Here is a 51,968-nt window from a genome sequence, read left to right as displayed (position 1 = left end):
AGGTGGGGGTGGTGGGAGCGGAGGCGGAGTCCGCACGGAGCCTTCTCTAAGCGTCCAGGTGCATTCCGCCATGACGCTGTGGTCGCTCTGGAGCCTGAATTCAAATCCCTCGAAACCAGGGCGCAGATTCCGCAGATCGGCAAAGGGATTGTGAGCTACAGAGTCCGAGCGTCCGGACGGTCTGATTGGCAGGCCTGTCTCTCCCCATGGCCCCGCGGAGTCTCCGGCAACCCAGCGAAATTCTACGATGGTATCTGCAGCCGGGGCGGGATCGAGCACAAGAACGTGGGACGGCTGCACGGAGAGGTCGGTGACGGTGGACCCGCATGGCGGGGTGGCTTCGACGCTCAGCGTCTGCATCTGCTGCGGCAGCACCAAGCTCAGCGATACGTTCGAGTTCAAGGTGAGCAGCGGAATTTCGGCCGAATTCCCGACCCAACTCATAGTCTTGTTGCTGTTGGAGAACGACGCGCTTGCCAGCGTATAGGCATTGCTGCCGACATTCAGCGTCGCGGTGGTACGGAGGCTCTGGGGAATCGCCTTGTCGAACGCAACGTCCAGATTGCCGGCACTACTAATGATTGCGCTGACATGATAATCCACGCCGCCGTGGTTGAAATCGTCGTTCGACAGGGTTGCTGCAGTCGAGCATCGTGCCGAGGGCGTTGCGCTACCGTTCCAGCAGCCGTATCCTATGCCGCTCCCCAAGTTCTTCACCGTCAACGTGGCGGACCAAAGCGTGGTCTGCGCACTGGCAGGTGCGGCGAACAGCAAGAGAGCGCCGACAAGCGCAGCCAGCATAAGGGAAACGAGTGTTCTCTGATTATGAACTAAGGAATAAAATGGGGGGGGGTAGAACTAAACTCCAGTTGAGTCGGTTTGTTTCTATGGGCTGAATCTTTCATGGAAGCACTTCCCCCCCCCCTTGATTACAGACTTCCCGTATTAGGAACATCCGGTCGGTCTAGGTATGTACAGTTAGTCTAACAAACATGAGTGCGCACTGTCAAGCCTCAGTTAAGCCCGGGGTTTTTGCGCAAGACGATCTCACGCTGTGGAGAAAGAATTAGGTGTGGAGAGCGAAAAAAAGAAAGTGAATATTTCCAGATCGCGGCTCGGACCATATTTTAGTATGACGCTCTCTAAAGCTGAACGGGCGATAAAAGGTTCGGGAGAACAGTTAGCAAAAGGGAATATTCCCGGTGAGTGTTTGGAGGAGGGGGAGGGCGGAGAGGTCCCTGCTCAAGTTTTTTGGGAATTCCGGTTCCCCGGGGCTTTTAAATGCGGCGCTTGGGGTCTATAATGATTTGCCAAGAACACTCGGGAGGAATCCATGAACAGCAAAAAGACCCAAGATGCTTCCACTGCCACCTACACCATGGGATACAGCGACGATTTTCAGAAACTGCTCAGGCGCCGCAACGCGGGGAGCAGTGCCGCGCACCTGCTCCCGCACCTTGAGCCGGGCATGCGGGTTCTTGATTTCGGATGCGGTCCCGGAACGATTTCGGTGGGGCTGGCAGAAGCGGTTGAACCCGGAGAGCTTTTCGGCGTCGATATGGAGGCTTCCCAGATCGAGATCGCACGGGCCGCCGCAGAGGCCGGCGGACACCGAAACGCGACATTCCAGACCGCTTGTGTGACAGATCTGCCCTTTGAGAATGACTCGTTTGACGTCGCGCACTGCCACGCCGTGCTCATGCACGCCCCGGACACGGTGGCCGTTCTGGCGGAGGTGCGTCGGGTTCTAAAGCCCGGCGGCATCATCTCAAGCCGGGAGATGTTTGTTGACTCTTCGTTTCTTGAGCCTTCGATGAGAGGCGGATGGGAAACGTTCGCGAAGCTTATCGAGGCCAATGGGGGCCACCCTCAGATCGGCAGGGAGCTCAAGCGGCTGTTTATCGAGGCCGGTTTCCGGGATATAAGCGCGAGCGTTTCGTTTGAGCCTTTCTCGACGGATGAAGACATTGATTTTCTTCACGGTTTTATTAGCGCTTGGTTTTTCTCTCCGGCTACTGTCGAAGCGGCCACGAAATACGGGCTTGCCACCCGGGAGCAGTTCGATGACTGGCGCCGGGAGCTTGATGAGTGGAGAGACACCCCCGGAGCGCTGGCGGCTTTTGCCTGGGGGGAGGCTATAGGGCGTAAGTAGGATTGTCTTCTGAACATTATCAAGACCTGACCCCGTATCTTTCTTCTGAGCTTTCACCAACAAGCTAGCCGTCTTGGGACATTTGCCGTATAAAAAAAACGGTTCTCGGGCCGCGTGCACTTGTCAAGGGAGCAATCAGTCTTATTTTTACTAATGTGAAAAAGGTTTTTCCAAGCGGAATTTGCCGCTTGATGGAGGTTTCGGATGACCAAGGAGAAAACTGAAAAGCACGAGTTCCAGGCCGAAGTGCGAAGGCTGATGGATATCGTGATCAATTCCCTCTATACGGACAAGGAGATATTCATCAGGGAACTGGTTTCAAACGCTTCTGACGCGCTAGAGAAACTGAGGTACATACAGCTTACCGAAAAAGAGATATACGACGAGGCTCTCCCGCTTGAAATCGAAATATCCACCTCAAGCGAGGACAATACGATCACCTTTACCGACTACGGCATCGGAATGAGCAGAAAGGATCTTGTTGAGAACCTGGGAACGATAGCACGCTCGGGCTCAAGGAGCTTTCTTGACGCGATGGAGAAAAGCGGGACCGAAGGGGGAGACCTGATCGGGCAGTTCGGGGTGGGCTTTTACAGCTCCTTTATGGTTGCCGATTCGGTCGAGGTAGCGACCCGCGGCTACAGGAAGAATTCAGAGCACCTCGTCTGGCGAAGCAGCGGGGACGGAGTGTTCGAGATAACAAAGGGAAAGGGGCACAGAAGGGGAACGAAGGTCGTCGTGTCTCTGAGGGAGGATGCAAAGGAGTACTCAGATCCGGACGTGATAGGGGACATCCTCAGAAAATACTCCGCGTTTGTTCCCTTCCCCCTTAAGCTAAACGGCGAACAGATAAATACCACCGAAGCGGTCTGGCTTCGCAGCAGAAGCGAGATTACGGATCAGGAGTACGGCGGCTTCTACAGGTTCCAGACAAACTCCTTTGACGAACCGAGATACAGGCTTCATTTCTCCTCGGAGGCCCCGATTGACATGAACGTGCTTCTGTTCGTGCCGGAGGACAACATGGAGCGCCTGGGATTCGGGAGAATGGACACCGGAGTGAGCCTTTACTCAAGGCGGGTTCTTATAGACGCCTCCCCCGACAATCTTCTTCCCGAGTGGGCGAGGTTCCTCAAGGGCGTGGTGGACAGCGCCGACATCCCTCTTAACATCTCAAGAGAGACCATGCAGGACAGCTCCCTTGTGAGGAAGCTTAATTCCGCCATCACTAAAAGGTTCATAAAGTTCCTCGAGCAGAGCTCGGCTGACGACCCGAAGAGCTACGGCGATTTCTACGGCAAGTTCGGTTTTTTCATAAAGGAGGGAGTGGCCTCGGATTTTGAGCACAAAGAGCAGCTTCGGGGGCTGCTTCGCTTCGAGTCCTCGCGCAAGGGGGAAGGGGAACTGGTTTCCTTTGAGGATTACCTCTCGGGGATGCGCGAGGGACAGGAGGAGGTCTATTACCTATTCGGTTCCGCAAGAGACACGCTTTCGAACGGGCCCCACATGGAGTTTTTCCGCTCAGAGGACGTCGAGGTTCTTTTCATATACGAGCCGATTGACGAATTTGTGATGTCGACTCTTGGGGAGTACAAGGAAAAAAAGATTGTTTCCGCCGACAGCGTCGACGTAAGAGTTGCGGATAAGGATGCGGAGAGTTCTTCAGAGCGTCCTTCCGAGGAGGAAAAATCGCTTTGCGGCTGGATGAAGGAAGTGCTTGGCGAGAGGGTCGGGGACGTGCGCATGAGCCGGAGGCTCATTGAGAGTCCCGCCGCCGCGTTTAACTCCGATTCCACCATGACTCAGGGGATGAAAAGGATCATGAGGAACATAAGCGCGGGCGCAGAGATGCGTTCCGTTGTCCGCCTTGAGATAAACGGCGACCACGCGCTTATAAAAAACCTTGCTTCCATGAGGGAAAAAGACACAGAATTCGCCGCAATCATAGTTGAGCAGCTCTTTGATAACGCGCTTTTGGCCGCCGGGTACATGGAGAATCCCGGAAGCATGGTCGGAAGAATAAACAAGCTGCTTGAGCGGCTGAGTTCCGGGTGATACCCGCAGATGAACTACCTTGCCCATATACGCCTTGCCGGGGATGACCCGGAATGCCTGATAGGAAATTTCCTGGGCGATTTCGTGAAGGGCCGTCTCACCGAGGAGTGCTATTCCCCGGGCATAAGACGCGGGATAGTGATGCACCGCAGGATTGACGCCTGGACGGATTCTCATGAGATAACGAGGGAGTGCGCCCGGCTTATAAGTCCCGAGCGCCGGCGCTGGAGCAGGGTTATTCTTGACATCTTCTATGACCACCTGCTTGCCGTTAACTGGGAGAGGTATTCGGATGAGAGCCTAAGGGACTTTCTTGACAGGTCGTACGGTATAATCCTCGGGGCGGCGGATATCTTCCCCGAGCCCGCAGCGGCCAGGATAAACACCATTATCAAGGGCGGCTGGATAGAGAAGTACCGGAGCATTTCCGGGCTCGGCGTCGTATTCCAGGGGATGTCGATAAGGGTAAGGAGAAAAAATCCCCTTTCCGGGTCCGAGCAGGAACTCGTGGCGCACTACGACGAGATGAACGAGCATTTCAACCGGTTTTTCCCGGAAATTCTCGAATACGCGAAACATCTTCGGAAAGCGGACGAGATTCAGGCCTGATGAACCCCGCCCTGTGGGTGTGGTTGCAAAAATGGTTTGAGAAATAGCCGAGCTATCCTACTTCAGGCAGCACCTTATCCACAAACAATTTCATTGACCTTACTGCTTCTTCATGCGAAATACCCGGGAATTTAAATCTACATATCAGGTTGTCTATAGATAAACTTTCCCGGTATTCCATGATAGTCTCAACACATTCTTCGGGGGTTCCTATAATTGACTGCTGCCTTGCAAGGTCATACAAGATCGGATCTGACGGATCACTCAGCAAGTTGCCCTCAGCATCCACCATTGAACCCCATGAAGCATATCCCTTGGCCGTATAAGTGACGTGCTCTTTTATATCCTCCCAAGCATCATCGGCTTTTTTGTTGGAAATATAAACTTCTCTGACAAGTGGCTTTTCAACTTCGTCGGGGTCTTTGCCATATTCCTTCAAGAAAGATGAATGCATATCAAAAAGGTATTTGATAATCGGTATTACGCCGATTGCCGGAACGTAAAGCGGAGCACCAATCCTAGCTGCTCTCCTTATGGCGGGTTCTGTAAAAGCACCGATCCATATTGGTATTGGCTGTTGAACGGGTTTGGGAGTTACATTCAAATTCTCTATCTGATAATACTTTCCATCAAAACTGAACGGATCATCACTCCAACTCTTGTTCAGTATCTCAAGGCTTTCTTCAATCCTGCCCCTGCGCTGCTTTAACTGCCTGCCGAATCCATCAAACTCTTCTTTCCTGTAACCCAGCCCCAGTCCCAGTATAAATCTTCCGCCGGAAATGAGATCAACAACGGAAGCATCTTCCGCTATTCGGATCGGGTCATGAAGGGGTATCAGCAACACACCTGTACCTATACGGATATTTTTAGTCCTGGCGGCCATTGCCGAAGCGGCTATAAGCATTGAGGGACAGTAACCATCGTCCAGAAAGTGATGCTCCGTCAGCCATACGGAGTCAAACCCCATCTGATCTGCCATCTCCACTTCAGTCAGCATTTCGCTGTACAATTCACTATGTGGTCTTGGATGGTGAGAGGGTGATTGAAGACTGTAATAACCAATGCCGAATTTCATATTCATACCTCCTTAAAGTTGTTTTTAACTTATGGGACTTGTAAAAAAAAGTTGACAAAAAGTATAGTCTGAGAGCTGGTTTTATCAAATTACAAAGATAGTGGCATTGCGGGTGGTTCAGATGAAATAATGCTCAAAATTTTGGCTGAACGTGTTCTCGGAATGCCACAGGACCTCCGCTCCGATAAGGGGATTCCATTCAGCGAAATTCCTACAGGAAGCAACAATTGATGGGCGTAGGGCCGTTACCGGGCAAGTCGATACGTGTTTACTTTCTTTGGTTTGCTTAGTGTGTTACGAGCAATGAATTAATCGAAAGTTCAAGCTTTGCCGGTATGGCGCGAACTTAATGCACGTGCAAATTTCTAAGTTGGTACTGTAGAAACTCATTTGCGACATTTGAACAGAGCGATATTGATGCTGGAGCGTATGACGGATACGTTAGTCGGTGGAAAATAGAAGCATGCTGGATATCAATTTTTTTAACCATCCACTCGCAGGTACACCGTTTGGTACAGCACTTGACCTGTGTCTGATCTTGGCGGCGATGGTGTGGCTATTGTCCGTGGTAACTCGCGAATACTCTTGGGTTGATCGGTTGTGGTCAATTTGTCCAACCATCTATTGCCTTATCGTTGCAGCAAGTGTTGACTTTGACGTGCCGCGTTTAAATCTCATATTGATTCTCGTATCGCTTTGGGGAGTTCGTCTCACATTCAACTTTGCGCGCAAGGGAGGTTATTGGAAAGGGGGTGAAGACTATCGATGGGGCATCGTACGCGAAAAAGTTGGCGAACTCAGGTTTCAAGTGATTAATATCCTGTTTATTGCGTTCGGGCAGATGTTCATAATTTGGTTGTTTACTGCTCCAGTGCATCTGGCATGGTTAGGACGCGATACGTCGCTTACTTGGATTGATGGAGTATCTGTAACTTTATTCCTGGTGTTCCTTGTTGGTGAAACCATTGCTGATGAGCAAATGTGGGCGTTTCAGCAGGCTAAGAAACAGAAGATCGCGGCAGGCGAGGAAATTACGCAACCATTTATCAAGACCGGCCTTTTTGCTTTTTGCCGCCATCCGAATTATTTTTGCGATATAAGCCTGTGGTGGGTGTTCTATCTCTTCGCCGTTGCGGCTACGGGGCAGTGGTTGAACTGGTCCGGGCTCGGCTTCATTATATTAACGTTGCTTTTCGTTTTTACTTCAAAGTTGGTAGAGTCGATTTCTCTTGAGAGGTATCCTACCTATCGAGAATATCAGGAATCGGTTCCAGAGCTAATGCCATTTACGCGGATAGGCTGCCTGAAGGTGCGAAACGACAATGGAACTGAGCTGCTCAGCTAACCTGTATAGGTGTGGTTGCAAAAATGGTTTGATCACTTTCTCTTTATGCTAAGAGCGGGAAACAGGGACTGGCATAATTTCTATTGATTCCTGTTAATCATTCGGTAAATTCCATTATTAAGAATATGCGGCAAAATCTGCTTGCGACTGCTGAGGGGAACCCTCGACCCCAAAAGTTCCGTAGGAGGAGAGCAGTAGCCCTCCTCGCATACTCCAGAGGTGACTAGGTGACACCTCAAATTTCATTCTTTTTCTTTCCTTAAATTCCTAGACCATTTTTATCGTTTGATGAAAGTAGCTTTCAAACTACAGTGGGGTCGGAACGGATATTGGAATTTCTCCGATGCGTGCCGGGAAAACGGAAAAATGGCTGAACTTGATGCGAACACTTAGGTGTCGGCTTGCAAGATCGGCCAAGCACATACGGCACCTCGCTTTTTCGCCGGACCCTGCGTCCGTCGAAAGTTATCCGGGAACTCAGATGCCCAGACCGAACCCGGTAGCGAAGGTGTAGCCAACGTAGGCCCCCCATTCGCTGATTTCAAAATCATAATCAACCCTTGACGTCGAGGTGGTCAGTCCGTCTCCCGAGCTTGAATCGAATTTATACCTGGAGTAGGTAACCCTCAGATCAAGACGGTTTTGTTCGCTTCCGAATTCTACTCCGGCTCCCACGAGCCAGGGCCACACGCTGAGTTCCTTGCTGTCCACGCCTGCAATCCGCTGGGTAGTGCCGTCGGGAAGGACGACCATGCCGTCATAAGCGCCGTCAAACGTGAAGTCCGCCCACTTAACGCCTCCGACCAGATAAATCGAACCGCCGCTTCCCAGAATGTCTTCCCCGGGCGATAACCCCAGCTTCGCGTTAAATCCCGCGCTGTAGTTCTTCTCAAGGTCCCAGTCTCCGGGAAACACGTCGGGAGCCTCCGGCGAAGAAGTGTCATCAACTCCTTTAAGCCTGCCGTCTACTTTTTTGTTAAGGTTATAAGCGAAGTCAAGTTCGCCTGAAAAATAGGTTCGGCCGGGGAGGTTCCATCGATGTCCCAGGATGGCCTTGACGGAGCCGATTGCGCCTTTGCCGTTATCGTTACTGTCCGGTTTTGACGATATTATTCTATCTTAAGTAACCCCTCAAGTTCCAGAGATTCCTTGAAGAGATCTTTCATGAGGCTTTCTGAAAAAAGGGGGACTCAGTGAAAATTTCTGCTGTGGTTACGATCTGTGCGCCGAAGGTCCGGTTATCGCGGGACATCACCTTTATCGCCTGGTTCCTTTGCGATAGAGGGTTCTTGTTTAACACGTAACGTCCTGTTCTACGCCGAATCGCGCAGCGAATCGGCCGTGCGTTCTATCCCCTCGGCAAGGGATATGCGGGGTTGCCAATGCAGGTCGCGGCGCGCCTTGTCAATGCGGAAGTAGTGATGCGTATTCAGGTAGCGGACCGCGAACCGGGACAGGCCGTCCTCCGGGACCAGACCCCGTCGCATCACGGCATGGAAGCCCTCCACAATGCCCGCTCCCGCGTACGCCACCCAGTAGGGAATACGTCGTCCGATGGGACTGTACCCTGACGCCATAAGCAGGCGTTCTATGAACTCGAAAAACGGGACCGGCTCCGCGTTCGTCACGAAATATGCCTGACCGGATACCAGCCCGTTCGAGTCAAGGGCCCGTTCCGCGGCCAGCACGGCATCGACCACATTGTCAACATAGACGAAGTCGGACAGCTTCTCCCTCCGGCCGATTTCTTGGATACCCGCCCCGTCCGCCCGTTTGAGGATGTTCGGGAGGAAACGTTGGTCTCCGGGACCGAAGACGAGGTGAGGACGCAGCGCGCACGCCCGGGTTACGCCCTCTGCAGCGAACTCCAGGACACGCCGTTCCGCCTCTATCTTGCTGTCCACATAGGCGCTCATTGATACTTTCGCGTAGGGAAGGGTCTCGTCTCCGGCCTCGATATCCCTGCCCTCGAAAACCACGCTGGCCGAACTGATATGCACGAGTTTGCGTATGCCGGCCCTCCTGCATGCTTCTATCACGTTGACCGTCCCGCCGTAGTTCACGGACCACATTTCATCCCGTGCCGTGTTGCGGGTCTGTACGACGGACGCGCAATGAATAACCGTCTCGCATCCGCGGCAGGCCCGGACGAGGGCCGAGAGGTCTCTGATATCCACGTTCAGGAACCCCACGTCGGAGCGAAACGAATGGCAATGCGGACTGACTACCCGCACATCCCGCCCCTCGTCGGCCAATGCGTGGACAATTGCCCCTCCGATGAATCCGCATCCGCCGGTTACCAGTACGGGATCTTTTATGAGCGCGTTCCGAATATCCAGTCCCATACGGGCGTAATCACTCCGTAATTTCCTCCCTGGCTATGATGCGCATCGTGACTTGCGGCCCAGTGGTTCGCGAGCCATGCCAGACGATAAGGTAGCTGCAGGTTCGTATGATGCAGTATGTTGATGATGGTATGGAGCAAAAGGACCGCCAGAAACGCTCCGATACCCAAGGGGCCCACTATCACTATCGAGATTAGCAGGAAAGCCAGCCCCGCGATCATTTCCACCGGGTGCAGGTACAGGGAATCAACGGCGGTAGGATGCAGGTTCATGTGATGAACCCAGTGCACTTTCTGCATGACTTTCCGCACATGCAGCAGACGATGCAGCCAGTAGTACCCGAAATCGTAGAGCAGCAGGACAAGGATAGGCTTGTACCAGGTGGAAGCTGCATCCCAGTCTATCAGGAGTTCCCCGAACATCACGATCGCGACAAGGTAAAGCGCCACGGCGATTGTTCCGTTCATTGCGGTGTTCCTGTAACGGTCCTTGAGACGACTGCCGTCTCCCTCGGCTATTCTCCAGTCATAGAGCTTAGAGTAGGCCAGCTGGGCCCCGCCCATAAACCCGCTCATCACTAGGATTGCGCTTATTATATAAGTCATCTGTGCATCCTTCGTCCGGCCGTACTCAATCTGCGTTTCATTTCGGGAGCGTGACCCGTTGCGGTCATCGCCTGATTCCTTCCAGAAGTAAATTTAACATATACGGCCGATGCAGAAAACAAGTTAAATCGACCGGATTTTTCGTAACTATTGTATATAATTCCCTAACTGAGGGCCCGATATAAACCGAGGCAAAAAATGATCGATCTCTACACGGCGGCCACGCCGAACGGCAAGAAGGTTTCAATAATGCTCGAAGAACTGGGAGCCGCCTACAAGGTTCACGCGCTTAACCTCTCTGAGTTTGAACACAAGGAGCCGTGGTTTCTCGAGATAAACCCGAACGGGAAAGTACCCGCGATAGTCGATAATGACAACGGCACGGCGGTTTTTGAGTCAGGAGCCATACTCATATATCTTGCCGACAAGTTCGGAAGCTTTCTTCCGCCCCTCGGAGACAGTAGCAGAACAACGTGCATCCAATGGCTCATGTTCCAGATGTCGGCTGTGGGGCCCATGCAGGGACAACTGAACGTCTTTTTAAAGTACGCCCCGGAAAAAATACCCTATGCCATAAAGAGATACACCGAGGAGACTAAAAGGCTCTACTCGATACTCGACGAAAGACTCTCTGAGGTGGAGTATCTTGCAGAAGAGTATTCGGTCGCCGACATAGCCACGTGGCCATGGATAAACGCTTACGACTGGGCGGAACTGGATCTCGGGGCTTTTCCGAATCTTATCAGGTGGCATGCCGAGGTTGGCGAAAGGCCCGCCGTGATAAGGGGAAACGGGATTCCCCCAAGCCCGAAGGAAGAGGAAACGGAAGAAGAGAGGATAAAGAGAATTCAGAAACTGCTTTCCTAGTCCTCCTGTGTCCGAGACGGGGGAGGCGGGAAAATCCTCCATATGCCCTTTCGTTAAGAAGACAAAAAGGCTTTTTACAGCATTTGGGTTCTTTCTTGATGTCCGAGGATAAGAAAAAAGACCGGATCGTACTGGTGACTGGGGCAAGCGGTTATGTTGGCGGGCGGCTGGTCCCAGCTTTAGAGGAAAGGGGAGAGCGGGTGCGCTGTCTTGCCCGCAACCCCGGATATCTCGCCGGTCGTTTCTCTCCCGATACCCGGATTATCGCCGGCGATGTGCTTGACACCGATTCTCTTGAGATCGCGCTTGCGGGAGTGGACACGGCTTACTACATGGTCCATTCTATGGGTTCCGGGGACAACTTTGAAGAGCAGGATCGTATCGGGGCGCGTAATTTTGCCCGGGTTGCACGCCAGCATGGAGTGCGTCGAGTCATTTACCTGGGAGGATTGTTCGGAGACGGCGAACTTTCCTCTCACTTGGCGAGTCGCAGGGAAGTAGGGGGTATTCTGGCCTCAGAAGGTCCCCTGACCTTGGAATTTCGCGCCTCGATCATAATCGGCTCAGGATCGCTTTCTTTTGAGCTGCTGCGAAGCCTGGTTGACAGGCTGCCGCTGATGGTAACCCCGAGTTGGGTGAGAACATTAACCCAGCCCATCGCCATCGAAGACGTAATAGCCTATCTCGTTTGCGGCCTGGATCTGGAACTGCAGGACAGCGCGGTTTTCGAAATCGCCGGTCCCGACCAGGTTACCTACGGCGAACTGATGAATGAATATGCCCGCCAGATCGGCGTGCGGCGCCTTATGATTCCGGTGCCTGTCCTGAGTCCCAATCTCTCGAGTCTCTGGCTGGGGCTTGTGACTCCTCTTTATGCTAGGGTGGGAAGGAAACTCGTTGACGGTTTACGCAACGAGACCATTGTCCGCGATAAGGTGGCCCTCGAACGTTTCCCGGTACATCCTCTGGGGGTGTCTCAAGCGATAGACCGGGCCCTTAAGCGGGAGGATATGGAGATTGCCCAGACCCGCTGGAGCGACGCCGTGTCTTCAGGCGGTAGCCGGCCGTCTTGGGGAGGAGGCCGTTTCGGTTCGAGGCTTATCGACTGCCAGCGGACCGTCGTCAACGTGGACCCCCCGCGGGCCTTTGCGCCCATACGGCGCATTGGCGGAGAGCAGGGCTGGTATTTTGCCACCTGGATCTGGTATCTGCGCGGCCTGGTTGATCTGCTGGTGGGCGGAGTAGGCATGCGGAGGGGCAGGCGGCATCCGACCGACTTGCGCCCGGGTGATCCTCTGGATTTCTGGCGTGTTGAGGCGTATGAAGAGAATCGGCTGCTGAGCCTGAGAGCGGAAATGAGGTTGCCCGGTCAGGCGTGGCTTCAGTTTGAAGTTACAAAAACACACAATCGCCTTTATTTACAGGGGGTTTGTGAATATCAAAAATTTTTATTTATATTTATTATGTATTCTTTTCGGTAAGTCTTTTGTTCAGTTTGAAGTCGAGCCCGCTGAAGGGGGCAGTCGAATAACGCAGACAGCAGTTTTCCGACCCCTGGGCCTAGGTGGCCTGATCTATTGGTATGGTCTTTACCCCACTCACTGGGTTATTTTCAGGCAGATGCTTAAAGAAATTGCAAGACGCGCAGTTTATTAACTCCCTAAGGTATGCCCTCGACCCCCTGTACGCGGCCTTCAGTCTGTTCAGTAATTTGCGGAGCTGCATGGCAGGTTTTCCCTATAAAGGGATTATTCTCCGCAATAAGTAGCTATGGACTTAACCCTTTAATTACCCAGAAATCCAGCGAACTAGACTAACACCGCCGAGTATTATCAAGACCACCACAAGAGCAATAACCGCAAATCCCAATAGGTAACTGATTATGTATCTAAGATTTTCCATAGTTCACGGAAGCAGAGGCATCTGCCTCTCTCTTTTCCCCTCTATGATATTCTGAACCGTCAACATCTGCATTCTGGGAAACTTGGCCCCGAAAACTTCAAGGTCTCCCGCCTCTCCCATGAGTTTACGGAAGTTCTTCCGTGCGGAAACTCACTATTAAGAATTCTGTAACAACGACCGATTACCACCAACGCTAGTATAGTATTTAATGAAAGATGCAACTTCAAGATCAACCTGGCTGGACGGGTGCCATTTTGTCTGCAACCAAAACATTTCGTAATGACAAGTTATGGGCTTGTGTTAAGAGAACAGACTGGCCGTGCATTGAGCCAGACACAAAAGGCAGGCAAAACGATGGGAGAGAGCAGTGTGTTTACACTTTTTCTGTTTAGATATATAATTCCCTGAGGCTAATGCAAATGCATTTCTGATACTTAACGCTGGATAAGCGGAGTAACAGCAAATGAATCCAAACTCAAACGTGCGCAAGGATGAATCCTTGCTTTACCCATTTCCGGAAGGCTGGTATTTCGTCGCCAGCCGCAAGATGATTGAAAAAAAGGGACTCCTGAAGAGAACCTGGCTTGGAGAACAGATTGTTGTCTGGTCCAACGGGGAAGGGAACGTTTGTGTTGCTGAGGCGGTCTGTCCGCATCTTGGAGCCGATCTTGGTCCTGAGGCAGGGGGGAAGGTGCGCAACGGTTCCCTAGTGTGTCCTTTTCACGGTTTCGAGTTTGATGTGAGCGGTCAATGCGTGGCGACACCCTTTGCTCCTCCGCCAAAAACCGCCAAGCTGAAGGTGTTCGAGACACGAGAGATAGAGGGTCTCATTTTTGGTTGGTGGGGCAGCGGCGGTCGAGAACCTCAATGGCACCTGCCCGAAATTTCCACAACGGATACCGACTGGGGCGGGATGGAATTCTGCCACCTCCGTTTCCCGGGACATCCCCAGGAAACTACCGAGAACTCCGTGGATGTCGCACACCTTAACTATGTGCACCACTACAACAGCGTGAACATTGTCGGTTCGGTATCGATTGACGGCTCCTTCCTCAGGAACTCCTTTAACTTCAAACGTAACCTTACGGTTGCCGGCATCAAGCTTTTCGAGTACGACGTTTCTGCGGTCGCCAGCATACACGGGCTTGGCTATTCACTTGTCGAGGTTCACGAACATTCGATCAACATGGACACCCGCCTGTGGGTGCTTTCAACACCGACTGATGGCAAATTTATTGAACTGACGCTGGTGAGCCAAGTGCGACAACTTCGTAATCCGAAGGGAGTGGGCCACGGGCTGCGGCTCCTTCCCGTGGGACTCAGGACCCGCCTCATGAACAAGGTCCTCATTTCATCCCAGGAGCATGACGTCATGCAGGATGTAGTCATCTGGAAAAATCTGAAACATCGGTCACTTCCGAGGCTTTGCAGTGTTGACGGCGATATCGGGAAGTATCGGCGCTACTGCAGGCAGTTCTATCCCGATGGTCAGTATTATAATCCGTAAAGGTATGCAGGGATGTTTATGCCGATTTCGGCATACTATTCAGCTTTTCCATGTCGCACAGTGGAATCTTTGCGATCTATGCGGTTGAGCCCCTTAATCGCTCCCTGATCTCCTCGGTGGTTTCCTTGGTCTCGTCAAGTAGCATCAGAAGTGGTGGAAGAAAGAAAAAATCTGCCAGTAGAGCGATAATTACCGTTATTCCCACTAAAAGACCAAGCACTTGGTTTCCAACCACCCCGGATGCTCCGAACACCATAAAGCCCAGACCAAACACTACGGTAGTTGTAAACAGTGCCCTGCCCACTAGGCGAAAGGCAATCTGAACGGACTCCGAAGGCAGTTTCCCCGCTTTTCTGCTATCCGTGTATTTTGTCATGAAGTGGATCGTGTCGTCCACGATGATGCCGAATGCTATAGCGGTGACGACCGCCGCCGGAACTCCTACCTCTCCCACCAGATACCCCCACAGTCCCATGGCTATGGCGGCCGGAATGAAATTGGGGATCACACTGATCAGTCCCAAGCGTATACTTCTGAATATGGCGAACAGCAGCAGGGAGACGATGGCCATCGCCACGAAAGTGCCCTGCAGCATATTTTCAATATTCCTCTGAATCGAATGAGACCCCACAATCGAAATTCCCGTAGCGCCGGTTTCCATGCCGGGGGCATTTTGGCGCAGCCACTCACGTGAACGATCGTCAAGATCAATCTTTTCCTTGCTGGACATACTTTTCACTGAGACCGTTACGCGTGTTGCCCTCCGGTCATGGTCGATCAGGTTGTTAAGGTCACGGCCTACCGGAAGAGAGAATTCGTAAAGCAAAAGATACTGCGCAGCAAGTTCGGGATCGTCAGGAAGCACGTAGTAATCCGGGTTATCACCATGCAGGTTCTTGTTCAGACGCTTCATGATGTCGGCAATTGAGAAGATATGGACAAATTCCGGTTGCTCCCGGTACCAGTCCGCAAACGACTCGACCTGTTTTAGGTATTCTATGTCCGTTACGGCGCCTTCACGGCCGGAATCCAGAGAGTACTCATAGGTTTCCACTCCAGGGAAATTCTCGCTCAGAAAATCCGCGGATCGCCGGAACTCGTAACTCTCATCAAGAACCTCAAGCCAGTTCTCCCTAAGTTCAATCTTGGAAATGCCGGCAACCAGAAAGACAGTCATAATGCCAAAGGAGCACAGAAGGATCGTACGATAGGAGATGACAAAACGGCCGAGACGATCGAAAAAATCCTGTTTGTTTTCGCGTATCTTCCGGGGACGAATAGGTAATAGTGACAGGAATGCGGGCAACAGGGTCACCGAAAAGACAAAAGCGCACACGGAACCGAACGCCACGATGTTGCCCATGACCTTAAACGGCGGCATATCTACGAAATTCAGGCTCAGAAATCCGATTGCGGTTGTGAACGAGGTAAGGAAAATAGGCCACACGTCCACTCGCACGGCATAGATTGCCGCCTCTGTTCTCGTCATGCCCTGGCGTAAGCCCACGGCCATTGCCTCAATAATGTGCACGGAGTGAGCGACGGTCACAGCCATCAGTACAAACATTGCGGCACCGCTTTCACCAAACAGCTTTAAGCCTGTCCACCCGGCAAAGCCCAGCGCGGATGGGATGACGGCAGTAATCATCAGCACAATGGCAAGTGTCCCCCATATCGAACGTATCAGAATCAAGGCGACAAGCAGCATGGTTCCAAGAGCAATGGGCCCAAGGATGGCAGTTTCATCGTCAATCGCGTCACCTATGACACGATTGAGGATGAGTCCACCTAAAAGGTGGTAGTCGGTGGATGTATATTTCTCCCCGGCGTCGGCAACAGTTTCATACAGGTAGTCGGTGACCTCTCGCTTGGCCAATTCCCTATTGTCGTCAGGAAGAATAATACTGACAACCAGGCCTGCAACTCGTCCGTCACGGGAGACGAATCGCCCGGCAACTTCCTCAGTGCCGAGCGCGATATCCATGATTCGTTGTATATCGGTATCGCTCAGGGAACTGGCTTCGTCGATAAGCTGCTCAACAACCAGCTCATCTTCGAATCCCTCGCTGTGCGTATAGTTTGAAATAGAGTCGACGCGGGTGGCGTACGGGGTGCGCCAAAGCTGCTTAGTCATCTCTTCAATGGCAACAAGCGTTTCCCGTGTGAAAATGGTGCCGTTATGCGGCGCTACGGCAACCAATACAACATCGGACAGCGCATATGTCTCTTCAAGCTGTTCGAGTGCAAGGAGGTGTGGGTCGGATTTACTGAAGTGGTTGCGGAAATCTACGTCCACCACAATCAAGCGCGTGGCTCCCGCAGCAAGGATCAGCATAACAAGCAAAGAGAGCACAATGGTCAGCCAGCGGCGGGTGACGATCATTGAGATGCAAGATTCCAGGTTCATACGATCATGCAGAATTACGCAATATGTATAGGTTTCAGATCTGGCATTTTCCCTTCACTTTGCCATGTCCGGCCCTATCCGCCTTGGCAGTGCAATATTGCTGAACACAATGGATAATGATAGCGCGACAAACAAGATGGGACTTTCATGTCGCAACAAAAAATAATACCGGGATATTCTGGGGGATGCAATCCCGGGAATTGGCTTTTTCATCTCTTCCACAAGAAAACACACGTGTTTCTAACGGTCGGTCCATTTTTTTACGACTTCTCTCTCGATATCCCCACGGTCTGAGTTCATTTGTTAAGAAACCGGACAATTGGTTTATCACTAATACAAAGATTCCTTTGTATTGACAGGAGCGACCGTCTGTATTAAGGTGTAGGCAGGAATGACAGGCTTATTCTGACTGGCCCGTTATCAAGCCGCCCCAAGGTCTACGATAAAGCGGGGTAACGCATTTCGAGCCCAATTTTGAAACTTTTCCAAGGATGGATGAGAACGGAAGAGAATAATCTCAGTGGGAATCCTCATGAAGCAGGGTTCTCTATCTCCGCCCTCCAAAAAACTGAGGGAAAGGGGTAAACCATGCCATGGATATAGGCAAGCTACCGAAAAAACTCAGGGATGCGTACCGGGGTTCCAACATCGCCCGTCGCGTGCAAGACTTCGAGAGTTGGATGGAGCGAGCGACGCCCGAAGCCGTTGACTCGGGCGATTACGACCACGCCCAACTGGTCAAAGACTACTACGATCTTTACAGTGAGCTCATGGTATGGAGTTGGGGTGAGTCCCTGCACTTCGCACCTCTCGCGCCGAATGAGACCCTGGAGGACTCCAAAATCCGCTATCAGCGGTTGATGATCGACAAGCTGGATTTGCAGCAGGGCATGACGGTGGTTGATGTTGGTTGTGGAATCGGCGGCCCGATGCGCCGTGTCGTTCGTGAGGCCGGTGTCCGGGTTGTCGGGATCAACATCAACAAAATCCAGTTGGAAAAGACGAAAAAATTGAATGCCGAGGCGGGGCTCGACCACATGGTCGATTACCTAGCGTGCAGCTTCATGGATATGAGCGTCATTGAAGACGCAACTTTCGACCGGGGTTATGCCATCGAGTCAACGTGCCATGCGCCGGACAAGCAAGGTGCGTTCGAAGAGATATTCCGCGTACTGAAACCCGGAGCCCTGTTCTGGGGGCATGAAATGTGTCTGACGGACAAGTTCGATCCGAATGACAGCCGGCACTGGGACCTCAAGCGCGATCTCAAGCGCGGCATTGCACTAAAGGACATCGCCACGTTCGGGGAAGTGAATCAAGCGCTTGAAGCGGCAGGGTTCCACATCATCGAGGGGAAGGACCTGGGCGCCTCGGAGGGGGAGGCATCCACACCATGGTATCAACCCATAGAGAGTCGACACGGGATGTTGGGTAGCGCCTTGTTCAGGCTTCCCCACGGCCGCAGAGTGTTGGTCGCAGGATCAAAGCTGGCCGAAATGGTTGGGTTGTTTCCGAAGGGTTCCGCAGAAGTCTTCCGATCCTTGGACCAGACCGCTGATGCCTATGTCAATGGTGGTAAAACCGGTATCTTCACGCCGCTGTACTGTTTCCTGGCTCGCAAACCCCATTAGGCCCGATTGGCACCGTGCTTGCCGCGCGTGCCGTTACGATCCCCGGATACGTGTGTTTAGCTGCGCAAGGTAGAAAAACTGCAGCACCTGCCCAATCCTGGATTCCTGGGGTTGCGTCCTCTGAAATATTCCGGCATTGTGCTCGCTATTGCTATATAAAAGTTCTATCTTGATTGTTACTCTATAGTCAGATAGATTGTTGTTATTGGTGGAGAATGAGCACTCAAAACAACCAACTTGAGTTACAGGCCGATCAGATTGATGGAGTCCTGATAATAAGCGTAGCTGGCCGGATTGATGGTATGAACGCGCAGGAGTTCCACGAAAATCTGGACAAGGAAATTGGCGGTTCTGACAATCCCGTCGTTCTGGATCTTGAAAAGCTGTCCTATATCAGTAGTGCGGGATTGCGTTCAATTCTGCTTATTGCAAAAACACTTCAAGGTAAAAAGACGAGGTTCATGCTGTGTTCCTTGCCCGGTCCCATAAAAGAAATCTTCGAGATTGCGGGTTTCGACAAAATCATTAATGTGCTCGAATCTCGTTCCGATGCTATAGCTACAATAACGGGTTAAACCTTGTTACAAAGAAGCAGTTGCCGGGTCCTCGCCTTCTGCTCCTTCTCCTGAAGTGTCAGTTACTTGGTTAGCTACGGGGTCAAGCGGCAAGACAACAATCATATCTGTGTATTCGCCTTCCTCCGTTTCTACGCGAAACTCACCACCGTGCTGTCGTACTATGTCGTTGGAGAGCGATAATCCCAGGCCTGTCCCCTTATCCGTGGGCTTCGTTGTATAGAACGGATTAAAGATACGCTCCAACGCAGATTCGGGAATGCCGGTTCCATTGTCACGAACATGTACCTCAATATGGTCATCAACCAACCGCGTACTCAGACTAAGCGTTGGTTGATAATCCTTCTTCGACGCATCGTCGGCAGCAGCCAGCATTTTTCGTTTTTCATCCGCGGCATAGCAGGCATTGGTTACCAGATTTAGGAAAACCCGGCCGATGTCCTGCGGTTGCACCGTGATCTCGCCTATATCCGGCGAGTAGTCTTCCTGGATTTCTAGCTGGAAGTCAGGGTCGGCGGCGCGAGCGCTGTGGAACGCGAGCAGTGCATGGTCGTTAAGCAGTATGTTGAGGTCAGTTGGTTGCCATTCCCCGCCACCACGGCCCATCTTGAGCATGTCTGTTATAATTCGGTTCGCACGAGTTCCGTGCTCGTGAATGCGCTTCAGATTTCCTGTCAAATCCTCGGCTACTTCCTCGACTAACTCTGGATCGTATTCCTCTTTCGCCTCCCCATTAGCCTCCATTTTGGCTACCTCTTCCAGCAGTTCTTCCAGCAGCTCTTGTGAAACCTCTGAGAAGTTCATGATGAAGTTCATTGGATTTTTGATTTCGTGCGCGACCCCGGCTGTCAACTGGCCAAGCGCAGCAAGTTTCTCTCGCATCACGATCTGGTCCTGCGCCCGTTCCAACTCTTCGTTAGTATGTGCCAGTTCCTCGTTTTTTTCTTGCAGCTGGTTGGCGAGCGTTTCTACAAGATTAAGGCGCTGTACTTCCAGTGCGTTATATCGGAACACCTCAAGCGCCTTGGCTAATTGCGCGATTTCGTCATTACCTCTGGTGTCGACGGCTATTTCCAGGTTGCCATCAGCCATTTCTTGCATTTGACTGGATATCCGCTCCAGACGCTGAATCAGACGACGATGTACAAGTAGCCATCCAAACAAGATTCCACCACTTATAGTAACAATATTGAAAGCCAGTAGTACCTTCGTGCTGGTGGCAGTTACTGCAGCCGCTTTGCTCGCCATCTCCCCTGCAGCTATGCTCGAATCGTTTACAACGCTTTCTACTCGCGCTACGATGTCAATTCCCAAAACCTGATTCTTGAGAAGCAGGGCGGATAATTCATCGTCAACTGCAAGTTCCCGACTGCGCAGGTCGAATCCGTTGTTTTCCCTTTTGCCGAATGAGACCAGGTCTTCGAAAATCCCAGACAGCTGGTCATGAAGGTCGCCTCCCTCCTGTTCGTATTTCTCAAGCGCGTCAAGAGATCGGCTGGTGCTACCGGCTGCGGCTTCAAACCGTTCTCGCAATGGCTGCAGCATGGCCGCATCGGTCACTACAAACGTGGTTGCGAGCAACTGTGAAGCGACTACAGCCGCTTCGCGGAGTTCAAACAGGCGACGATAGATCAGGAATTCCGGTTCGGAGAAATGAACCGAGCGAGGAGATTGTACTGCATCAAGAGACCGGTGTCCGGTCATTAAATAGAACATCTGATCGTCTATTTCGTTAATTATAATCGGCGTTATTTTACTTTGGATACCCCGGAGCTCGTCTCTGAGATTGAGACTGCTCTCGCGAAGGTCAAAACGTTTCCTGACAAGCAGTTTGATTCGCTCAATGTTCTGGATTATGGCGACCCCGTCGGATTGAATCTGCCGCGCTTGTTCGCTTTCTCCCTGGTTTTCCATCATTGCCGAGAGTTGTGTTTTAAATGCATCCGCCTGCAGGTCGACCGTCCCGACAACGGTCCTGAACTGCTCAGGCGTGCTCGCGGTGAGTCGGGGAGCAGCGGCGACGAGCATGGCTGTCTGCTGGGCAATTGCAAACGCCGATGTCATCTCGGGTATGTTCTTTTCATTAACGGTTTGCTGAACTTTGCCGATTTGGCTAAGGAAGAAAAGAGCCATCAAACTGACGATGATGATGAGTACTACGGCGCCTGCGTAACTTATATAAAGTTGCGTAGAAATTCGGTTCCAGAGTTTTGAAAACATTCCGCTTATCTCAATTCTTTTGTATATGCAAACCGTCGGTCAGTATCGTCGTGGAGGTTAGAGACGTGAGTGGCGTATACTGGCCATCAGGACCAATAATCGTCAGGAACACGCTGTCTGAACCTTGATTATCATTCTTGCTATATTGCAAGGTGAAGCCATCCAAATTAATGTTGTTGCCAGTCCGCAGCACCGCGTCGATGCAATCGCGGTTAACCTGTTTGCCGCAATTATCTAACACATAGATAACCAAACGCCCTGCTAAATATCCTTCATACGATAGAAATCCGGGTTTTGCCGCCGGGTCGTACGCCTTGAGCGCAGCACGATAGGAAGCGGAGGCAGGCACCGTGTTTCCGGTTGGAAAAGGAACCACCTGGGTAACCAGAACTCCGGTCCCTTGATCACCCAGTTCGCTTGCCAAGGCACTACTGCCTACGAAAGAAAGTGTCATAAAAATGGAATTCATACCGATGTGGCGCGCCCACTTAATAAATGTCGCAGTTGGCTTGTAGGGACCAATAATAATCACAGCTTCCGGTCCGGTAGCGTGCAAATCAAGAAGGGCCGTCTTTATCGCGACAGTATTGCGGGGAAATATTCCCGTTTCGATAGCAGAAAGTTTGCGACGCTCAAGAGCAAGAAGGATTCCATTCAGACCAGCACGACCGAATGAGTCATCCTGATGGAGAATGGCGATGCGATTAATTCCGAGATCGGTCGTCAATCGTTCTACCATCTCCTCGGTTTCCTGATAATACGAAGCCCGAAGATTGATTACTGTCCGGAGTGCGCTGTCACGCAGGAATTCCGCGCCGGTCATAGGCGCTATGTAAGGTACATCGTGTTCCTCCGCGACGGGTACCGCAGCTTTGGACGTAGGAGTGCCAACTGCGCCGATGAGTGCGAAAACATTTTCACCAATCAGTCGCCGCGTATTTACAATTGCCGCTTCCGGTTCGTATGCGTCATCCATTGATTGCAGTTCCAGACGACGTCCGTTAACGCCACCCCGGTCATTAACCTCTTTAAACGCGGAAAGAATGCCGGCTTGCATGCCTTTACCAAGTTTGCCGGCCGGACCACTGAAGGCGGCGGACTGCCCAAAGACAATGCGATCACTGTATACGCCCGGCACAGCGTGTGTTTGCTGTTGGGCTTCCCCCGATGCTGCGGTTGCCAGTATTGCAACTATTGAGGCGGCAATCACTTTTTTGAGAGACAGTCTGCTTAATAACCGCATTTTATCTTTGCTAAATTTTCTTGATCATAGTCAGATGATTACGATCACTGTTGCGTTGATAGCGCAACTCCGTCATCAGTTGCTTTGCGAGCATTATTCCTGCTCCACCAATACGGCGGTCTTCAAGCGAACTTTCGACATCAAGCTCCGGCGCCTCTTCTAGCGGATTAAAGGGAACTCCGTCATCCAGCACCTCAACAGTTATGGTTTCGTCTTCTCTTGAGAATATAATTTCCACTTCATGTTCCTGATCATCATCATGCGCATAGCTGGCCACGTTAGTGAAGATCTCCTCCAAGGAGAGTTGTGTGGGAAACAACGATTCGGAGGGGAGACCCTGTTGTTCAAAAAATTCCTCCAGCGCTACTGCAATTGTCTGGATTTCTTCCGTCCGATTGGAAACGATCAACGTACGTGAAGCTTGCATCTTACCGTCTTTACCCATTATGTTGTCCGCAGAACTAGACAGGTTATATCGTCAGATTGGGGATTTTCACCAGCGAACTCTTTGACCGTCTCGAATACCTCATTCGTAACTTCCTCGGAGTTCTTGAAAGTGCCGCTTTGGAAAATTTCACAAAACCTGTCCATTTCGAATAATTCCTTATCTTTTTTTTCAGCTTCTACTACTCCGTCAGTGTAGAACACGATCATGGAACCCGACTCGATGGTGACTGTATTTTCCTCATATTTGAAATTCGGCATCACGCCTAGAGCAACTCCTCCCGTTGACTCCAACAGTTCAGTTGTCAGATTCGGTTTGACAATGACTGGCGGATTATGTCCGCCGTTTGCGTAGACGAATTCTTTCGTTCCAGGATCGTAAATGCCATATAACAGGGTTACGAATGTCATGGCATCGTTGTCCTCCGCCAACATCGTATTTACCTGTTCCAGCACGGCGGCTGGAGAGGTGGAAATTGCCGCGCAAGCCTTCAACAATGTACGACTGGCCATCATGAACATTGCCGCGGGCACTCCTTTGCCCGACACATCAGCTATTGCAACTCCAACCCGGCCATCACTAAATTCATAAACATCGAAAAAGTCGCCGCCTACGGAAAGAGCCGGAACCATGCTTGCGTACAGATCAAATGTTTCAGAAGTCGGAAAGGATTTCGGAAGAATGTCCTGCTGCATTGTCCTTGCCACATCAAGCTCGTTCTGGAGAGTTACGAGTTTGTCGCGCGCACTCAGTGCTTTACGCCACATAGCAAGGTTTTCAATCGTACGTTCAATTGTAGTCTTCAGGTCCGTGAAGTCTATCGGCTTGGTAACGAAGTCGAATGCCCCGCGGTTCATGGCAGTCCGTATATTCTCCATATCGCCGTATGCGGAGACCATTACGGCACGAATATCAGGGTCTACGTCCGGTATCTGTGCCAACAATGTCAACCCGTCCATAACGGGCATGTTGATATCAGACAGCACAATATCGAACCCGTCGTCGTTGCGTAGACGTTCGAGAGCCTCCACACCGTTGTGTGCAAATTCGAATTCGTAACGACCGCGGCGAACTTCACGCCGCATTCTCTGCAGCATAAGCTGTTCTAAATCTATTTCATCATCGACAACTAAAATTCGGATTTTGCCGTCGTCCATTCAGAACCTACCTTGCCATTTAGGGCCTAATTTAATTGCTAAATCGGTAATTATATACCTGATTACACTAAGTTATGTACAGGGAATCATATACTTGACTCGGCAAAATACCTGTGTCGAACACTAAGAAATCCACGGAAACCGCAGTTGTTTTATGGCAAACGCATTTAGGAATAACTTCCGCATACCAGATTTGAATATAACTCTTGTGGTTGGTACGCTACATAATGTGTACGAACGTTCGGTTTTCTGGCAGACCCCAATTACTCTGGAGCCGTTAAAATGAACAGTTGCAATAAACACTATCCGGTTAATACTGTATGCCTGTTTTTTTTCTGCTGCTTGGCTTTTGTATACGTCCTGCCGCCAATCGGTGTCGCCCACGCAAAAACCATTGACGAGGCAAAGGCGGCCTATACACAGGGGCGATTCGCCGAGGCAGCCCGGATCAGTGAAAGCCTCGGGACTTCACAGGGGTTCGCGCTCTCTGCAGAGTCGCTGTCAGTCCACGCCAACTACATTGCCAAAGAAGGCGAGAAGAAAGAGTTGCTTGAGCGCGCCGTAACGCTGGCAAGGAAGGCGGTTATCTCCAATCCCAATAATGCGGATGCCCATCTGCAGCTGGCGCGTGCTATCGGACGGCGTGCGGAGACTGTAGGCATATTCGAAGCAGCGGGAGAGGCGGAAAAAATACGCGAATCCACGGAAACCGCGCTTCGAATTAATCCCAAATTGGTGGCGGCACATCTCAGCCTGGGGCGGTGGCATTCGGAATTGGTTGGCGCAATGGGTTCGTTCATGGCCCGCACCGTCTACGGTGCGCGGAAAAAGGATGCCATTGCTTCCTTCGAAAGGGCTCTTGCCCTGGCTCCCAATGCAAAAGCTGTGTCTCTGCAGTACGCACTCGGCTTAATAGCGCTGGAAGATTTTAAATACCAGGAGAAGGCGCGGAATCTGCTGATGCGCTCCATCGGGTTACCGGCGAAGGACGCTTACGAACGGATACTGCACATCGAAGCGGTCGAGGCCCTCGATAACCTCAATGAATCCGACGATGACGATGACGACTACTGACGACTTGCCGGGGCTGTTTTACGCCTTTCTGAGGCGCCATCCGTACATCATACGTCCGTAGAAGTTAAACCACTTCCTCGCTTCGGAATCCTGAAACGGATAGTCTGCTCCAAGTTGTCTTGCCGTAACGAGGCCGGAAACAAAACATGTCTCTTGACTGTTGATCAGAGTATGAGCACCACAGTGCCAGGTTCTTTTCCTGCCCTGAACGAAACCAAACAGATTAACCAGAAAAGCTACGTGAAACACATCGTGTACGATATGCTGAAACCACCATTTCTTTACGATTTTTTCTTCGTTGATACGACTGATCGGGTTGTAGGTCACCAGGCATGGCTTGTCCGATTTATTTGCCCAGGGTTGTTGGTTGTGCATGATGTAGGTAATTTCATAGTTATCGGGTCTCACACCGTACTGTTCAATGTGGTTGCTCCGGGTTTCGAGGGGCTTGACAGCGTTGTCCGGGAGAACTGAGGCATCCGAATGGACAATCGTATGGTTGTGCAATTCGCTCTCGTAACGAATCGAAGAAAGAAGAAAACTCTCCAGTAAGGTCGGATTGTCCAGAATCATCAATGTCTGGTTCGCGTTGCACGCAAAGACCACATCGTCAAATGTCTCCGTGGTTCCATTTTCATCTTCAATGACCACACCGGATGCACGCCGATACACTTTCTTCACGGGCCTGTTCAGGTATATCTTGTCCCGAAATCCGGCTGACATTTCCTCGTATATGCGCCGTGTGCCCATCTCCCATGTTTGCATTGGTGTTGAGGTTTCTATATCAAAGAACTCCAGATACCGGGCAAACAGGGACGCGGGCATGTCGAACACGTTTGTTGCCATCAGAAAATTGACGAACATCGGCTTCAGAACCTTGTACCTGAAGTCTCCGGAGAACCTGCCCCAGTTAAGAACCGCACCCATGCTGATGTAGTTGAATGGATTGAGAGCATTGAGCAATCGGGATCTGGAGTGGTTAAGTCGACCGAACCATTTGAGACGCTTCAGGAGTTTCTGGAACTTGGCAATTTCCGGTTGCAGCTGGCTCCTGATGTCTGAGTCGAAATCGTGTGCATAGATTTCGCCACGGTACTTAACGCTGTAGTTGAATTTTGTGTCTAACAGATCAATGCCGTGCTGCTCCAGGAACAGCACCATATGGTGGTATGCCGATGGAATGCACGCGGTGACGGAAATATCGAACGGGATCGAGGTCCCATCTTCTTGAGGCATGTCAGCTGTTATGGCATTGCCGCCAAGCTGAGACTGGGCTTCAAAGATTCGGAACTCGAACAGATCAGGGTGTCGGTCCAGGGCCCAAGCCACCCCCAGCCCGGATACTCCACCACCGATAATTGCAACCTTTCTCATTTTTCCAGTGTCCTCCGTTTCATTCATAACCGATACCATGGCCTCTTAATGTGCTTGCCCATTATAGCACCCGGTCAGCCGGGTGTAAAACAAGGGTGAACAGACATTAGGAGGAAGCCCTAGAAAGCTGAAATTCGACCCCCGCTGCGTCAACGTATTCAGGGATTATGGCACATCAGGTGGGCAGTTCGTGCTTCTGCTCGGCGATATGAAATTTAAGCTTGTTGTCCGGCTTCATTGATGGAAACGCGGTGATTCCAAGTTTATAGTTTTCGGGGTGTACCCGAAGAGTAAAGTAATGCGATATGATCAGCAGGTTAACAGCCATATGAAGTGTCATCCATCGGGCGCCGAGGCACGTGTGCGGGCCCAGTCCGTATGGGGCGTATCCGGGGTTTCTATGCTCATTGCGGGGCGGCAGGTAGCGGTCGATGTCAAATGAAAAGGGATCCGGAAAGCAATCTTCCATATAGTGCGGGGCGGTTTGTGCAATGTTTATTCTGGCCCCCTGCGGTATTTCGTAGCCATCAATCGTGAACGTATTCACAACGCCACGCATGGACATTGGAACAATCGGGTACACACGAAGGCATTCATTGATGAAGCGATCGGTGATCTCCATATTGGCAGGAGTTAAGTCTTTGCCAGTTGGATCACCATTTGAAAACAGTGCGTCGGCCTCACTTCTAATTTTTTCGTAAAGCTCAGGGTGTGACGCCATGGCATAAAGGGCGAAGTTAAAGCCGTCACCCAGGTACATGCTGGCAAGCACCACTGCTGATAGAGCGAAACTCAGATTCGATTCGGGCATCAATAGCGGGTAGTTCGCATTGAGGCTTAGCAGATCATCTACAAAGTTTCGCGGACAACCGGCCCGTTGGGCCGCTGTATGGACATTTTGCACCCGCTCCATCAAAGTGCCTATTGCCTTGGCCTTGCGTTTCATTCCCGGTGTTTTCAACATGAATTTTGGCAGAATGTTTAAGAGATGGGTGCTGAGCGCCCGCTCCTTGTAGGCAATTATATCATCCATGATATCCTGCGTATCAATGTTCATCATTAAAGGTGACGTCTGAGCGTTAATCATTTTTCGGCACAGATCCCTTGCAGGATAGCTTTCGCCCACTTTCCAATCTGCCATAAATTCCCGAGCCTTGCTGTAGGCCAGATCCAGCTGCTCTTCCAGTCTCCCGCGGGAGTATGCTGGAGTCATGGTTTTCCGGTACCGGAAATGATCTGCGCCATCCAGGGCAGGTAATATGCCTACCGCCCCATACACTTTCTCAAATTCGCCAAAGAGGTTCTTGGATGTCAGGTACTTCCGTCCGTGTCGCCGTACCCAGTAGTTTACTTCTGGTCCGGAAATAAAAATATTTGGCTTTGAGAAAGGAAGGGAGACCTCAAAGACTGGACCGTACTGCTTTGTCAAATCTGCAAAAAGTGCTGGAAGGTTTCCAGTACGAGTATATGGGTTGAACATTATCCGATGAAGTGAGACGCGCGGGATTTTTTTGCCATGATGAGAAGCTGTAAGCAGCGGATTATTGATGTTTTCTGCGACCGCGTCCGCTATTGAACGGCCGATGAGGTCCATTCTGCAGATAAGCTCGATCCGTTCTTCCGTCTTTTTGTCGAGTTTAAACATGAGGGGAAAAATATCGCATGTTTCGATCAGGCAGATGATGATAATATCTCGCGGATGTGGAATGTCGTCTGAAAAGATGTCTTTGCCGATTCTGGTTCTGATGAACTGACTTAAACTTGCATCTTCATCGTCGCCGCTTGCATCCGCGTATAGTTTGCCAGCTGCCACTGTCCAGAAATCACCCTGGTGATGTTCCAGAATTCCCAGATTAAGCAGATTATCTAAAGTCAAATCAGTGATCGTTTCCGCATGGTGGATGAGCTTCTCAATCCAGAATTGGGCGTTGTGCTGAACTGGCTCATCGACGATTTCCTTAAGAATTAGGTCCAAGCTTGGGTTGCCCGTTTCCGTTGGGTCCAGAAGGAGAAGAGACTCGGCGTCCGTGTCGATACGGGAAAGCAGAGAGAGTTCCGCAAGTGCCGCACCGATAATAGCGCAGTTCATTTTGTGGGCGGCTATTTGGTAAAAGTAGCCACTCTCCTCATCGAGGAGCATCAGTATGAACTCGTCGAGCAAGCTCAGTGGCTGGCTCTCAATAGGATCATTCATCAGCCGGCGCCTCCTTCAATCTGTGGCGCGGTAATGATTACAGAGAAGTTGTAAAGCCTACAATCATAGTTCGTGATACTAACAACTGTATAGTCCAACTGGGATATAGTCAAATCTGGCATGTGTTGAACAAGAAATGCCGAAGACTTGAATTTGCGAAAAATTCCAAGCACTACCCTTCTATATAACATGATATATAATCTATATGCTACGAATATTATTAAAATTCCAGTGTTGTGCGTTACTGATCTTCTCTGTGTCCATATCCATAAGTGACCACGTTACTGAAGGAAGGAGGATTTGGTTATGATTGAATGGCTTGGTATTGGCCACCTTTTCGAGCTTTCCCGTACGGAAGCGATTGCGGGGTTTTTCACCCCGCTGGTGATTTTCGCCGTGTTTTTCCTGGCGCAGCTTATACTGCCCGGAAAGCGGGTTCCCGGCTACGTTATTAATCCGCAGACCGGTAAACCCCGTAATTACCGGCTAAACGGTATCGTGGTGTTTGCAGTTGCGCTGATCGTGTGGGCTTTCGAGCTCACCGGGATGCCGCGTGAGTGGTTCTACCGGTCCTCGATCTATGCCGTGGTCGGCGGAACAGTCTTCACCGCAATTTTTGCGATCATAGCGGTCTTCAGCCAGCCGGAAGGCAAGATAAAGAACCCGCTTCTGGCGCTTTGGGACGGGCGGGCGCAGGAGATATCGTTCTTTAACGAGCGCTTCGATATAAAGATGTATTTCTATGTCGTCGGTGGGACGATGCTGGCACTCAACGCCTTGTCCGGGGCTGCGTACAACTACGAAATCTTTGGCGAGAACTATAATCCGGGCGTTTTCCTGTATGCGGCATTCTACACATACTACATACTGGATTACTTTATCTTTGAGCGCGTCCAGCTATATACCTACGATCTGATACATGAGGGCATCGGCTTCAAAATGTTCTGGGGAGGCCTCGTGATCTACGGGTGGCTGTTCATCCTCCCGTTGTGGGGCATGGCCGCTTATCCGTCTCCCGGATTTTCGTCGGGATGGACATATTTCTGGCTAATCGGAACGACTGCGCTGTTCCTGTTCGGGTGGGGCATCTCGCGCGGCGCCAACATGCAGAAATATACATTTAAGCGATGGCCCGACCGCAAATTTCTCGGGATCTTCGAACCTGAGTACATCCAGGCTGGAGACCGCAAGATCCTGTGCAGTGGCTTCTGGGGTGCCGCTCGCCACTTCAACTACTTGGGCGAAGGTTTCCTTGGTCTTTCAATTGCCCTGGCATTCGGCTACTTTACCAATCCTTGGGCGTGGACCTACTTTGTCTTCGTCGTAACGTTTTTTACCTTTCGTCAACGTTTTGACGATGTGTATTGTGCCGAGAAATACGGTGCCGAAAAGTGGGCGGAATATCAGGCACGGGTCAAATACCGGATTCTTCCTGGCATTTATTGATAGAGTTCTCTTCGGAGTTCATTCGGGGTGATTACGGTCGCCGTCTGTACGTATCGTGCTCGAGTTGTACCGATTGCTCTACGGATCAGCCCGGTTTGCGAGCCTTGTGGTAGTACATGGGCGTAACAATTCCCAGACGTCCTGCGGCCACGAGGCTGTCGGCCACGACATTGATAATTTTCCGCGCCTCGGATGACCCCTTGGGTACGGCGCGCACGCCTTCCAGAACTGGCAGAACCGTCGAGGCGATTTTGCGGGCAAAGGCCGTTCTCAAGAAACTTCTCAGATTCAGGCTGCCCCCTTCCAGCGGTTGATACCACGGCGTCTTGGGGTCGGCGTCAAGAGCGCGGTCACGCGCCTCGATGAGTTCGAAACCGGCTGCCCGCAGGCTGTCGTCTACCTCCGTGAATGAAGCGATTTCAGGAAGAGCGGAGACGTACTCGTTTATTTCCTTGAGTTCCCGGTGCTTAGGATTTCCGCCGTCGTAAAGCGGGGTCGTGCACACGTCGTAGCCGACGAAAGTCGCGCCGGGCCGCAATACACGGAATATCTCAGCATAGGCCGCGGCTTTATCCGGCGCATGACACAAGGCCTCGATATGGTAAGCCGCGTCAAAGCTTCCGTCTTCCGCCGGTATATTCAGGAAATCGCCGTGCAGGACGCTGCAGAGATGGTCCAGTCCAGCCTCGCTGTTGTACACGGAGCACTTCCCGAGCTGATATTTGTTGATATTGAGGCCCACGATCGAAGCGCCGAACTTTCTTGCGATGGAGCGTTGGGGTCCGCCCACTCCGCACCCGACATCCAGCACCTTCATGCCCGGTCTCAATCCAATGGCTTCGCCCAGAAAATACTCATGGTTGACAATGGATTCCTCGAAAGACATCCCCGGCTCCATCACTGCGAAGTGAATCGACTGTCCCCATCCACGCTCGCAAAAGTCGGTAATGAGGTTATAAAACGCCGTTACCGTGTTGGCGTACTCTTCCTTGCTCATCCCCTGGCTTCTGCGGTACTTCGACAGCCTTTCCAAAATATCATCCGGCTGAGCTGCACTTGAAACTGGGTTATCGGAGTCATCTGCCATTTGTGTTTCCCTCTGTAGAATCTTCTATATGAAAGATTCCTTATCACCTTCTGATTCTTCTTCTGAATTTTGGGAGACTATCTTATCCAATCTCCGTCAATGGGTCAAAAACATTCTTTGGGTCACCGGCCCCGCTTTTTTCAGAACCTCAGCAAAACCAGATTTGAATATAATTCTGGTTCAAGGCTTGGAACGTGAAAATTTAGGTTACTATATTCTGAAATAAAATGTGGCTTATGCACTACCATCATGTTGTTTGAAAAGACCCAGCACCGGATTCTCAAAAATCCGTTCACCGCACCCGGTGAGAGCGGCAAGAGCGCTCCGGCTTCAATCGTCCCAGCGATTTTAGCGGTGGTGCTGGGGATGCTTGTTTCGGTGCTTCCGACCGTAGCGTACCCGGCCGGCTTAATCGACGAGGTTGATATCTCCGGGCGCCTCTCGACGGAGGCTTGGCTGTATCCCCAAGATGCTGCGTATCCTGACCAGCGTTCGTATGCGGGCGGCCTTGCGCTTGAGACAACGTTCTATGTTGAGAACGACGAAGGCACAAGCATAACGGTAACTCCCTTTTTGCGGTACGATGCCGGGGACCCGGACCGCACGTATGGTGATTTCCGTGAGGCCTATCTGCTGATGTACGGCGATATTGGCGACGGCGAATGGGAATTGCGTCTGGGCATCGATCGGGTGTTTTGGGGCGTCGTGGAATTGCGTTCCCTGGTGGATATTATCAATCAGACCGATGTTATTGAACACCCGAACGAAAAGATAAAGATGGGTCAGCCAATGGCTCATTTCACCTGGTCGGGTGACTGGGGAGCACTGGAATTGTTCGCGATGACATGGCACCGTGCGCGCATCTATCCGGGTTCGCGTGGTCGCCAGCGGTATGAGTTCATTGTAGATCAGGACATGATTTCATACGAATCCGGCGCGAAAAAGTGGCATATTGATCTTGCCAGCCGGTACAGCGGCTCATTAGGACCGCTCGAGATTGGTCTCAGCCTGTTCAACGGTACGAACCGAGAGCCCACCCTTTTGCCGATATTTCTCGACTCTGGACTGGTTCTGGCTCCGCATTACGAGAAGATTCGCCAATTCGGTGTGGATGCCCAGCTTACAAGGGGTTCCCTGCTGCTCAAGCTGGAAGGAATCTACCGCGCCGGCGCAAGGAACAGCAGGTACATTCAACACCTCAATACTTTAGAGGAAGAGGACTACATAGCTTTTATCCTGGGTAGCGAGTACACGCTCTATTCCATATTGGGTTCGAACTCTGACCTAGTCCTGTTTGCCGAATGGGCTTACGATGGGCGTGGCCGCTGGGCAACCAATGCATTCGAGAACGACGTGTTCATTGCCGCGCGTCTCGGATTGAACGATCCGCAGAGCACCGAATTTGTCCTCAGCGTTTTGGGCTCCCTAAACAAAAGCAGTCGCGTCGTCGCAGGCGAGTTCAAGCGCCGCCTTTCTTCGGACAACTGGTTGCTGCATATTGAGACCTCAGCTTTCCTGGATATCGACGAAGAGGACTTCATATACTATGTGCGGCGCGACAGCTACGTAAAGATCAATCTGGCCTACAGTTTCTGAGTCGGATCAGGGTCCGAACGCAACACGGTGTCTTGAGAAAGACAGGAATGGACTGAAGGCATTCTATGACTTCCCCGACAAACATTGAAGAAGCGCGGGGACAACGAATCCGATTGAGTCTGCCTTCGGGACGACAAGGCTCGGGATCGGGAAAGGCAAAAAATGCCTGAGTTCTCAGGGTTGCTGCACGTGATATTTAAGCTGGGGATGTGCGCGAAAAATAACTGGAGAAAACTAAGCGAATCTGATTAAGTAATAATCTGGAGTGAGATTCAAAAATGGAATCGAGGTGAAATCAGGAACCAGTGCCTCGCCTGGCCATGCCCCAATACACCAGATTTGACTATATCTCCGGTTTTGTTTATATCCATTAGCAGGAGGAACCAATGATTCGGTTTTCAATCCCACGCGTAATACTTGCGGTACTTGGGAGCTTTCTTGCAATTTGTTTCTGGCCAGCTGAGTCGTATTCAGATCTCCTTAGCGGTACCGCTGAGGAGGCAGGTCTCAGAATTGCGACCGAATCCCGGGAGCGCCAGAAGGGTTTCGGTAATTTTACCGCAAGCCTGACCATGACGCTACGTAACAAACAGGGGAAAGAAACCCAGCGCTCACTCCGCCTCAAGGTCATGGAAGCCCAGGAGGACGGCGATCGAACCTTGTTTGTATTTGACCACCCGCGGGATGTCAAAGGAACCGCCTTTCTCGTCCACGCCCACAAGACCGGCCCGGACAAACAGTGGCTCTATCTTCCCGCCCTTAAGCGGGTGAAAGGCATCAGCGCTTCGAAACAATCCGGCTCTTTCATGGGTAGCGAATTCTCCTACGAGGACATGGGAGCGGTTGAGGTCGGGAAATTTACTCACCGGTTCATCCGCGAAGAGCCCTGCGGTGATCTCAAGTGCCTGGTTCTGGAGCGTATCCCGAAAAGCCAGGATTCCGGGTACTCACGCCAGGTGGTTTGGCTCGACCGCGAGGAACTTCGAACAATTCAGGTCCACTACTTCGACCGCAGGGATGAGCACCTCAAGACGATGGTCGTGGAGGGCTATGCAAAATACCTTGATCGATTTTGGCGGAGCAGCACTGTAACGATGACAAACCTTCTGACGGGCAAGAGTACCGTGCTGCTATGGTCAGACTACAAGTTCGGGACCGACCTCGACGCCAAGGACTTTACCAAGACAGCGCTAAAGCGGATACGGTAGAGAATTTCTTGACTGCCCAGTCCGGTTTGCCGTCCGCCGGAGTGACTGCAGCTGAAATTGGGCGAGCACACTAGGCAACGAACGGAGAGTTTCCGTAAGTTGGATTCATCAGGCCCATAAAAAACGGTGGAACACCTATGTCGTCGACCATTCCTACATCCCATTACCCAGAAAGAGGGGACGTGACCCTTAGTCCTGGGCGCAAGTCAAATTCCCTGTTTTGGCAATAATGAAATTGCTGAGAGAGATAGAGTCGCAGCTGGGTAACTGGGCCATCATGCACCGGTGGCCGATCATAGTCGCCGCCATTGTCTTGACCGGGATTGCAACAAGCGGCACGTTGTTGCTTGAATTTTCGACCGACCACCGCGTCTACTTTTCCAAAAACAATCCTCAGCTTCTGGAGTACCAGGAGATGGAGGACATGTACGGCAAGAGCGACAACGTCTTTTTCGCCATCGTGCCGGAGGACCGGGACGCCACGTCGGCTCTCGCACTTAAAGCTACAGAGTGGCTCACCGAACGGGCTTGGCAGACCCCATTCGCAAGCCGTGTCGATTCCATTACCAACTTTCAGCATACCGAAGCCGACGGCGACGAGATATTGGTGCGTGAACTTGTGGACGAGAGTGCTTTCAGCAATGCTGAAGAACGGTCACGGATTCGCGAAATCGCCTTGGCGGAACCGGCTCTCGCGGGGCGCCTGCTGGCACGTGACGGCGGTGTTTCGGGAGTAAACGTCACATTGCAGTTGCCGGGCGAGGACCAGATGCGCGAAGGTGCGGAGGTTGCTGAGCACTCGCGGAAACTTGCGAATGAGTTTCGGGAGCGTTTCCCTGGCATTGATGTACGATTGGCTGGAATGGTGATTTTTAACCAGGCCTTTATGGATGTGTCGCTGGACGACCTTAGGACGCTTATCCCGGTGAGTTTCTTGGCAATGGCGTTCATGCTGCTGCTGCTGACGCGGGGATTTTCTGGAACGTTCGCAATAATGCTCGTCGTGACGATGTCGGTAATGACCGCTGTGGGCATCGGAGGCTGGGTAGGACTTCCAATGACATCACCTTCGGCGGTCTCCCCGGTCGTCGTGCTGACGGTGGCTATTGCCAACTGCGTCCACATTTATTCCGCCGTTGTCAACTACATGCATGATGCGGTGTCCGGCACGTCTGAGAATCGCGGCAGCAGGACTAGGCGGGATGCGATTGTCGAGTCGATCCGGGTGAACCTTCAGCCGGTCTTCCTGTCGAGCCTGACAACCACGCTCGGCTTTTTGAGCTTGAACTTCTCCGATTCGCCTCCCTTCCGCCATCTGGGTACCTTCGTTGCATTTGGGGTAGGTGCAGCGTTCGTACTCTCCGTAACTTTTCTGCCGGCGTTGCTCTCGCTGCTGCCGGTTCGGGTACGCGCATCCCTGCCTCGAGAGAATTCCCTGATAGTCATGTTCGGCAAGTTCGTGATACGCCGAAGCCGCCAGTTGCTCTGGGGTTCCGTGCTGATCGTGGTAGTGCTTGTGGCATCGATTTCCCAGAACGAGCTAAACGACGTCTTCCTCCACTACTTTGACGAGAGCATCGAATTCCGAAAAGACTCTGAATTCATCGTTAACAACCTCACCGGTTTATATGCTATGGAGTACTCGCTCCCATCGCACTCCCCGGGTGGGATCAGCGACCCGGCGTATCTCTCCGACGTCGAAGCGTTTGCCGAGTGGTACAAGGAGCAACCTGAAACGATACATGTAGGCGTCATCACCGATACCTTCCGACGGCTAAACAAGAGCATGAACGGAGACGATCCGGCCTATTACCGGCTGCCCGCAAACCGGGAGCTTGCCGCGCAGTATTTGCTTCTCTACGAGATCTCTCTACCCTATGGTTTTGATCTCAACAATCAGATCGACGTTAGCAAGTCAGCTACCCGGATGGTAGTGAGGACGCAGACGCTCTCATCAAACGAAGTGATCGCGCTTGATCAGCGCGCGCGGCAATGGCTCGCAGGCCACGCGCCGAATATCTCCGGTCAGGTGAGTGCCGGCACCACGTTGATGTTCGCCAATCTCGGCCGCCGAAATATCATCTCCATGCTAGTCGGAACCACACTTGCCCTCATTGGAATTTCCTTCATCCTCATCTTCGCACTGCGATCATGGCGACTCGGAATCACGAGCATGGTCCCAAACCTGACTCCGGGGGCATTGGGCTTCGGCATATGGGGTCTCACAGTCGGACAAGTGGGAGTATCCCTTTCGATGGTAACGGCCATGACGCTGGGTATCGTGGTCGACGATACTGTTCACTTCCTCAGCAGGTACCAGCGGACCCGACGCGAACTCGGTTCCACCTCTTCTGACGCGGTACTGACTGCCTTCCGAACCGTGGGTCAGGCACTGCTTACGACCTCGCTTGTGCTTGTGGCAGGCTTTATCGTGGTGAGTTTTTCCAATTTCGAACTCAATTCAGCGATGGGCAAGCTCACAGCGCTTGTAATCGCTTTAGCCCTAATAGCCGATTTCCTTCTCCTGCCGCCGCTTCTTATGAAGTTCGACTTGAATGGGCGTCCTGCCTTCTCTGGGAAGCGGTTATCAGGGTGAGAAGGATAGTTCACCAAAACGGCACCCGGGGGCTCACTGAACAGGATTGGCAAGTAACAAACCGCACTGGGCACCCTGACTGTACAAATTGAAAAACACACGTTTTTGCCTTTTAGAGAGGGGTGAATTAAAATTTCTGCATACCCAAATCCTAAAATAGGGAATCGCACACCATGCTCGCTTCGGCTCTTACGCAAGAGCAGCGTTTAATTAAAAATCTCGTCTCGGAGTTTGCCGAAAAGGAAATCAGGCCGGTTGCCTCCGAAATTGACAAAACCAGCACTTTCCCCTCGGAGATCGTGGAAAAACTGTTCGATCTTGGTTTTATGGGCCATTTCATTGAAGAGCGCTACGGAGGAAGCGGTCTTGACTACCTCTCATACGTAATCGCCATTGAGGAGATATCACGGGCGTGTGCTTCAACCGGGACGATAGTTATGGCTCATAATTCCCTTGCGTGCGCTCCGATTATTGATTTCGGCACCGAGGAGCAAAAAGAAGAATATCTGTCGCGGATGTGCCGGGGGGCCATAGGGTGCTTCGCTCTTAGCGAACCCGAGTCGGGTTCGGATGCGGCAGCCATAAAGACAAGCGCCGTGAAAAAAGGCGGGGTTTACATTCTTAACGGAACGAAAAGCTGGATTACGAACGGTCGCGAGGCGGAAGTCGCCGTGGTTTTCGCAAAGACCGATAAAAGGAAACGAAGCAGTGGGATCACGGCATTTATCATTGATCTTGATGCTCCCGGAATCTCTCTTGGAAAATCGGAAAGCAAGCTCGGAATAAAGGGGACGAGCACCTCGCAGATTGTCTTTGAGAACTGCGAGGTGCCGGCGAGCCGGGTTCTTGGCAAAGAGGAAGGAGGTTTTAAGGTCGCCATGAAAACTCTTGATGCGGGAAGAATAGGGGTCGCGGCCCAGGCCGTGGGGATAGCGCAAGCGGTTCTCGATTCCTCAACGCGGTATTCTCTGGAAAGGGGGGCTTTCGGCAAGAAGATCTCAGATTTTCAGGGGATACAGTTCATGCTTGCCGACATGGCGACTAGGATCGAGGCCTCGAGGTTGCTTACCTGCAAGGCGGCCTTGATGAAAGATCGCGGAGAAAAATACGCCAAGCACTCATCCATGGCTAAGCTCTACGCTTCTGAGACAGCGATGTGGGTGGCGACCAAGGGCATTCAGATACACGGAGGAAATGGATATACGACCGATTATCCGGTGGAACGGCATTTCCGCGACGCCAAGATAACGGAGATATATGAAGGAACCTCTGAGATACAGAGGATCGTTATCGCCAGGCAGGTTCTTTCCGAGTCGCTCTAAGCTGTTATAATTCAGGGTTCATAATCAGTTATGAGTCAGGAGAAAAGCATGTCCGAGTCAAACATAAACACTGTAGGTATCGTGGGGGCTGGCACTATGGGTTCAGGCATAGCGGAGCTTGTCGCCTCAGCGGGAAAAAACGTCGTTCTTTTGGATATTGAAAAGGATATTGCGGAGGATGCGGTCGCAAAAATAGAAAAAAGTCTTGGCAGACTGGCCCGAAGAGGCAAAATCGACAAGGAGCAGGTCACCCTCATCGTCTCAAAGATTCACCCGACCGAAGACTACGGTGATTTCAGCGGTGCGGATATCGTGATTGAGGCCGCAAGCGAGGATATGGATCTTAAAAAGGCGGTTTTTGCCAAGATCGAGGAGAACGCCGGAGAAGACACCATTATTGCCACTAACACATCAACTCTCTCAGTTACGGAGCTTGCCATGAACACCTCTAGGCCTGAAAAAGTTGTTGGAATGCACTTTTTTAATCCCGCACCGATAATGAAACTGGTTGAAGTAATCAATACTGCTAAAACATCGCCTGAGATCCTTGAGGAGACGATGGAATTTGCGCGGAGTCTTGATAAATATCCGATTATGGCAAAAGACAGGGCTGGATTCGTTGTAAATAGGATTCTGCTGCCGATGATAAACGAAGCGATTTTCACCCTTGATGAAGGGATTGCCACGGCGGCAGAGATTGATAATGCCATGAAACTCGGAGCAAATCATCCCATAGGGCCGCTTGCGCTTGCGGATCTTATAGGGCTTGACGTCACCCTGAGCGTACTTGACGTTCTCTACACAGAATATGGAGACCAGAAATTCAGACCCGCTCCCCTGCTTAAGGAAATGGTGAGGGCGGGGAATCTGGGCAGAAAGACTGGAAAAGGCTTTTTTGAATACGGCAGAAAGTAAAGGAGGCATAAATGTACAAGGATCTTTTGTTTGAAAGCACTGATGACGGCGTGGGAGTGTTGACGATTAACAAAGAGAGGTCTATGAATGTCCTAAATGGCGAAACCATAGGACAGCTCAAAGACTTTGTGACCGAAAAGTTGCCCGCTGAGAACATTAAGGTGCTGATTGTGACCGGAGCCGGAGGAAAGGCTTTTGTCGCCGGGGCCGACGTAAGGCAGATGAGTCAGATGACAGCGGACGACTTCAAGGATTACTGTGCCTTGGGAAGAGGGGCTTTTGATTATCTGGAGCAGGCATCTTTTCCTGTTATAGCCGCGATAAACGGATACGCCTTGGGAGGAGGACTTGAACTTGCGCTTGGATGCGATATAAGAGTCGCCTCTGAAAATGCCCGCGTGGGTTTTCCCGAAACCAAGCTAGGTCTCTTTCCCTGCTGGGGAGGAACCCAGAGATCAACCAAGCTTATAGGACCTGGAAGAACCAAGAAACTGATTTTTACCGGGGAGATGATCACCGCCGCTGAAGCGCTTGCCCTTGGGCTTGTGGATAAGGTTGTAGAGCAGGGAGAACTTATGGATGAGGTTATGAAAATAGCCCAGCAGATCGCGCGCAACAGTCCGCTTGCCGTCAGTTACGCCAAAAAAGCGATAAATCAGGGATCCGAGACGGGACTTTCTGAAGGACTTGCATACGAGATGGAAACGGGATTTCAGTGTTTTGATTCCTATGACAGGGTTGAGGGAATGAGTGCGTTTGTTGAGAAGAGAACGGCTGAGTTCAAAGGAGAGTAGCAATGGAAAAAGTCGTGCTTTCAGAGCCACTTAGAACCGCGATAGGGACGTTCGGAGGAACGCTTAAGGATGTCTCCGCGGTTGATCTAGGGACGGCGGTCTTAAAGGAGATTATAAACAGGGCGTCCCTGCCGCCCGAACAGGTGGATGACTGCATAATGGGCAACATACTGGGAGCGGGACAAGGGCAGAATCCGGCGAGGCAGATATCGATTAATTCCGGATTAAAGGCTGAGACCCCCGCGATTACCATTAACAGGGTCTGTGGTTCGGGCCTTCAGTCCGTCGTGAATGCAGCCCAGGCCATAAAGTCCGGCGACTGCGAATGCATTGTGGCAGGAGGGATGGAAAGCATGAGCGTGGCTCCCTTCTATCTTCGGAAAGCCAGGTGGGGATACAAGATGTCAACGCCTTCCGATGAGCTTGTGGACGGAATTCTGTGTGACGGGCTCATGGATGCGTTTAACGATTACCACATGGGCGTTACGGCGGAGAACCTTGCGGAGAGATATGAAATATCAAGGGAGCGCCAGGACGAGTTCGCTTACTCAAGCCAGATGAAAGCCAAAGCCGCGATGGAGAGCGGGAAATTCACCTCCCAGATAGTTCCGGTGTCTGTTCCCGGGCGAAGGGGCAGTTCCGTTCAGTTTGACACTGACGAGCATCCGAGGCCGGATGTTACGCTTGAGAATATCTCGAAGTTAAGACCGGTTTTCAAGAAAGACGGCACGGTAACCGCGGCAAACTCATCGGGCATTAACGACGGAGCCGCCGCCTTGATCGTTACGTCTGAGAGCAAAGCGGAAAAACTGGGCCTGAATCCGCTTGGGTCGATTAAGTCCTACGCAATCTCCGGTGTTGACCCTGCGATCATGGGGATCGGTCCGGTTCCCGCAATGCGCATGGCTCTTGACAAAGCCGGGCTCGGAATCGACGATATCGATCTGGTTGAACTCAACGAAGCCTTCGCGGCGCAGTCCCTTGCCGTACTGAGCGATTTTCCCATTGCGGAGGAGAAACTGAACATAAACGGCGGAGCCATAGCGCTCGGGCACCCGGTGGGGGCCACGGGGGCGGTGCTGCTCGTAAAACTTCTTCATGAATTTGAAAACGTCCGCCCCGGCGGGTACGGAATGGTTTCTCTGTGCATGGGAGGCGGTATGGGTATAGCAATGATTGTCGAAAAAATGTAAACTCAGACATAAACGGCGGCTGTCCGAGTGGGCGAATTACCTTAACCAATGGGCCCGATATGAGTGAAAAAATCAAAATAGAGATCATGGATGACGGTCCCCTGATTGTAAGCGACCTCGAGTTGCTTGAAGACGGGGAAGGGAACGGACTTGCGATAAAAAAGAAAACCGCTCTTTGCCGTTGCGGGACCTCTGGAAACAAGCCGTTTTGCGACGGTTCGCACAGGGGGGCGGGGTTTAAGAGCAGTCTTCCGTCTGGCGAATCTTCTGCTCCCGCCAAGGAAGGGGACGCGGTTATAAGGTCGCTTAAAAACGGCCCCTACGAGGTTTGCGGAGATATTGAACTTTGCGTTGAGGATGATTCGGGGCTCTCGGGGGATGATCCTTATTATCTCTGCCGCTGCGGGGCTTCTGAGAACAAGCCGTTTTGCGATGGTTCACACAAGCAGATCGGTTTCACTGACTAATAGCCTAAGAACTAGGAGAAGATAAAAATGGTTAAGACTCTATCGACGATGATTCCCTTGGGGAGCGAGGCTCCCGACTTCCGGTTGCCGGATGCTGTAAGCGGTAGCGAACTGTCGCTTGGCGATCTCAAGTCGGATGTTGCCACGGTGCTTATGTTTATATGCAACCATTGTCCTTACGTAAAGCACCTGCAGGATGGGCTGGTGGAAGTTGCCGATGAGTACATTTCCAAGGGAGTTTCCTTCATAGCGATAAATTCAAACGACATTGAGAACTATCCTGATGATTCTCCCGAGAGAATGAAGGAAGTTGCAGAGGAAAAGGGATACTCGTTTCCCTATCTGTTCGATGAGACGCAGGAGATCGCCAAGGTCTATGATGCTGCCTGCACCCCCGACTTTTTCGTTTACGACCGCGACCTGAAATGCATATACAGGGGGCAGTTTGACGACTCAAGACCCGGAAACGGAAAACCGGTTACCGGAAAGGATATGCGTATGGCACTCGACTCCATTATAGCGGGCCAGACAATCGAATGGGAACAGATTCCGAGCATCGGGTGCAACATAAAATGGAAATAGTGCGGTTTTCCCTGCCGCGTGGAACCGCCCGGAAGGAAAAAGAGGGCCACCTAGTGTCCGCAACTTGGAACTTCATCCTCTTGTTCTGTGGGTGTTATCGCGCATAACCATGAAATCGAAGACGGACAAAGACGGATCTCCGGAATCCGAAGATTTCATAAGAACCAAGATAAGAAGCGATCTTCAGGGCGGTATCGCAAAGCCCGTTACCCGTTTTCCTCCCGAGCCCAACGGCTATCTCCATATAGGCCATGCGAAATCCATATGTCTTAATTTCGGTATAGCCGAGGAATTTGCCGGAACATGCAACCTGCGCTTTGACGACACCAATCCCTCAAAGGAAGACGTAACATATGAAGAGGCTATCAAGGAAGACGTCAGATGGCTCGGGTTTGACTGGGAGGATAGGATCTATTACGCCTCTGATTATTTCGAGCAGCTCTATGAATACGCCCTTGGACTGATAAGCGAGGGGAAGGCCTACGTGGACGACCTGAGTGCTGAGGAAATAAGAGAATACCGGGGAACGCTTTCGGAACCCGGCAGGGAGAGCCCTTCTAGGGAGAGATCTGTTGAGGAGAACCTGAAGCTTTTCCGGGCTATGAGAGACGGGGATTACGACGATGGACAGTACGTGCTTCGGGCGAAAATAGACATGGCCTCGGGCAATATGAACATGCGCGACCCGGTCATGTACCGGATAATGAAGAAGCCCCATGCCCGCACCGGGGATTACTGGTCCATTTATCCGATGTATGACTGGGCCCACGGACAGAGCGACTCCATTGAGGGCATCACACATTCGCTCTGCACTCTTGAGTTTGAGGACCACCGGCCTCTTTACGACTGGTTTATCGCCCAGCTCGGCATATATCATTCCCAGCAGATTGAGTTCGCGAGGCTCAACCTCAGCTACACGGTTCTCAGCAAAAGAAATCTCATGAAGCTGGTTTCCGAGGGATACGTAAGCGGGTGGGACGATCCCAGGATGCCCACGATCTCGGGATTGCGCAGAAGAGGATACACCCCTGAGTCGATAAGGGATTTCTGTCGGAAAATAGGTATCACGAAACAGGACAGCATGATAGACGTGGAGCTTCTCGAGCACAGCGTAAGGGAAGATCTTAACAAGAGGGCGCAGAGGGTTATGGCGGTGCTTGACCCGCTGAAGGTGGTGATAATTAATTATCCCGAAGACGCAGAAGAGGAGCTCGAAGCGGTAAACAATCCGGAAGATCCCTCCATGGGAAAAAGAAAGGTTCCTTTTTCAAAAGAGCTTTTCATTGAAAGGGATGATTTCATGGAGGATCCGCCGAAAAAGTTCTACAGGCTCTCCCCCGGTTCCGAAGTGCGCCTGCGCTACGCCTACATAGTGAGGTGCGTGGGTTTTGAGCGCGACCCGACGACCGGAGAGGTAACCGAGGTTCACTGTGAATACGACCCCGAAACAAGAGGCGGGAGCGCGCCTGACGGAAGAAAGGTAAGAGGCACCATACACTGGGTTTGCGCGAAAAACGCCTCGAGGGTGACCGTAAGACTCTACGACAGACTTTTTACCGTTCCCAATCCTATGGCCGACAAGCAGAGGGAATTCACCGAATTTCTGAATCCCGATTCACTGCAGGTCCTTGAAGACTGCGTGGCAGAACGGGCTCTTGTGAATGTGGTAAATCCGTTGGGGATTAACTACCAGTTTGAGAGGAAGGGGTATTTCATCCTTGATTCCGTGGATTCGGCTTCTGGCGCGCCTGTTTTTAACAGGACGGTTTCCCTTAGGGATTCATGGAGCCGCCGCTCGGAGGGCAAAAGGGCCTGATTTCGGCGCTCGGGCGAATTGAGAAACATTATGAGCTGGGAAATTGAAAGAATTGGTGACGTCGCGGTCGTGCGCATGAACTCAAACCCGATGAACGTAATGGGCGAGGGCTTCTTCAGCGATCTTGAAGAGGCTTTCACGACGCTTGAGAGCGATCACACGGAAAGCCCCGTGGTGCTTACCTCTTCTCAGAGGGCTTTTTCCGCCGGTCTTGATCTTAAGTACCATCTTTCGCTTTTTACCGCTGGGGACGAAGAGGAAATCTGGCAGTGGTACGAGCGTTTTCGCGGCGCTTTGCTTCGGGTCTTTACTTATGAAAGACCTGTTGTGGCTGCGGTAAACGGTCACGCGATAGCGGGTGGACTTATACTGGCGCTCTGCTGCGATTACAGGGTATGCGTTGATTCAGTAGCAAGATTCGGTCTTAATGAAATCACCATAGGTTTTCCCGTTCCTTCGGCGCTAGCCCAGATCGTGCTTTACGTGCTGGGTACGGCAATTGCGCAGCAGGTCATGACAACAGGTTTTCTTTACGAACCCCGCGACGCCGTCAGACTCGGTTTTTTCGATGAAAGCCACGAAGCGGACACGCTTCTTTCTCACTGCGTTGAGTTCGCGGGGCAGTACGGTCCGTCGCTTATTCCCGGTTACGCCTTCTCTAAAAGGGCTCTTCGCCGCGAGGTCGTGGCGAATATGGAAGGAGCTTGTGCCGAAGTTGACAGGGAACTTCCGAAAATTCTGCGCAGCCCGGGGGTTTTGGAGAGCCTTGGGGCTCTGGTTGAAACCTTAGAAAAAAAGAAAAAACAATAATGTTGCAGGAAGAACTTTGAAAGAAGTCACCGTAAGAAAAGCCACGGGCGACGATGCGGAGGCGATGGCCCTGATACTGAGAGAGATCGGCTGGTCTGAGAGAAGGAACTCCCTTTCACTTGAGGAAGTGTCGTCTCCGATTCGGGATCTCATACTTCAAGCAGACGGAGATCCGGAAGGGCACACCATGTACGTCGCATGTGATTCCGGGGGAAGGGTCCTCGGGTTTACCACCGTTCACTGGGTACCGTTCGTTATGCTCGGAAGCTACGAGGGCTACGTCTCGGACCTGTTTGTAAGTCCTTCGGCAAGCGGAATGGGGGCTGGGAGCCGTCTTATCGAAGCAGTTATGGAAGAAGGTAAGAAAAGGGATGTTTACCGTCTGATGGTGACCAACGGCAAGGACAAGCCATCGTATCTGCGGGGCTTTTACAGAAAAAAAGGGTGGACGGAGCGGCCGAAGGTCGCTAACTTTACCTACTACTACAAGGAGCCTTGGTCTTAATCTTATAAGCGAAAGCCAGCAAAAACCAGGAAGCGGACCTTAATCGAAAATGCCGGAAAAACAGGAAGAAGCAATTCTGCTAGTGCACTCCCCGGATCGCCCCGGTCTTGTTCACGCGGTCACCAACTTTATATTCGAATACGGGGGTAATATCCACGCGCTGCAGCATTGTGTTGACACAAACGACATGGTGACCTTTATCCGTGCCAAGTGGGGGATGGACGGCTTTACTCTCTCCCGCGAGGAGACGGAGGAAGTTTTCCGCGAGAAAGTAGCGAAGAAACTCGACATGAAATTCGAGGTTTTCTTTACGGGAGACATCCCGCGCATGGCGGTTTTCGTTTCCAAGCTTCCCCACTGCCTCTCGGACATAATTTACAGACTCCGCGCCAGGGAATGGGACGTTGAGATGCCCCTTGTGATAAGCAATCATCCGGATCTCAGGGATGTGGCAGGTCTTCATGGAGCGGATTTCTACGTGTTTGACAACGTTCGGGACAACAAGGAAGAAGTGGAGGCAGAGCAGCTTGAACTTCTTCGCAGCTACGATGTGGATTTCATAGTGCTTGCAAGGTATATGCAGATTTTTACCGAGAATTTCGTATCGCATTACCCCAACAGAATAATGAATATCCATCATTCGTTTCTTCCGGCCTTTCCTGGTGCGCGCCCTTATCACTCCGCGTATGAAAGAGGGGTTAAGGTGGTCGGAGCAACCTGTCATTACGTAACCGAGGAGCTAGATTCGGGACCCATAATAGAGCAGGACGTCATAAAGGTTAACTATGATGATTCGATAGACGACCTCAAAAGAAAGGGGCAGGATCTTGAGAAGCTTGTTCTTTCAAACGCGATCTGGTCCCATATAAACCGGGAGATTTTGATTTACAAAAACAGGACAATCGTATTCAATAAGTAGGGGGAAGTTTTTGCGATTCCCTACGGGTGGGTGAAAAATGAAGTTCAAAGGCACAAACGATTACATAGCCACAAACGACTTAGCCGTGGCCGTTAATGCGGCCATTACGCTTGAGCGTCCGCTACTTGTTAAGGGCGAACCGGGAACGGGCAAGACCATGCTTGCGTTTGAGGTCGCAAAAGCTCTTGGAAAGCAACTTATAACCTGGCACATAAAGTCCACCACAACCGCGCAGCAGGGCCTCTACGAATACGATGCCGTCGCCAGGCTTCGCGACTCGCAGCTCGGAGACGAGAGGGTAAACGATATCTCGAACTACATAAAGAAAGGAAAGCTCTGGGAGGCTTTCGAGAGTCCTGAACAGTTAGTGCTTCTGATTGACGAGATAGACAAGGCGGACATAGAGTTTCCAAACGATCTTCTTTTGGAGCTCGACAGGATGGAGTTTTATTGCTACGAGCTCAAAAAAACCGTAAGGGCGGTTAAAAGAGTCATAGTGATAATTACCTCGAATAACGAAAAGGAACTTCCGGATGCCTTTTTGAGAAGGTGCTTTTTTCACTACATAGCTTTTCCCGACCGCAAGACTCTTGAGAAAATAGTTAAAGTGCATTACCCCGATCTCGAGCGAAAGCTCATGGATAACGCGCTCACCCTCTTTTATTCCGTAAGGGAAATTGATGGTCTCAAGAAAAAACCCTCCACGAGCGAACTTATAGACTGGATAAAACTGCTTGCGGCCGACCGCGTGGCCGCTGGGGAACTCCCGGGAGTGGATATTGAAGAGAGCCTTCCCCCTTACTCGGGTGCACTTATCAAGAACGAGGCGGACTACGAGATGCTCGAGGCGATTAGGCGAAGATTCAGAAGGTAAGGGAGGGGTAAGTTCATGTTTCTTGATTTCTTCCTGCTGCTTAAAAACGACGGATTTCCCGTCACCCTAAAAGAGTATCTTACTTTTCTCGAAGCCCTTGACCGCGACGTGATCGGTTACGACCCGACCGATTTTTACTATCTAAGCCGCTGCGTAATGGTGAAAGACGAGCGGCATCTGGACAGATTCGACAGGCTTTTTTCCGCTTACTTCAAAGGGGCTCAGCTCGCCGATACCGAGCAGTTCATGCAGATTCCGCTTGAGTGGCTACGCAAAAATTTTGAGAACGTCCTCTCCGAAGAAGATAAGCAGATGATCCGTTCCATGGGCGGGCTTGAAGAATTGATGGAGAGATTGAGGGAGATTTTCGAGAAGCAGAAAAAACGCCACCAAGGCGGGAACAGATGGATAGGCACGGGCGGCACTTCTCCCTATGGTGCATACGGTTACAACCCCGCCGGCGTTCGAATAGGGCAGGACGGAGGCAGGCAGAGGCGGGCCGTCAAGGTGTGGGACAAAAGAGAGTTTCGCGATCTTGACGATTCGGTGGAATTAAACGTCAGGAACATGAAAATGGCCCTTAGAAAGCTCAGGGTTCTTACGAGAGAGGGGATAGGGGAGGAGCTTGACATTGAAAAGACGATCGACAGGACTTCGAAAAACGCGGGGCTGCTTGACCTTGAGTTTGTTCCCTCACGCAAGAACAACGTCAAGGTTCTTATGTTCTTTGACGTCGGAGGTTCAATGGAAGATCATGTCGAGCTTTGCTCAAGGCTTTTCTCTGCCGCCAAGCATGAGTTCAAGCACCTTGAATTCTACTACTTTCACAACTGCATATACGAAGCCGTATGGAAAAACAACGCAAGACGTTTCAGCGAGAAGATTCCCACCTTCTCTGTACTCAACAAATACAACGGCGACTACAAGTGCGTTATAGTCGGTGACGCCTCCATGTCCCCGTGGGAACTTGTGTATCCCAACGGAAGCGTTGAACACAATAACGATGAGCCGGGCCTTCTGTGGCTTAACAGGATAAAGGCGAAATATCCTTTTACAGTGTGGCTTAACCCCGTGCCGCAAGATGAGTGGAGGTGGACTGAAAGCATAGGCATGCTGAACGATTTTTACGAAGGCAACATGTTTCCCCTAACGCTCTCGGGCATAAAAGACGCTATTCTGGCCCTCAAGCGGCGCCCCGGTCACCACGGTGCGTCGAGACTCCCGGCGTGATGAGGATATACACCATTGATGCTTTTACCGACGGGCCGAATTCCGGGAATCCGGCCGCTGTGTGCATTCTTGAAAAAGAAGTGCCGGATCGGACAAAACAGGAGATTGCTTCCCGGGTAAATCTCTCAGAGACTGCTTTTTTACTCAAGAGAAAAGGCGTTTTTGAACTCAGATGGTTTACTCCCAAGATGGAAGTTGACCTTTGCGGGCACGCCACCCTTGCAAGCGCCCATATTCTTTTCACTCTCAGTATCCTTCCCGATACGGAAGACGCCGTGTTTTCCACAAAAAGCGGAATTCTTACCGCGAGGAGAAAAAGCGATCTCATAGAAATGGATTTTCCCTCAGAGGATCCTTGGGAAGTTGAGATGCCGGAGGACCTGCTTATGGCGATTTCCCAGAGGCCTCTTTACGTGGGCAGAAACCGCTTTGATTACATAGCTCTTTACGAGAGCGAAAAGACGGTAAGAAGTGCTGTCCCGGAACTCGCCCGCATCAGTAGGCTTGATTCCAGAGGACTTATAATAACGAGCGTCTCGAGTTCTCACCGTTATGATTTCGTATCGCGTTTTTTCGCTCCTAACGCCGGGATAGAGGAGGATCCGGTTACGGGATCTGCTCACTGCTGCCTCTGTCCTTTCTGGAGCCGCAGGCTGGGGAAAAAAGAACTCACGGGCTATCAGGCGTCAGAAAGAGGAGGCCTCGTTAATACAAGACTTTCTGAGAAAAGAGTCTTTCTGTCGGGAAAAGCGATTATTGATGGAAGCTTCGAAATCAATCCAGAGTCATAAGGGAACTTGGATTTGCCGCTTGCCAAAATTCACAAAACTTTTTTTTTCGGTAAAATTTAAAATCCCATGTTACAGGGGCGGCGTAGCCAAGAGGTAAGGCAACGGTCTGCAAAACCGTTATACCCCGGTTCGATTCCGGGCGCCGCCTCCAGTTCTGAACTCCGTTCAGCGTAATGCCCGGGTGGCGGAATTGGTAGACGCAAGGGACTTAAAATCCCTCGGGAGTATCTCCCGTGCCGGTTCGAGTCCGGCCCTGGGCACTTTTTTCTACCAAATTCCGGAGCAAATGTGTTAAAATGCGAAATATTGCTAAGTATGTGGTCTGAATCGCAATAAAGTGAGTGATTTAAGGAGGTTTTGAAGATGAACTTTAAGATTCGGCTTGGCGTAGCCATAAGATTCTTTGCATTTCTTTCCCTGTTCTCATTAGTTTTTCCCCTAACCGCAGTTGCGCAAGAGAGGCAGGATGAGCAAAAAGAAAGTCTCAGCGCGGTAGATGAAGGCAGTTACACACTTCGGAAAATGCTTGTGACCGCCACCAAGCGTGTTCAGCTTGCCCAGGATGTGCCTTTCTCCCTGAATGTTCAGTCAGGAGAGGATATAGAGCGTCTTAACACTGCTAATCTGGAGGATCTTTCCCGCAATGTTGCCGGACTCTCCATACAGAACCTCGGGCCAGGACAAAGCGTAGTCACGATCCGCGGCGTTTCTTCCGGACAGATAGTGCGGGACCAGCCTGGCGTAAAGGAACAGGTTGGCGTGTATCTCGACGAAACCCCTATATCACTGTCGCTTTTCACTCCTGACATCGATCTTTTCGACCTTAACCGTGTGGAAACCTTGAGGGGACCGCAGGGCACGCTCTTCGGATCAGGCTCAATCGGCGGTACCGTTCGCTATATAACCAACCAGCCACTTTTGGGTGTAACCGAGGTTAAAGCCGAGATTGACGGAAATTATCTTGACGAAGGTTCTGTTGGAGGTCATCTGAAAACGGCCCTCAATGTTCCTTTAGGCGAAGATGCGGCCTTTCGCTTGGTTGCTTACGGCACTAGATACGGCGGTTTCATCGATGCGCAAAAGGAAGGGGGTGCTGTGGATGAGGATGTAAACGACGGCACCCGTCACGGTGGACGTATTTCCCTTTTATGGGAACCGACCGAAAACCTGTCCATTACTCCGCGAGTTATATATCAGAACATTGATCTTGGAGGTTTTAACCGCGACGAGGTATTTAACCTTTTTGCAAACCCCTATACCGATCCCCCGACTCCGCTTGGTGATAGAGAGCAGCATCTGCTGCTTGGCGAGGCCTTTGAAGATGAAACTCTGATTTTTGACACCGTGGTAAATTGGAGCGTTGAAGACTTCTTTGACGTTACATACTCGGTAAGCTATATAAACCGAGATCTTCTTGTAAGTCGTGATGCGAGTGCCCTTACCGGTAGCGTGAGCGTGGACCTTGGATTTGCGGAGGATCAAGTGGCAAACCCATCCAATCTGCGTGACACTACCGACCTTGAACAGATGACCCATGAACTTCGCTTGAGTTCAAGCGATAACGGCGCATTTCAGTGGCTTGCGGGTGTTTTCTACTCCGACGTGGAACGTGACTATTCTCAGCGTTTGCCGACTCCAGGGTATGATGCGCTATTTATACCTTCGGCTGACACTAACTTCCCCGATGCAGTGGATTCACCTTATAGTTCCGATCTGACATATGATTTAAGGCAGATTGCGCTTTTCGGCGAGGCGACCTACGCGTTGCTCGAACGTCTGGACTTAACGGCCGGTCTGCGCTGGTATGACTGGGAAGAGGATAAGACTTTCAGATCCGGTGGAGGTTTCTCGAATGCTGATGCCCAGAATCAGGACATTACGGTTTCCTCCGACGGATTTACACCTCGGTTTATGGTGAGCTACGATGCTAACGATAACGTTACTGTGAATGCTCAGATTTCCCGGGGCTTTCGTCTCGGCGGAGTTAATGACCCGCTTAACCAGCTGCTTTGCGGAGATGCCTATGATACTTTCCGGGGGTATCAGGAGTTTGAGGATGAGACTCTCTGGAACTACGAGGTCGGGTTTAAGTCCTCCTTTGAGAGTGTTACGTTCAACGGCTCGGTTTTTTATACCGACATTGAGAATCTGGGTGTAAACGTTGATGCGGGACCCTGCTCTTCCAGGGTTACGATCAGCGTACCTGAATCTCACACTGCGGGAGCGGAGCTTGAACTGTCTATTCAACCGACAAGATCTTTGCTGCTCGCTTTTGCCGGAAGCTATTTAGAAGCAGAGTTTGATTCCACTATCAGGACGGCAGATGGGGATGTGGTTGAGGGAATAGAGGAGGGTAACCGCATACCTTCTGTTCCAGACTGGCAGCTCTCAGGATCCGCCACTTATACTTTGCCAGGTGTTCTGAGTGCCGGAGAAAGCTTTCTCTCGGCTTCATGGCAGTTTGTAGGTGACAGCATCACGCAATCAGGCGATCAGATTCCCGGCAGGGGAGTTTTTGGACATGGATTGCCCTACAGGGGTGCTTCTGCCGATGAGGCAACGGAAGTTGATCTGCTGCTTGATTCATACCACCTGTTTAACCTTTCTGCGGGCTTGGTATATGACAATATCGAGTTCACGGCTTACGTAAAGAATATTACGGATGAAAACGTTAAGCTTTCGTTTGACCGCGAGCGGGGAGGACGGGCCCGTCTTGCCTACAGAGTGGGTCAGCCCCGTACTTTTGGTGTGGTTACGCGCATGCGCTTCTGATGAGATAATTGGGAAGGTGTATTAAGACTCATCTTCGTTGTTAAAAATGAGATTTGTACCTTGCAATTGCGGTATTTAATGCCGCAATTGCAAGGATGATTGCTGATAATATACAAGCAGATTTAGACCAACTTCCATACTTCCGGTTTGGAAATAGCACGCGAAATCTTAAATGCAAGCGTGGATTAGTTCTTAGTGAATCAGGTTTCCTGACTTCGGCAGATTTTCAATCAAAAAGGGATAAGTTGTGACGTAAGCAT

The 51,968-nt window shown here is 51.3% G+C and carries 42 protein-coding genes and 2 tRNA genes; 31 read left to right on the top strand and 13 right to left on the bottom strand.

What is annotated here, in order from left to right; all coding sequences use genetic code 11:
• Window positions 1-801 (bottom strand): hypothetical protein (locus F4Z13_01590; protein MXZ47938.1); only part of this gene is annotated, 801 nt, incomplete at its 3' end.
• Window positions 802-1,333: 532 nt separating this feature from the next.
• On the opposite strand from F4Z13_01590, the gene F4Z13_01585 reads away from it, so the two are divergent.
• From F4Z13_01585 to F4Z13_01575, 3 genes are all read left to right on the top strand, one after another.
• Complete coding sequence (locus tag F4Z13_01585) at window positions 1,334-2,152, top strand: class I SAM-dependent methyltransferase (protein MXZ47937.1); 819 nt, start codon at window positions 1,334-1,336, stop codon at window positions 2,150-2,152.
• 204 nt (window positions 2,153-2,356) lie between these two features.
• Window positions 2,357-4,207 (top strand): molecular chaperone HtpG, encoded by a 1,851-nt coding sequence (gene htpG / locus F4Z13_01580; protein MXZ47936.1) that lies wholly within the window; start codon window positions 2,357-2,359, stop codon window positions 4,205-4,207.
• Between the two features lie 9 nt (window positions 4,208-4,216).
• Window positions 4,217-4,816 (top strand): DUF479 domain-containing protein, encoded by a 600-nt coding sequence (locus tag F4Z13_01575; protein ID MXZ47935.1) that lies wholly within the window; start codon window positions 4,217-4,219, stop codon window positions 4,814-4,816.
• Between the two features lie 52 nt (window positions 4,817-4,868).
• Here the strand turns inward: F4Z13_01575 and F4Z13_01570 are convergent, their stop codons facing one another.
• Window positions 4,869-5,900 carry an LLM class flavin-dependent oxidoreductase gene (locus tag F4Z13_01570; GenBank protein ID MXZ47934.1) on the bottom strand — a complete coding sequence of 344 codons (1,032 nt, stop codon included), beginning with the start codon at window positions 5,898-5,900 and terminating at the stop codon, window positions 4,869-4,871.
• 457 nt (window positions 5,901-6,357) lie between these two features.
• Here F4Z13_01570 and F4Z13_01565 point away from each other — a divergent pair, with 457 nt between their 5' ends.
• Complete coding sequence (locus tag F4Z13_01565; GenBank protein MXZ47933.1) at window positions 6,358-7,239, top strand: DUF1295 domain-containing protein; 882 nt, start codon at window positions 6,358-6,360, stop codon at window positions 7,237-7,239.
• Window positions 7,240-7,716: 477 nt separating this feature from the next.
• Here F4Z13_01565 and F4Z13_01560 read toward each other — a convergent pair whose 3' ends face one another.
• The 3 genes from F4Z13_01560 to F4Z13_01550 form a co-directional block, all read right to left on the bottom strand.
• Window positions 7,717-8,154 (bottom strand): hypothetical protein, encoded by a 438-nt coding sequence (locus F4Z13_01560; protein MXZ47932.1) that lies wholly within the window; start codon window positions 8,152-8,154, stop codon window positions 7,717-7,719.
• A 398-nt stretch (window positions 8,155-8,552) separates the two neighbouring features.
• Window positions 8,553-9,584 carry an NAD-dependent epimerase/dehydratase family protein gene (locus tag F4Z13_01555; protein ID MXZ47931.1) on the bottom strand — a complete coding sequence of 344 codons (1,032 nt, stop codon included), beginning with the start codon at window positions 9,582-9,584 and terminating at the stop codon, window positions 8,553-8,555.
• Window positions 9,554-10,189 carry a sterol desaturase family protein gene (locus F4Z13_01550; protein MXZ47930.1) on the bottom strand — a complete coding sequence of 212 codons (636 nt, stop codon included), beginning with the start codon at window positions 10,187-10,189 and terminating at the stop codon, window positions 9,554-9,556. The genes F4Z13_01555 and F4Z13_01550 overlap by 31 nt, the downstream gene beginning before the upstream one ends.
• A 198-nt stretch (window positions 10,190-10,387) precedes the next feature.
• On the opposite strand from F4Z13_01550, the gene F4Z13_01545 reads away from it, so the two are divergent.
• The 4 genes from F4Z13_01545 (at window position 10,388) to F4Z13_01530 (ending at window position 14,465) form a co-directional block, all read left to right on the top strand.
• Entirely contained in the window at window positions 10,388-11,056 is a 669-nt protein-coding gene (locus F4Z13_01545; protein MXZ47929.1) for a glutathione S-transferase, read from the top strand.
• A 98-nt stretch (window positions 11,057-11,154) separates the two neighbouring features.
• Window positions 11,155-12,537 (top strand): SDR family oxidoreductase, encoded by a 1,383-nt coding sequence (locus F4Z13_01540; protein MXZ47928.1) that lies wholly within the window; start codon window positions 11,155-11,157, stop codon window positions 12,535-12,537.
• Complete coding sequence (locus tag F4Z13_01535) at window positions 12,443-12,712, top strand: DUF2867 domain-containing protein (protein ID MXZ47927.1); 270 nt, start codon at window positions 12,443-12,445, stop codon at window positions 12,710-12,712. The genes F4Z13_01540 and F4Z13_01535 overlap by 95 nt, the downstream gene beginning before the upstream one ends.
• A 709-nt stretch (window positions 12,713-13,421) precedes the next feature.
• Complete coding sequence (locus F4Z13_01530; GenBank protein ID MXZ47926.1) at window positions 13,422-14,465, top strand: Rieske (2Fe-2S) protein; 1,044 nt, start codon at window positions 13,422-13,424, stop codon at window positions 14,463-14,465.
• 76 nt (window positions 14,466-14,541) lie between these two features.
• Here F4Z13_01530 and F4Z13_01525 read toward each other — a convergent pair whose 3' ends face one another.
• Window positions 14,542-16,872, bottom strand: a complete 2,331-nt coding sequence (locus F4Z13_01525) for an MMPL family transporter (protein ID MXZ47925.1) — start codon at window positions 16,870-16,872, stop codon at window positions 14,542-14,544.
• Window positions 16,873-17,465: 593 nt separating this feature from the next.
• On the opposite strand from F4Z13_01525, the gene F4Z13_01520 reads away from it, so the two are divergent.
• Window positions 17,466-18,503, top strand: coding sequence for a methyltransferase domain-containing protein (locus F4Z13_01520; GenBank protein ID MXZ47924.1), 1,038 nt, complete (start codon window positions 17,466-17,468; stop codon window positions 18,501-18,503).
• A gap of 215 nt (window positions 18,504-18,718) precedes the next feature.
• Window positions 18,719-19,078 (top strand): STAS domain-containing protein, encoded by a 360-nt coding sequence (locus F4Z13_01515; GenBank protein MXZ47923.1) that lies wholly within the window; start codon window positions 18,719-18,721, stop codon window positions 19,076-19,078.
• 6 nt (window positions 19,079-19,084) lie between these two features.
• Here the strand turns inward: F4Z13_01515 and F4Z13_01510 are convergent, their stop codons facing one another.
• The 4 genes from F4Z13_01510 to F4Z13_01495 are packed head-to-tail and all read right to left on the bottom strand — an operon-like array spanning window position 19,085 to window position 24,143.
• Window positions 19,085-21,298 carry a HAMP domain-containing protein gene (locus tag F4Z13_01510; protein MXZ47922.1) on the bottom strand — a complete coding sequence of 738 codons (2,214 nt, stop codon included), beginning with the start codon at window positions 21,296-21,298 and terminating at the stop codon, window positions 19,085-19,087.
• 10 nt (window positions 21,299-21,308) lie between these two features.
• The gene (locus F4Z13_01505) at window positions 21,309-22,523 is read right to left on the bottom strand and encodes an ABC transporter substrate-binding protein (protein MXZ47921.1); all 1,215 of its coding nucleotides are present in this window, start codon (window positions 22,521-22,523) and stop codon (window positions 21,309-21,311) included.
• A gap of 28 nt (window positions 22,524-22,551) precedes the next feature.
• Window positions 22,552-22,986 (bottom strand): ATP-binding protein, encoded by a 435-nt coding sequence (locus tag F4Z13_01500; protein ID MXZ47920.1) that lies wholly within the window; start codon window positions 22,984-22,986, stop codon window positions 22,552-22,554.
• Window positions 22,986-24,143, bottom strand: a complete 1,158-nt coding sequence (locus tag F4Z13_01495) for a SpoIIE family protein phosphatase (GenBank protein MXZ47919.1) — start codon at window positions 24,141-24,143, stop codon at window positions 22,986-22,988. Before F4Z13_01495 ends, F4Z13_01500 begins: the two co-directional genes overlap by 1 nt.
• A gap of 282 nt (window positions 24,144-24,425) precedes the next feature.
• Here F4Z13_01495 and F4Z13_01490 point away from each other — a divergent pair, with 282 nt between their 5' ends.
• Window positions 24,426-25,217, top strand: coding sequence for a hypothetical protein (locus F4Z13_01490; protein MXZ47918.1), 792 nt, complete (start codon window positions 24,426-24,428; stop codon window positions 25,215-25,217).
• 18 nt (window positions 25,218-25,235) lie between these two features.
• On the opposite strand, the gene F4Z13_01485 is transcribed toward F4Z13_01490, so the two are convergent.
• Window positions 25,236-26,630 carry an NAD(P)-binding protein gene (locus F4Z13_01485; GenBank protein ID MXZ47917.1) on the bottom strand — a complete coding sequence of 465 codons (1,395 nt, stop codon included), beginning with the start codon at window positions 26,628-26,630 and terminating at the stop codon, window positions 25,236-25,238.
• Window positions 26,631-26,766: 136 nt separating this feature from the next.
• Window positions 26,767-28,785, bottom strand: coding sequence for a cytochrome P450 (locus tag F4Z13_01480; GenBank protein ID MXZ47916.1), 2,019 nt, complete (start codon window positions 28,783-28,785; stop codon window positions 26,767-26,769).
• A gap of 306 nt (window positions 28,786-29,091) precedes the next feature.
• Here F4Z13_01480 and F4Z13_01475 point away from each other — a divergent pair, with 306 nt between their 5' ends.
• Entirely contained in the window at window positions 29,092-30,231 is a 1,140-nt protein-coding gene (locus F4Z13_01475; GenBank protein ID MXZ47915.1) for an ergosterol biosynthesis protein, read from the top strand.
• 85 nt (window positions 30,232-30,316) lie between these two features.
• Here F4Z13_01475 and F4Z13_01470 read toward each other — a convergent pair whose 3' ends face one another.
• Window positions 30,317-31,318 carry a methyltransferase domain-containing protein gene (locus tag F4Z13_01470; GenBank protein MXZ47914.1) on the bottom strand — a complete coding sequence of 334 codons (1,002 nt, stop codon included), beginning with the start codon at window positions 31,316-31,318 and terminating at the stop codon, window positions 30,317-30,319.
• Window positions 31,319-31,567: 249 nt separating this feature from the next.
• Here F4Z13_01470 and F4Z13_01465 point away from each other — a divergent pair, with 249 nt between their 5' ends.
• From F4Z13_01465 to F4Z13_01375, 19 genes are all read left to right on the top strand, one after another.
• Window positions 31,568-32,914, top strand: coding sequence for a hypothetical protein (locus F4Z13_01465; protein ID MXZ47913.1), 1,347 nt, complete (start codon window positions 31,568-31,570; stop codon window positions 32,912-32,914).
• Between the two features lie 386 nt (window positions 32,915-33,300).
• On the top strand, window positions 33,301-34,122 hold the full coding sequence (locus tag F4Z13_01460) for an outer membrane lipoprotein-sorting protein (protein MXZ47912.1): 822 nt from the start codon (window positions 33,301-33,303) through the stop codon (window positions 34,120-34,122).
• Between the two features lie 229 nt (window positions 34,123-34,351).
• Entirely contained in the window at window positions 34,352-36,718 is a 2,367-nt protein-coding gene (locus tag F4Z13_01455) for an MMPL family transporter (protein ID MXZ47911.1), read from the top strand.
• A gap of 173 nt (window positions 36,719-36,891) precedes the next feature.
• On the top strand, window positions 36,892-38,040 hold the full coding sequence (locus F4Z13_01450) for an acyl-CoA dehydrogenase (GenBank protein ID MXZ47910.1): 1,149 nt from the start codon (window positions 36,892-36,894) through the stop codon (window positions 38,038-38,040).
• A gap of 48 nt (window positions 38,041-38,088) precedes the next feature.
• Window positions 38,089-38,955, top strand: coding sequence for a 3-hydroxybutyryl-CoA dehydrogenase (locus F4Z13_01445; protein MXZ47909.1), 867 nt, complete (start codon window positions 38,089-38,091; stop codon window positions 38,953-38,955).
• A gap of 11 nt (window positions 38,956-38,966) precedes the next feature.
• The gene (locus F4Z13_01440) at window positions 38,967-39,749 is read left to right on the top strand and encodes a hypothetical protein (GenBank protein ID MXZ47908.1); all 783 of its coding nucleotides are present in this window, start codon (window positions 38,967-38,969) and stop codon (window positions 39,747-39,749) included.
• 2 nt (window positions 39,750-39,751) lie between these two features.
• Window positions 39,752-40,942 (top strand): acetyl-CoA C-acetyltransferase, encoded by a 1,191-nt coding sequence (locus tag F4Z13_01435; protein ID MXZ47907.1) that lies wholly within the window; start codon window positions 39,752-39,754, stop codon window positions 40,940-40,942.
• 59 nt (window positions 40,943-41,001) lie between these two features.
• A complete protein-coding gene (locus tag F4Z13_01430) occupies window positions 41,002-41,409 on the top strand; it encodes a hypothetical protein (GenBank protein ID MXZ47906.1) in 408 nt (135 codons plus the stop codon).
• A 27-nt stretch (window positions 41,410-41,436) separates the two neighbouring features.
• Complete coding sequence (locus tag F4Z13_01425; protein MXZ47905.1) at window positions 41,437-41,991, top strand: thioredoxin family protein; 555 nt, start codon at window positions 41,437-41,439, stop codon at window positions 41,989-41,991.
• Between the two features lie 109 nt (window positions 41,992-42,100).
• On the top strand, window positions 42,101-43,807 hold the full coding sequence (locus tag F4Z13_01420; protein ID MXZ47904.1) for a glutamine--tRNA ligase/YqeY domain fusion protein: 1,707 nt from the start codon (window positions 42,101-42,103) through the stop codon (window positions 43,805-43,807).
• A gap of 30 nt (window positions 43,808-43,837) precedes the next feature.
• Complete coding sequence (locus tag F4Z13_01415; protein MXZ47903.1) at window positions 43,838-44,617, top strand: enoyl-CoA hydratase/isomerase family protein; 780 nt, start codon at window positions 43,838-43,840, stop codon at window positions 44,615-44,617.
• A gap of 16 nt (window positions 44,618-44,633) precedes the next feature.
• Complete coding sequence (locus tag F4Z13_01410; protein ID MXZ47902.1) at window positions 44,634-45,122, top strand: GNAT family N-acetyltransferase; 489 nt, start codon at window positions 44,634-44,636, stop codon at window positions 45,120-45,122.
• 49 nt (window positions 45,123-45,171) lie between these two features.
• Window positions 45,172-46,041 carry a formyltetrahydrofolate deformylase gene (gene purU, locus F4Z13_01405; protein ID MXZ47901.1) on the top strand — a complete coding sequence of 290 codons (870 nt, stop codon included), beginning with the start codon at window positions 45,172-45,174 and terminating at the stop codon, window positions 46,039-46,041.
• 37 nt (window positions 46,042-46,078) lie between these two features.
• Window positions 46,079-46,915: a MoxR family ATPase gene (locus tag F4Z13_01400; protein MXZ47900.1), complete on the top strand. Its 837-nt coding sequence runs from the start codon at window positions 46,079-46,081 to the stop codon at window positions 46,913-46,915.
• A 15-nt stretch (window positions 46,916-46,930) separates the two neighbouring features.
• Window positions 46,931-48,145, top strand: coding sequence for a VWA domain-containing protein (locus tag F4Z13_01395; protein MXZ47899.1), 1,215 nt, complete (start codon window positions 46,931-46,933; stop codon window positions 48,143-48,145).
• Window positions 48,145-48,936: a PhzF family phenazine biosynthesis protein gene (locus F4Z13_01390; protein MXZ47898.1), complete on the top strand. Its 792-nt coding sequence runs from the start codon at window positions 48,145-48,147 to the stop codon at window positions 48,934-48,936. The genes F4Z13_01395 and F4Z13_01390 overlap by 1 nt, the downstream gene beginning before the upstream one ends.
• 76 nt (window positions 48,937-49,012) lie before the next feature.
• A tRNA-Cys gene (locus tag F4Z13_01385) sits at window positions 49,013-49,087 on the top strand.
• 24 nt (window positions 49,088-49,111) lie between these two features.
• A tRNA-Leu gene (locus tag F4Z13_01380) sits at window positions 49,112-49,196 on the top strand.
• 103 nt (window positions 49,197-49,299) lie between these two features.
• On the top strand, window positions 49,300-51,708 hold the full coding sequence (locus tag F4Z13_01375; protein MXZ47897.1) for a TonB-dependent receptor: 2,409 nt from the start codon (window positions 49,300-49,302) through the stop codon (window positions 51,706-51,708).
• The last annotated feature ends 260 nt before the right edge of the window (window positions 51,709-51,968 follow it).

The sequence above is a fragment of the Candidatus Dadabacteria bacterium genome (assembly GCA_009837205.1).
Lineage (GTDB): Bacteria > Desulfobacterota_D > UBA1144 > Nemesobacterales > Nemesobacteraceae > Nemesobacter.
This window is presented reverse-complemented; position numbering and strand designations above follow the sequence as displayed.

Excerpts from the sequence above, each read along its gene's own strand:
- F4Z13_01460 (MXZ47912.1), top strand. The coding sequence starts at position 33,301 with ATGATTCGGTTTTCAATCCCACGCGTAATACTTGCGGTACTTGGGAGC.
- htpG (MXZ47936.1), top strand. The coding sequence starts at position 2,357 with ATGACCAAGGAGAAAACTGAAAAGCACGAGTTCCAGGCCGAAGTGCGA.
- F4Z13_01540 (MXZ47928.1), top strand. The coding sequence starts at position 11,155 with ATGTCCGAGGATAAGAAAAAAGACCGGATCGTACTGGTGACTGGGGCA.
- F4Z13_01510 (MXZ47922.1), bottom strand. The coding sequence starts at position 21,298 with ATGTTTTCAAAACTCTGGAACCGAATTTCTACGCAACTTTATATAAGT.
- F4Z13_01565 (MXZ47933.1), top strand. The coding sequence starts at position 6,358 with ATGCTGGATATCAATTTTTTTAACCATCCACTCGCAGGTACACCGTTT.
- F4Z13_01550 (MXZ47930.1), bottom strand. The coding sequence starts at position 10,189 with ATGACTTATATAATAAGCGCAATCCTAGTGATGAGCGGGTTTATGGGC.
- F4Z13_01500 (MXZ47920.1), bottom strand. The coding sequence starts at position 22,986 with ATGGGTAAAGACGGTAAGATGCAAGCTTCACGTACGTTGATCGTTTCC.
- F4Z13_01420 (MXZ47904.1), top strand. The coding sequence starts at position 42,101 with ATGAAATCGAAGACGGACAAAGACGGATCTCCGGAATCCGAAGATTTC.
- F4Z13_01470 (MXZ47914.1), bottom strand. The coding sequence starts at position 31,318 with ATGGCAGATGACTCCGATAACCCAGTTTCAAGTGCAGCTCAGCCGGAT.
- F4Z13_01425 (MXZ47905.1), top strand. The coding sequence starts at position 41,437 with ATGGTTAAGACTCTATCGACGATGATTCCCTTGGGGAGCGAGGCTCCC.
- F4Z13_01555 (MXZ47931.1), bottom strand. The coding sequence starts at position 9,584 with ATGGGACTGGATATTCGGAACGCGCTCATAAAAGATCCCGTACTGGTA.
- F4Z13_01575 (MXZ47935.1), top strand. The coding sequence starts at position 4,217 with ATGAACTACCTTGCCCATATACGCCTTGCCGGGGATGACCCGGAATGC.
- F4Z13_01445 (MXZ47909.1), top strand. The coding sequence starts at position 38,089 with ATGTCCGAGTCAAACATAAACACTGTAGGTATCGTGGGGGCTGGCACT.
- F4Z13_01440 (MXZ47908.1), top strand. The coding sequence starts at position 38,967 with ATGTACAAGGATCTTTTGTTTGAAAGCACTGATGACGGCGTGGGAGTG.
- F4Z13_01450 (MXZ47910.1), top strand. The coding sequence starts at position 36,892 with ATGCTCGCTTCGGCTCTTACGCAAGAGCAGCGTTTAATTAAAAATCTC.
- F4Z13_01495 (MXZ47919.1), bottom strand. The coding sequence starts at position 24,143 with ATGGACGACGGCAAAATCCGAATTTTAGTTGTCGATGATGAAATAGAT.
- F4Z13_01530 (MXZ47926.1), top strand. The coding sequence starts at position 13,422 with ATGAATCCAAACTCAAACGTGCGCAAGGATGAATCCTTGCTTTACCCA.
- purU (MXZ47901.1), top strand. The coding sequence starts at position 45,172 with ATGCCGGAAAAACAGGAAGAAGCAATTCTGCTAGTGCACTCCCCGGAT.
- F4Z13_01545 (MXZ47929.1), top strand. The coding sequence starts at position 10,388 with ATGATCGATCTCTACACGGCGGCCACGCCGAACGGCAAGAAGGTTTCA.
- F4Z13_01515 (MXZ47923.1), top strand. The coding sequence starts at position 18,719 with ATGAGCACTCAAAACAACCAACTTGAGTTACAGGCCGATCAGATTGAT.
- F4Z13_01490 (MXZ47918.1), top strand. The coding sequence starts at position 24,426 with ATGAACAGTTGCAATAAACACTATCCGGTTAATACTGTATGCCTGTTT.
- F4Z13_01475 (MXZ47915.1), top strand. The coding sequence starts at position 29,092 with ATGATTGAATGGCTTGGTATTGGCCACCTTTTCGAGCTTTCCCGTACG.
- F4Z13_01430 (MXZ47906.1), top strand. The coding sequence starts at position 41,002 with ATGAGTGAAAAAATCAAAATAGAGATCATGGATGACGGTCCCCTGATT.
- F4Z13_01375 (MXZ47897.1), top strand. The coding sequence starts at position 49,300 with ATGAACTTTAAGATTCGGCTTGGCGTAGCCATAAGATTCTTTGCATTT.
- F4Z13_01395 (MXZ47899.1), top strand. The coding sequence starts at position 46,931 with ATGTTTCTTGATTTCTTCCTGCTGCTTAAAAACGACGGATTTCCCGTC.
- F4Z13_01465 (MXZ47913.1), top strand. The coding sequence starts at position 31,568 with ATGTTGTTTGAAAAGACCCAGCACCGGATTCTCAAAAATCCGTTCACC.
- F4Z13_01485 (MXZ47917.1), bottom strand. The coding sequence starts at position 26,630 with ATGGTATCGGTTATGAATGAAACGGAGGACACTGGAAAAATGAGAAAG.
- F4Z13_01585 (MXZ47937.1), top strand. The coding sequence starts at position 1,334 with ATGAACAGCAAAAAGACCCAAGATGCTTCCACTGCCACCTACACCATG.
- F4Z13_01415 (MXZ47903.1), top strand. The coding sequence starts at position 43,838 with ATGAGCTGGGAAATTGAAAGAATTGGTGACGTCGCGGTCGTGCGCATG.
- F4Z13_01400 (MXZ47900.1), top strand. The coding sequence starts at position 46,079 with ATGAAGTTCAAAGGCACAAACGATTACATAGCCACAAACGACTTAGCC.
- F4Z13_01390 (MXZ47898.1), top strand. The coding sequence starts at position 48,145 with ATGAGGATATACACCATTGATGCTTTTACCGACGGGCCGAATTCCGGG.
- F4Z13_01480 (MXZ47916.1), bottom strand. The coding sequence starts at position 28,785 with ATGAATGATCCTATTGAGAGCCAGCCACTGAGCTTGCTCGACGAGTTC.
- F4Z13_01570 (MXZ47934.1), bottom strand. The coding sequence starts at position 5,900 with ATGAATATGAAATTCGGCATTGGTTATTACAGTCTTCAATCACCCTCT.
- F4Z13_01520 (MXZ47924.1), top strand. The coding sequence starts at position 17,466 with ATGGATATAGGCAAGCTACCGAAAAAACTCAGGGATGCGTACCGGGGT.
- F4Z13_01455 (MXZ47911.1), top strand. The coding sequence starts at position 34,352 with ATGAAATTGCTGAGAGAGATAGAGTCGCAGCTGGGTAACTGGGCCATC.
- F4Z13_01525 (MXZ47925.1), bottom strand. The coding sequence starts at position 16,872 with ATGAACCTGGAATCTTGCATCTCAATGATCGTCACCCGCCGCTGGCTG.
- F4Z13_01435 (MXZ47907.1), top strand. The coding sequence starts at position 39,752 with ATGGAAAAAGTCGTGCTTTCAGAGCCACTTAGAACCGCGATAGGGACG.